This is a genomic window from Candidatus Nitrosopumilus sp. bin_7KS (assembly GCF_054095835.1).
Window position 1 is genome coordinate 1 of record NZ_JBSWSO010000002.1, and the last position, 57671, is coordinate 57671.

60 protein-coding genes and 1 tRNA gene (1 of these 61 running past the window's edge) are annotated in these 57671 nt (G+C 34.5%); 27 read left to right on the plus strand and 34 right to left on the minus strand.

Going from position 1 to position 57671, the window contains the following annotated elements; translation table 11 throughout:
* The 3 genes from ftsY to ACW9W4_RS00355 all read right to left on the minus strand — a co-directional run.
* Positions 1-1045 (minus strand): signal recognition particle-docking protein FtsY (gene ftsY / locus ACW9W4_RS00345; RefSeq protein WP_457760566.1); only part of this gene is annotated, 1045 nt, incomplete at its 3' end.
* A gap of 3 nt (positions 1046-1048) precedes the next feature.
* A complete protein-coding gene (pfdA, locus tag ACW9W4_RS00350) occupies positions 1049-1486 on the minus strand; it encodes a prefoldin subunit alpha (protein WP_457760567.1) in 438 nt (145 codons plus the stop codon).
* Positions 1487-1587: 101 nt separating this feature from the next.
* Positions 1588-2208, minus strand: a complete 621-nt coding sequence (locus tag ACW9W4_RS00355) for a superoxide dismutase (RefSeq protein ID WP_457760568.1) — start codon at positions 2206-2208, stop codon at positions 1588-1590.
* A gap of 78 nt (positions 2209-2286) precedes the next feature.
* On the opposite strand from ACW9W4_RS00355, the gene ACW9W4_RS00360 reads away from it, so the two are divergent.
* A complete protein-coding gene (locus ACW9W4_RS00360; protein ID WP_457760569.1) occupies positions 2287-4317 on the plus strand; it encodes a S8 family serine peptidase in 2031 nt (676 codons plus the stop codon).
* Positions 4318-4319: 2 nt separating this feature from the next.
* Here the strand turns inward: ACW9W4_RS00360 and pckA are convergent, their stop codons facing one another.
* On the minus strand, positions 4320-5924 hold the full coding sequence (gene pckA / locus ACW9W4_RS00365) for a phosphoenolpyruvate carboxykinase (ATP) (RefSeq protein WP_457760965.1): 1605 nt from the start codon (positions 5922-5924) through the stop codon (positions 4320-4322).
* Positions 5925-6072: 148 nt separating this feature from the next.
* On the opposite strand from pckA, the gene ACW9W4_RS00370 reads away from it, so the two are divergent.
* Positions 6073-6477 carry a 50S ribosomal protein L32e gene (locus ACW9W4_RS00370; protein ID WP_457760570.1) on the plus strand — a complete coding sequence of 135 codons (405 nt, stop codon included), beginning with the start codon at positions 6073-6075 and terminating at the stop codon, positions 6475-6477.
* On the plus strand, positions 6461-6910 hold the full coding sequence (locus ACW9W4_RS00375) for a 50S ribosomal protein L19e (RefSeq protein WP_457760571.1): 450 nt from the start codon (positions 6461-6463) through the stop codon (positions 6908-6910). Before ACW9W4_RS00370 ends, ACW9W4_RS00375 begins: the two co-directional genes overlap by 17 nt.
* A gap of 2 nt (positions 6911-6912) precedes the next feature.
* On the opposite strand, the gene ACW9W4_RS00380 is transcribed toward ACW9W4_RS00375, so the two are convergent.
* Positions 6913-7212, minus strand: coding sequence for a methylated-DNA--[protein]-cysteine S-methyltransferase (locus tag ACW9W4_RS00380; protein WP_457760572.1), 300 nt, complete (start codon positions 7210-7212; stop codon positions 6913-6915).
* Positions 7209-7985, minus strand: coding sequence for a D-aminoacyl-tRNA deacylase (locus ACW9W4_RS00385; protein WP_457760573.1), 777 nt, complete (start codon positions 7983-7985; stop codon positions 7209-7211). Before ACW9W4_RS00385 ends, ACW9W4_RS00380 begins: the two co-directional genes overlap by 4 nt.
* 39 nt (positions 7986-8024) lie before the next feature.
* Between ACW9W4_RS00385 and ACW9W4_RS00390 the strand changes: the two genes are divergently transcribed.
* The 3 genes from ACW9W4_RS00390 to ACW9W4_RS00400 are packed head-to-tail and all read left to right on the plus strand — an operon-like array spanning position 8025 to position 9174.
* On the plus strand, positions 8025-8198 hold the full coding sequence (locus tag ACW9W4_RS00390; RefSeq protein ID WP_457760574.1) for a protein translocase SEC61 complex subunit gamma: 174 nt from the start codon (positions 8025-8027) through the stop codon (positions 8196-8198).
* Positions 8199-8200: 2 nt separating this feature from the next.
* Positions 8201-8659 (plus strand): transcription elongation factor Spt5, encoded by a 459-nt coding sequence (locus tag ACW9W4_RS00395; protein ID WP_457760575.1) that lies wholly within the window; start codon positions 8201-8203, stop codon positions 8657-8659.
* 35 nt (positions 8660-8694) lie between these two features.
* The gene (locus tag ACW9W4_RS00400) at positions 8695-9174 is read left to right on the plus strand and encodes a 50S ribosomal protein L11 (RefSeq protein WP_457760576.1); all 480 of its coding nucleotides are present in this window, start codon (positions 8695-8697) and stop codon (positions 9172-9174) included.
* A 249-nt stretch (positions 9175-9423) separates the two neighbouring features.
* Here ACW9W4_RS00400 and ACW9W4_RS00405 read toward each other — a convergent pair whose 3' ends face one another.
* The gene (locus tag ACW9W4_RS00405; RefSeq protein ID WP_457760966.1) at positions 9424-9855 is read right to left on the minus strand and encodes an Lrp/AsnC family transcriptional regulator; all 432 of its coding nucleotides are present in this window, start codon (positions 9853-9855) and stop codon (positions 9424-9426) included.
* Between the two features lie 192 nt (positions 9856-10047).
* Between ACW9W4_RS00405 and ACW9W4_RS00410 the strand changes: the two genes are divergently transcribed.
* Together ACW9W4_RS00410 and ACW9W4_RS00415 are read left to right on the plus strand one after the other, a co-directional pair.
* Positions 10048-10710: a 50S ribosomal protein L1 gene (locus ACW9W4_RS00410; RefSeq protein ID WP_457760577.1), complete on the plus strand. Its 663-nt coding sequence runs from the start codon at positions 10048-10050 to the stop codon at positions 10708-10710.
* The gene (locus tag ACW9W4_RS00415; RefSeq protein ID WP_457760578.1) at positions 10703-11569 is read left to right on the plus strand and encodes a 50S ribosomal protein L10; all 867 of its coding nucleotides are present in this window, start codon (positions 10703-10705) and stop codon (positions 11567-11569) included. Before ACW9W4_RS00410 ends, ACW9W4_RS00415 begins: the two co-directional genes overlap by 8 nt.
* Positions 11570-11688: 119 nt before the next feature.
* Here the strand turns inward: ACW9W4_RS00415 and ACW9W4_RS00420 are convergent, their stop codons facing one another.
* The 3 genes from ACW9W4_RS00420 to ACW9W4_RS00430 all read right to left on the minus strand — a co-directional run bounded on the left by ACW9W4_RS00420 (position 11689) and on the right by ACW9W4_RS00430 (position 13278).
* Positions 11689-12327 carry a trimeric intracellular cation channel family protein gene (locus tag ACW9W4_RS00420; protein ID WP_457760579.1) on the minus strand — a complete coding sequence of 213 codons (639 nt, stop codon included), beginning with the start codon at positions 12325-12327 and terminating at the stop codon, positions 11689-11691.
* A 79-nt stretch (positions 12328-12406) separates the two neighbouring features.
* The gene (gene rpl12p, locus ACW9W4_RS00425; protein ID WP_457760580.1) at positions 12407-12703 is read right to left on the minus strand and encodes a 50S ribosomal protein P1; all 297 of its coding nucleotides are present in this window, start codon (positions 12701-12703) and stop codon (positions 12407-12409) included.
* Positions 12704-12768: 65 nt separating this feature from the next.
* Positions 12769-13278 carry a hypothetical protein gene (locus ACW9W4_RS00430; RefSeq protein ID WP_457760581.1) on the minus strand — a complete coding sequence of 170 codons (510 nt, stop codon included), beginning with the start codon at positions 13276-13278 and terminating at the stop codon, positions 12769-12771.
* 175 nt (positions 13279-13453) lie between these two features.
* Between ACW9W4_RS00430 and ACW9W4_RS00435 the strand changes: the two genes are divergently transcribed.
* The 5 genes from ACW9W4_RS00435 (at position 13454) to ACW9W4_RS00455 (ending at position 21840) form a co-directional block, all read left to right on the plus strand.
* On the plus strand, positions 13454-15184 hold the full coding sequence (locus tag ACW9W4_RS00435; RefSeq protein ID WP_457760582.1) for a sensor histidine kinase: 1731 nt from the start codon (positions 13454-13456) through the stop codon (positions 15182-15184).
* 110 nt (positions 15185-15294) lie between these two features.
* Positions 15295-17964: an alanine--tRNA ligase gene (gene alaS, locus ACW9W4_RS00440; protein WP_457760583.1), complete on the plus strand. Its 2670-nt coding sequence runs from the start codon at positions 15295-15297 to the stop codon at positions 17962-17964.
* A 4-nt stretch (positions 17965-17968) separates the two neighbouring features.
* Entirely contained in the window at positions 17969-20833 is a 2865-nt protein-coding gene (leuS, locus tag ACW9W4_RS00445; protein WP_457760584.1) for a leucine--tRNA ligase, read from the plus strand.
* A 28-nt stretch (positions 20834-20861) separates the two neighbouring features.
* Positions 20862-21173, plus strand: coding sequence for a hypothetical protein (locus ACW9W4_RS00450; RefSeq protein ID WP_457760585.1), 312 nt, complete (start codon positions 20862-20864; stop codon positions 21171-21173).
* A 106-nt stretch (positions 21174-21279) separates the two neighbouring features.
* Positions 21280-21840, plus strand: coding sequence for a tetratricopeptide repeat protein (locus ACW9W4_RS00455; RefSeq protein WP_457760586.1), 561 nt, complete (start codon positions 21280-21282; stop codon positions 21838-21840).
* A 31-nt stretch (positions 21841-21871) separates the two neighbouring features.
* On the opposite strand, the gene ACW9W4_RS00460 is transcribed toward ACW9W4_RS00455, so the two are convergent.
* The 4 genes from ACW9W4_RS00460 to ACW9W4_RS00475 form a co-directional block, all read right to left on the minus strand.
* Positions 21872-22138 (minus strand): hypothetical protein, encoded by a 267-nt coding sequence (locus ACW9W4_RS00460; protein WP_457760587.1) that lies wholly within the window; start codon positions 22136-22138, stop codon positions 21872-21874.
* Between the two features lie 171 nt (positions 22139-22309).
* Positions 22310-22693 (minus strand): hypothetical protein, encoded by a 384-nt coding sequence (locus ACW9W4_RS00465; protein WP_457760588.1) that lies wholly within the window; start codon positions 22691-22693, stop codon positions 22310-22312.
* 35 nt (positions 22694-22728) lie between these two features.
* Positions 22729-22932, minus strand: a complete 204-nt coding sequence (locus tag ACW9W4_RS00470) for a DUF1059 domain-containing protein (protein ID WP_457760589.1) — start codon at positions 22930-22932, stop codon at positions 22729-22731.
* 300 nt (positions 22933-23232) lie between these two features.
* Positions 23233-23613, minus strand: coding sequence for a hypothetical protein (locus ACW9W4_RS00475; RefSeq protein WP_457760590.1), 381 nt, complete (start codon positions 23611-23613; stop codon positions 23233-23235).
* A 64-nt stretch (positions 23614-23677) separates the two neighbouring features.
* On the opposite strand from ACW9W4_RS00475, the gene ACW9W4_RS00480 reads away from it, so the two are divergent.
* The gene (locus tag ACW9W4_RS00480; RefSeq protein ID WP_457760591.1) at positions 23678-23830 is read left to right on the plus strand and encodes a hypothetical protein; all 153 of its coding nucleotides are present in this window, start codon (positions 23678-23680) and stop codon (positions 23828-23830) included.
* A 154-nt stretch (positions 23831-23984) separates the two neighbouring features.
* Here ACW9W4_RS00480 and ACW9W4_RS00485 read toward each other — a convergent pair whose 3' ends face one another.
* Complete coding sequence (locus tag ACW9W4_RS00485) at positions 23985-24131, minus strand: hypothetical protein (protein WP_457760592.1); 147 nt, start codon at positions 24129-24131, stop codon at positions 23985-23987.
* A gap of 676 nt (positions 24132-24807) precedes the next feature.
* Between ACW9W4_RS00485 and ACW9W4_RS00490 the strand changes: the two genes are divergently transcribed.
* Together ACW9W4_RS00490 and ACW9W4_RS00495 are read left to right on the plus strand one after the other, a co-directional pair.
* A complete protein-coding gene (locus tag ACW9W4_RS00490; RefSeq protein ID WP_457760593.1) occupies positions 24808-24975 on the plus strand; it encodes a hypothetical protein in 168 nt (55 codons plus the stop codon).
* A gap of 224 nt (positions 24976-25199) precedes the next feature.
* A complete protein-coding gene (locus tag ACW9W4_RS00495) occupies positions 25200-25349 on the plus strand; it encodes a hypothetical protein (protein ID WP_457760594.1) in 150 nt (49 codons plus the stop codon).
* A gap of 14 nt (positions 25350-25363) precedes the next feature.
* Here ACW9W4_RS00495 and ACW9W4_RS00500 read toward each other — a convergent pair whose 3' ends face one another.
* Complete coding sequence (locus tag ACW9W4_RS00500) at positions 25364-25576, minus strand: hypothetical protein (protein WP_457760595.1); 213 nt, start codon at positions 25574-25576, stop codon at positions 25364-25366.
* Between the two features lie 59 nt (positions 25577-25635).
* The gene (locus ACW9W4_RS00505) at positions 25636-26238 is read right to left on the minus strand and encodes a nitroreductase family protein (protein ID WP_457760596.1); all 603 of its coding nucleotides are present in this window, start codon (positions 26236-26238) and stop codon (positions 25636-25638) included.
* Positions 26239-26535: 297 nt separating this feature from the next.
* Between ACW9W4_RS00505 and ACW9W4_RS00510 the strand changes: the two genes are divergently transcribed.
* Positions 26536-27549, plus strand: a complete 1014-nt coding sequence (locus tag ACW9W4_RS00510; RefSeq protein WP_457760597.1) for an NAD(P)/FAD-dependent oxidoreductase — start codon at positions 26536-26538, stop codon at positions 27547-27549.
* Here ACW9W4_RS00510 and ACW9W4_RS00515 read toward each other — a convergent pair.
* A complete protein-coding gene (locus ACW9W4_RS00515) occupies positions 27546-28250 on the minus strand; it encodes a YkgJ family cysteine cluster protein (RefSeq protein WP_457760598.1) in 705 nt (234 codons plus the stop codon). The genes ACW9W4_RS00510 and ACW9W4_RS00515 overlap by 4 nt on opposite strands.
* Positions 28251-28286: 36 nt before the next feature.
* Here ACW9W4_RS00515 and ACW9W4_RS00520 point away from each other — a divergent pair, with 36 nt between their 5' ends.
* The gene (locus ACW9W4_RS00520; RefSeq protein ID WP_457760599.1) at positions 28287-28604 is read left to right on the plus strand and encodes a hypothetical protein; all 318 of its coding nucleotides are present in this window, start codon (positions 28287-28289) and stop codon (positions 28602-28604) included.
* 45 nt (positions 28605-28649) lie between these two features.
* A tRNA-Gln gene (locus ACW9W4_RS00525) sits at positions 28650-28737 on the plus strand.
* Between the two features lie 24 nt (positions 28738-28761).
* Here the strand turns inward: ACW9W4_RS00525 and ACW9W4_RS00530 are convergent.
* From ACW9W4_RS00530 to ACW9W4_RS00575, 10 genes are all read right to left on the minus strand, one after another.
* Positions 28762-29361, minus strand: a complete 600-nt coding sequence (locus ACW9W4_RS00530; protein WP_179363074.1) for a 30S ribosomal protein S7 — start codon at positions 29359-29361, stop codon at positions 28762-28764.
* A gap of 2 nt (positions 29362-29363) precedes the next feature.
* Positions 29364-29801, minus strand: coding sequence for a 30S ribosomal protein S12 (locus tag ACW9W4_RS00535; protein WP_457760600.1), 438 nt, complete (start codon positions 29799-29801; stop codon positions 29364-29366).
* A gap of 3 nt (positions 29802-29804) precedes the next feature.
* Positions 29805-30269, minus strand: coding sequence for a NusA-like transcription termination signal-binding factor (locus ACW9W4_RS00540; RefSeq protein ID WP_179363073.1), 465 nt, complete (start codon positions 30267-30269; stop codon positions 29805-29807).
* A 58-nt stretch (positions 30270-30327) separates the two neighbouring features.
* Complete coding sequence (locus tag ACW9W4_RS00545) at positions 30328-30657, minus strand: ribosomal L7Ae/L30e/S12e/Gadd45 family protein (RefSeq protein WP_457760601.1); 330 nt, start codon at positions 30655-30657, stop codon at positions 30328-30330.
* Positions 30658-30731: 74 nt separating this feature from the next.
* Positions 30732-32294, minus strand: coding sequence for a tetratricopeptide repeat protein (locus ACW9W4_RS00550; protein ID WP_457760602.1), 1563 nt, complete (start codon positions 32292-32294; stop codon positions 30732-30734).
* Between the two features lie 81 nt (positions 32295-32375).
* Entirely contained in the window at positions 32376-33554 is a 1179-nt protein-coding gene (locus tag ACW9W4_RS00555; RefSeq protein ID WP_457760603.1) for a hypothetical protein, read from the minus strand.
* Between the two features lie 46 nt (positions 33555-33600).
* Positions 33601-33831, minus strand: a complete 231-nt coding sequence (locus ACW9W4_RS00560) for an LSM domain-containing protein (RefSeq protein WP_457760604.1) — start codon at positions 33829-33831, stop codon at positions 33601-33603.
* Positions 33832-33836: 5 nt separating this feature from the next.
* Positions 33837-37640, minus strand: coding sequence for a DNA-directed RNA polymerase subunit A' (locus ACW9W4_RS00565; RefSeq protein ID WP_457760605.1), 3804 nt, complete (start codon positions 37638-37640; stop codon positions 33837-33839).
* A 1-nt stretch (position 37641) separates the two neighbouring features.
* Positions 37642-40989 carry a DNA-directed RNA polymerase subunit B gene (locus tag ACW9W4_RS00570; RefSeq protein WP_457760606.1) on the minus strand — a complete coding sequence of 1116 codons (3348 nt, stop codon included), beginning with the start codon at positions 40987-40989 and terminating at the stop codon, positions 37642-37644.
* A complete protein-coding gene (locus tag ACW9W4_RS00575; RefSeq protein ID WP_179363066.1) occupies positions 40990-41241 on the minus strand; it encodes a DNA-directed RNA polymerase subunit H in 252 nt (83 codons plus the stop codon).
* A gap of 179 nt (positions 41242-41420) precedes the next feature.
* On the opposite strand from ACW9W4_RS00575, the gene ACW9W4_RS00580 reads away from it, so the two are divergent.
* The 4 genes from ACW9W4_RS00580 to ACW9W4_RS00595 all read left to right on the plus strand — a co-directional run bounded on the left by ACW9W4_RS00580 (position 41421) and on the right by ACW9W4_RS00595 (position 45048).
* On the plus strand, positions 41421-42248 hold the full coding sequence (locus ACW9W4_RS00580; protein WP_457760607.1) for a PEFG-CTERM sorting domain-containing protein: 828 nt from the start codon (positions 41421-41423) through the stop codon (positions 42246-42248).
* Between the two features lie 108 nt (positions 42249-42356).
* On the plus strand, positions 42357-43220 hold the full coding sequence (locus ACW9W4_RS00585) for a PEFG-CTERM sorting domain-containing protein (RefSeq protein ID WP_457760608.1): 864 nt from the start codon (positions 42357-42359) through the stop codon (positions 43218-43220).
* Positions 43221-43343: 123 nt separating this feature from the next.
* Positions 43344-44171, plus strand: coding sequence for a PEFG-CTERM sorting domain-containing protein (locus ACW9W4_RS00590; protein ID WP_457760609.1), 828 nt, complete (start codon positions 43344-43346; stop codon positions 44169-44171).
* A gap of 100 nt (positions 44172-44271) precedes the next feature.
* Positions 44272-45048 carry a PEFG-CTERM sorting domain-containing protein gene (locus tag ACW9W4_RS00595; RefSeq protein WP_457760967.1) on the plus strand — a complete coding sequence of 259 codons (777 nt, stop codon included), beginning with the start codon at positions 44272-44274 and terminating at the stop codon, positions 45046-45048.
* Here ACW9W4_RS00595 and ACW9W4_RS00600 read toward each other — a convergent pair.
* The 3 genes from ACW9W4_RS00600 to larC are packed head-to-tail and all read right to left on the minus strand — an operon-like array spanning position 45045 to position 48231.
* A complete protein-coding gene (locus ACW9W4_RS00600; RefSeq protein WP_457760610.1) occupies positions 45045-46214 on the minus strand; it encodes a cysteine desulfurase family protein in 1170 nt (389 codons plus the stop codon). The genes ACW9W4_RS00595 and ACW9W4_RS00600 overlap by 4 nt on opposite strands.
* Positions 46211-47008 (minus strand): ATP-dependent sacrificial sulfur transferase LarE, encoded by a 798-nt coding sequence (larE, locus tag ACW9W4_RS00605; protein WP_457760611.1) that lies wholly within the window; start codon positions 47006-47008, stop codon positions 46211-46213. Before larE ends, ACW9W4_RS00600 begins: the two co-directional genes overlap by 4 nt.
* Positions 47008-48231 carry a nickel pincer cofactor biosynthesis protein LarC gene (larC, locus tag ACW9W4_RS00610; protein WP_457760612.1) on the minus strand — a complete coding sequence of 408 codons (1224 nt, stop codon included), beginning with the start codon at positions 48229-48231 and terminating at the stop codon, positions 47008-47010. The genes larE and larC overlap by 1 nt, the downstream gene beginning before the upstream one ends.
* Positions 48232-48320: 89 nt before the next feature.
* Here larC and ACW9W4_RS00615 point away from each other — a divergent pair, with 89 nt between their 5' ends.
* Genes ACW9W4_RS00615 through ACW9W4_RS00625 form a run of 3 tightly spaced genes read left to right on the plus strand, consistent with a single transcriptional unit; the run spans position 48321 to position 51689 of the window.
* A complete protein-coding gene (locus ACW9W4_RS00615) occupies positions 48321-49235 on the plus strand; it encodes a malate dehydrogenase (protein ID WP_457760613.1) in 915 nt (304 codons plus the stop codon).
* Between the two features lie 33 nt (positions 49236-49268).
* Positions 49269-50051, plus strand: coding sequence for a nickel pincer cofactor biosynthesis protein LarB (gene larB, locus ACW9W4_RS00620; RefSeq protein WP_457760614.1), 783 nt, complete (start codon positions 49269-49271; stop codon positions 50049-50051).
* A 57-nt stretch (positions 50052-50108) separates the two neighbouring features.
* Positions 50109-51689: a B12-binding domain-containing radical SAM protein gene (locus ACW9W4_RS00625; RefSeq protein WP_457760615.1), complete on the plus strand. Its 1581-nt coding sequence runs from the start codon at positions 50109-50111 to the stop codon at positions 51687-51689.
* Here ACW9W4_RS00625 and ACW9W4_RS00630 read toward each other — a convergent pair.
* From ACW9W4_RS00630 to ACW9W4_RS00640, 3 genes are read right to left on the minus strand one after another with little or no spacing between them, the layout of a single operon-like run.
* Positions 51684-52007, minus strand: a complete 324-nt coding sequence (locus ACW9W4_RS00630; RefSeq protein WP_457760616.1) for a hypothetical protein — start codon at positions 52005-52007, stop codon at positions 51684-51686. The two genes, ACW9W4_RS00625 and ACW9W4_RS00630, sit on opposite strands and share 6 nt — an antisense overlap.
* A 47-nt stretch (positions 52008-52054) precedes the next feature.
* Positions 52055-53128, minus strand: coding sequence for an EB domain-containing protein (locus tag ACW9W4_RS00635; RefSeq protein WP_457760617.1), 1074 nt, complete (start codon positions 53126-53128; stop codon positions 52055-52057).
* 54 nt (positions 53129-53182) lie between these two features.
* On the minus strand, positions 53183-56344 hold the full coding sequence (locus ACW9W4_RS00640) for a peptidase (protein ID WP_457760618.1): 3162 nt from the start codon (positions 56342-56344) through the stop codon (positions 53183-53185).
* 120 nt (positions 56345-56464) lie between these two features.
* Here ACW9W4_RS00640 and ACW9W4_RS00645 point away from each other — a divergent pair, with 120 nt between their 5' ends.
* Positions 56465-57671 carry the 5' portion of a cation diffusion facilitator family transporter gene (locus tag ACW9W4_RS00645; protein WP_457760619.1) on the plus strand. 146 nt of this gene lie beyond the right edge of the window, so only the first 1207 of its 1353 coding nucleotides appear in the window; the start codon lies at positions 56465-56467; its stop codon lies beyond the right edge, outside the window.

The window sequence follows — 57671 nt, forward strand, 5'->3', positions numbered from 1 at the left end:
GTTCTGGTGTTGGTTCTGGTGTTGGTTCTGGTGTTGGTTCTGGTGTTGGTTCTGGTGTTGGTTCTGGTGTTGGTTCTGGTGTTGGTTCAGGTTCTGATGTTGGTTCAGGTTCAGATTCTTTCTTTAAATCAACATTTTCTAATGAACCAAAAACAGTTTCTAAAAAAGTTTCCTTATCAAATGGTTTAAGATCAGGATATTCTTGTCCTACTCCCACATACATTACGGGAGTAGAAGTTACTTTTACAATAGATAATGCAGCGCCACCTCGTGCATCTGCATCACTCTTTGTTAAAATCGAACCATCAAAATGAACATGTTCAAAGAATTCACGTGCTTGGTTTACTGTATCATTTCCAGCCAATGAATCACCTACAAAAATTTTCATGTCAGGATTTACTACTTTGGTAATTTTTTCAATCTGTTGCATCAAGTTTTCACTCGTCTGCATTCTTCCTGCAGTATCAATTAGCACAACATCTGTTTTGTGTGATTTTGCATATAGTACGGCATCACGTGCAACAGCTGCAGGATCTGAATTGTAATTTTGTGCAACAAGTTTCAAATTTAGACGATTAGCATGTTCACGTAATTGTTCAATTGCACCTGCTCGAAAAGTATCAGCTGCTGCAATCACTACAGAATATTTTGCTTCTTTTAGCATGTATGCAATTTTTGCTAATGAAGTGGTTTTACCAGTACCATTAATTCCTACAAATAGAACCAGGAAAGGTTCTCCTTTACTCTTTTTTTCATTTATTTTTTCGAAAATATCATACTCTCCAGCAGCATCAAAGAGTGTAGAGATACTTGAAATCAAACTATCTTTGACAAATTTTTCAATTTCATTTTTATCAACCTTGGATCCAATTAGTTTTTCTTTAAGATCAGCTTTGATAGAATCAATAACTTCAGCTGCAACATCAGACTCTAAAAGAGAAATTTCTAATTCAAATAAAATATCTTCAATATCTTTTTCATTAAGTTCTTTTTCTCCTAAGCTTTTTGCAGCATTAGAGAATGCACTTCGGAGTTTATCAAACATAGTTTATCCAGAAGTTGGAGGTTGTATTTGGTTTTGCATAGCCTGCATCATTTGATTCATTTGTGCTTTTCCTTGTTCTAATCTACCAGCAGCATCTTGTTTTTTTGCTGCAGTATCTTGTATTGCAACTTCAACTTCTTTGATTCTTGCTTCTAGGTAGTTAATTGCAGAAGGAAAGTCTTTTTCAACTGCAATTCCTGCACCAATATTCAAAACAATTTTAGAACTAGATGAAATTTTTGTGGGAACATATGTGCCCATTCCTATTGGAACTAGAGTTTCAGATTCAGGATTTTTACCAAGTGATTGAATAGATTGGATAGAAGCTGTTGCTTCTCTTAAAATATTCATAAAAGTTACTTCTCTTTGAGATAAATCAGAAAAATATTGTTCAAGCATTTGCATTTGTTGCATTAATTGCTCTGCCTGTTCTTCACTCATGTACAACCAACATCTTCCAGATGGTTATAAATTCATTCATGGATTTTGAAAAATCTAATTAAAAATAGATTAAGAAATATAAAAAAAATAAAGATTTAACTTTATTTTGCTTTAGAGAATCTTGATTCTACTTCATCCCAATTAACAACATTCCACCATGCCTCAATATATGCAGGTCTTTTGTTTTGGTAGTTGAGATAGTATGCATGTTCCCATACATCACAGCCTAGTAATGGCACTAATCCTACAGTTCGTGGACTAGTTTGGTTTGGCATTGATTTGTACTCAACCTTACTTGAAGTAGGATTGTATACTAACCATCCCCAACCGCTGCCTTGAATTACAGCTGTAGTAGATGAAAATTTCTCTTTGAAGTCAGCAAAGCTTCCAAAGGATTCTTTGATTGCATCTGCAATAGATCCTCCAGGTTCTCCGCCGCCACTTGCTTTCATGTTATTCCAAAATAACCTATGGTTGTCAAAACCACCACCGTTGAAATTAACTGCACCCCTTTGAGCTTCTGGTATTGAATCAATATCAGACAAGATGTCAAGGATATCTTTTTCTTGGATATCAGCAGGACATGCTTCAAGAGCTGCATTTAGTTTGTCAGTGTATGCTTGATGATGTTTTGTGTGATGAATCTCCATTGTTTTTGCATCAATGTGAGGTTCCAATGCATCATATGCATATGGCATTTCAGGAAGAGTGTATTTTCCCATATAGGACTAGAGAGATTTATTCAATTTATTGCTTTAGCAAGCAATTCATTTTTACTTGTTAAATGGATTACAAAACTTGTGAAAATATTAGTAATTTTCTCAGTATCAATAGTACTATTAGGAATTTTTATTTTTTCATATTCTTTAGACTCTGAAAATGAATTTAGAACTTATTTGCAAAGAAGTGTTCCATTTGTTGGAACAGACATCCCTAGAATTGATGGGATAGATGGTTCTGGAATTAAAATTGCAGTAATAGATACAGGAGTTGATTTTAACCATCCAGATCTTTTGGGATGGGGACCTGATGGTAAGGTAATTGGAGGATTTAATTTCATACAAGAAGGCAAACCACCACTTGATACAAACGGTCATGGAACTCAAGTTGCAGGAGTAATTGCAGCAGATGGGCAAATTACCGGCATTGCACCCAAAGCCAAAATTTTAGCTTACAAAGTTTCTGAAGACGGTGAAGGTGTTTCATCAGAGTTGATAATTCGAGCAATTGAGAAAGCAATTGAGGATGAGGCAGACATTATCAACATTAGCCTAGGTGTAAACAAGACCAATACAAAAATTGACCGTGCAGTAAACTCGGCATTAGAAAAAGAAATCTTTGTAGTTACTGCAGCAGGAAATGACGGTCCAGGATTAGAAACAATAGGCAGTCCAGGAAGAAATTTCGGATCAGTAACAGTTGGTGCAACGTATAACAATTTGACTTCTAGCTTGGTTGCAACTTTTGAAATTGATGAAAAACCATATACAGTAATTCCAATGGTTGGTTCTTCAAAATTAGATAATGCAATTACGGGAAAAATAATTTATGCAGGATTTGGAAAAGCTCAAGATTTTAAAAACACAGATGTGGAAAATGCTATAGTAATTGTTGAGAGAGGAAGTGATGTAGAAGGTGAGTTGTTATATTTTTCAATTAAAGAAAAAAATGCTGCAAATGCAGGAGCTAAAGCATTAATTGTGTACAATGATAAACCAGGAATCTTTTTGGGGGAATTAATTCATGAGTTTATTGAAGAAGGATACACACCACAAATTCCTGTAGTATCAATTGATAGAGAAGAAGGATTAGAGATTGTAAAATCATTAAATGATAACAGTGAAGGAATTCTACATCTGTTTTACAATCCAGATTTTGTAGCACATTTTAGTTCCAGAGGACCAGTATCTCCATTTTATCTCAAACCAGAAATTGTAGCACCAGGGGCATACATCAATACCACACAAAATAATGCAGGATACAACTTTACCAGTGGAACAAGCTATGCCGCTCCTCATGTCAGTGGTGCAGCGGCTTTACTATTACAGAAAAACCCAGAATTACACCATCATGAGATTAAATCCATACTATTGACTACGGTCAAAGAGGTATCTGATGCCTACGGACAGGTGTTTTCAATTCATGATGCAGGGGCAGGAAGATTAGATATTGGAAATGCCTACAATGCAAAATTGATCATAGAGCCACCAAACTTTGTGGCAATGGCATCATCTGATGATAAAATTGTGGAAAGGCAATTCCAGCTAAAATCAATTGATGATTCATGGGGTGGATTTGAGGTAAATTTTGATGGGCCTGAATTCATTGCGTTTAGTGGAGAACTTGTAGATGGAAACATTTTGGAAATAAAGATGAAGATGTTGGAAGACAATTTCGGAGAACATGAAGGAATGGTAATGATAAGTCACGAGGGCACTCAATACAGAGTTCCATTTCTGCTACACTATACACAAGGTTCAGTTACTGTAACTCAGCAAGATCAAGAATTGTACTTTAAGATTAATCATCCAGAGGAATGGAGTTTTGCTAAAATTTCTGTAATCAATAGTAAAGATGGAAGAGTTACAACAACTACAACAACACCGGACAAAAAAGCATCAATTGGAATTTATGAAAATTCACTATACTGGATTGATGCTAAAATTAGAGTAAATGGAAACACATCAAATGCGTTTAACACAATAGAGATTAACTCGCTTGATGAAAATATTGATAGATTAGACATACTAGATATTCCAGAAAAACAAATTGGTATAATTGCTATAATTCTAATTGGAATTGGAATCTTTGGGATTTTAAAAAGAAGATAAATTTATTTTTGAACTTTAGGACCAGCATCAATAATTTCAGGTGAAACATTTTCAAATTTAGCAAAGTTTTCAACAAACATTTGTGCTAATTTTTTTGCAGACATATCATAGGAGTCTTTGTCAACCCAAGTATTTTTTGGATCCAAAATATCATCTGGGACACCTTCCACTTCAGTAGGAATATCCAAATTAAATAAATCATCATGTCTATATTTTACCTTGTCAAGTGTACCAGAAATGGCAGCAGTTACCATTGCCCGACTATACTTGATCTTTATTCTTTTTCCAATGCCATATGGACCGCCAGACCATCCAGTGTTGACGAGGTAAACTACAGTATTATGTTGATTAATTTTTTCTCCGAGAAGTTTTGCATAAACTGAGGCAGGTCTAGGCATGAATGGGGCTCCAAAACACTGAGAAAATACAGATTTTGGCTCTTTTATTCCCCTTTCAGTTCCTGCCAATTTACTAGTGTACCCTGACATGAAATGATACATTGCTCCTTCTTTTGTGAGTCTGGATACTGGAGGTAAAACACCCAATGCATCTGCAGTCAAAAATATAATCACTTGAGGATTTCCACCAACACTTGGAATTACAGCACCGGGGATGAAATCAAGTGGATAACCAACACGAGTATTTTCAGTTAATGTGTTATCGTCATAGTCTGGAACATTGTCATTTAATACAACATTTTCTAAAAGAGCTCCTGGTTTGATTGCATTCCAAATTTCAGGTTCTGCTTCTTGACTTAGGTCAATGCACTTTGCATAACATCCACCTTCAAAATTAAAAGTACCATTATCAGACCATCCATGTTCATCATCGCCAATTAATTTTCTATTAGGGTCTGCAGAAAGTGTAGTTTTACCAGTACCAGATAAACCAAAGAACAAAGCAGTATCACCTTTCTCTCCAATATTTGCAGAGCAGTGCATTGGGAAAATCCCACGTCCAGGTAAGAGAAAATTCATTACACCAAACATAGACTTTTTCATTTCGCCGGCATATTCTGTTCCCCCAATCAAAACAATTTTTCTTGTCAAGTCAATTAGAATAAAGACATCAGTTCTGGTTCCATCAATTTCAGGATCTGCAACAAAGTCGTTAATACAAAGAATTGTAAATTCAGGTTCGTGTTTTTCTAATTCATCTTTGGTAGGTCGAATAAACAAATTACTAGAAAACATACTCTGCCAAACATGATCATTAATCACTCTGATTGGTAAACGGTTTTCAGGATCAGCTCCTACAAATCCATCAAAAACAAATAGTTCCTTGTTATCAACAAAGTCTTTCATTTTTTCAAAGAGTTTTTCAAACTTGTCACTTGGGAATTTATGGTTAATTGGACCCCAGTCAATAGTGTCTTTAGTTTTATCGTCAAATACGATAAAACGGTCATCAGGGGATCTGCCGGTATATTTGCCAGTATTGACTGAAAGTGAGCCTGTAGAGTTGACTACGCCCTCCTTTCGCTCAACTGCCAATTTCACCATCTCATCTACGCCAAGATTTCTGTGGACTTTGGATGGTTTAATTCCGAATTGAGTTAATTGTGATGAAAACTTTTCAGTTGTTGCAGTACCTACTACTTGGGTCAGAGGATTATGCCTCCAGAAATATGGTTATCAATCCCAGCCTGAGTCATGAGATATTCGATCCGACCTAGGTTTCCTTATTATCTTTTTCTTAAAGAAAATTTTCTATGATCTAGGAACGTATTTATTCCAAAATTCAAGACTCAATTTCATGACGATCAACAAAGAATTGCTTGCAAAGAGACAAGAGGTCAAAGAAAACAAGCCAGACTTTGTAAGACCAGAAAGTTGGCGTTATGTTAGACTCCAAACTAACTGGAGAAAACCAAAAGGTATTGATCATCACCAAAGAAAACAAAAAAGCAGAGGCCGTCCAGGTCTTGTCAAAATTGGATATGGTGGACCTAAAGAAGCACGAGGACTACATCCTTCAGGATTTACAGATAATCTAGTTTACAACTTGAATGATTTAGAAAAATTAGACCCAAAGAAAGATGGAGTTCGATTTGCCCACGGTGTCGGTACCAGAAAAAGAAAGGAAATCATAGTTAAAGCAATAGAACAAAAATTCAAAGTTTTCAATGCGAGAGTGAGTGCAAGTGGTAGTAAATCTTAAAGCTAAAAAAAGACTCGCAGCCAGAGTTACTGGTGTTGGAGTTCATAGAATTAGATTCGATACAGACCATCTAGATGATATTGCAGATGCAATTACAAGAGAAAATATCCGTAGTCTTATCACTGCAAACACAATTAGAATTAAATCATTTACCGGCACATCAAAAGGAAGAGCACACGAGAAGAAAGCTCAGAAAAACAAAAGAGGCACCACTCAAGGTTCCAAACAAGGACGAAAAGGTGCAAGAGTCGGTAAAAAAGAAGTCTATGTTGCAAAGGTTAGAGCACTAAGACGATTATTGAAAATTGCAAAAGACAGAAAAGATTTGACTAATCCAGAATTCTGGGCTCTTTACAAGAAAGTAGGTGGAAACACAGTTAGAAATAAAGCTCACCTTAGACTACTCATGGAAGAGATTAAAGAAAAACGATAAGATTAGAATCGATAAATTTTATTTTCCAATTCTACAATTTTACCATTTTCAATTTTAATTCCTTCATCACTTAGCATCTTTGTCTTAACAGGTTCTCCATATGCATATCCACCAATTTTTCCAGTAGACATTACAACTCTGTGGCAAGGAATAATCACAGGGTATGGATTTTTGTTCATTATCTTTCCCACTGCACGTTGGCCATTTTTTAATCCAACAGCTTTTGCCAATTCGCCATATGTGGTAATCTGACCCTTTGGAACTTGTAGTAACTTTTTGTAAACTTTTTGCTGCAGATTCAAAGTTTGATGACCTCAAGATCTGTGGATTTTAAAAGTTCAAGAACTTTTTGTTTGTTTGTTCCCAACCCACGCCAATCAAGTAAAGCAAATTTTGCCATACTATTTTGAGTAATAATATGAGAAAATAATTCCTCATCCAGATCATCTAATGCATGTTTAGGGATTACTGTACCTAGTGCATATTTTCCATCTAACAATTCACTAGTAAATTTTGAAGGATAGTGGGTGCCACCAAAACAAATTGCTACTGGATGTTCTTTAATTGGCTCACTCATTACTTTGTGAACTAATTCTGCAACGGAATGACACAGAGACTCATCAGTCCATTGTTTTTCAGTAGTGCCAATTTCTACAAATATTGATGGTTTGGTTAGTGCAGTGGGCCCATGGTGGGTAGCCTCAATAGTAATTTGGAAATCTGAGAATTTTGATTGGTTTTTCATTAAAGTTTGAAGATATGTTTTTTGAAAATCAGGTTTTGGGATTGCAACCTCTCTATCGTTTCCACCAAACTTTGCAGCTGAAAAGTTACCAGTACTGTGACACGTTAAAGCTAAAACTCCAGACTCTGCTGCATGTTTTGAGAGGAAAATAAATCCATCATAATCATATTTTTCCTCCAACCAATCAGCAGAAATTGCAGGGGTTGGAATGATTAAAAGATCATAATATTTTCCGCGAAAGACATCACCATCTTTGGTCATTTCTTTTGAAAGAAACTTTGCCATATTGTGACCTGCAGGGTCATCTTGATACGCAACTAGTAACTCCATGAGATAAGAGATATAAGGACACCTTATTAATTTCCAGCAATGAACCCTAGGCAGACTTTGAAAAACATGGCCAATACTATGAAAATGGCAAAAAAGCCAGACAGAGATGAGTATTCACAACACCTTAGACTCGTTTTGTTAGGAATAGCAGGTGTAGGAGCTATTGGTTTTACAATTCAGTTTGTCTTTTCTGTAATTACGTTTGGTAGATAACAATGTCTGAAGAAATAAAATCACACTTGTTTGCAATTAGAACTACTGGAGGACAGGAGAAAGTTGTCATGAGATTATTAGAAGCAAAAGCTAATGCAAATCAAATTAACATTCAATCAGTATTTTGGGTAAGTGACTTGAAAGGATATGTCGTAATTGAAGCAGTCAATCCAAGTGATGCATATCTTGCAGTAGAAGGAGTCAGACACATCCGAGGTCAATTAAGAGGAGAATTAGAATTCAAAGATATCGAAGGATACCTAATCAAGAAATCAACAGTTTCACAATTAACAGTAGATAACATCGTAGAAATTACAGGTGGACCATTCAAGGGAATGAAGGCAACAATTACTAGAATTGATGTCGACAAGGAAGAGGCAACTGTAGTTTTGTTAGATGCATCATATCAATTACCAGTCACAGTAGACGCTAACTACCTAAAGCTGTCAACTGAGGGTTAGGAAGGATTAAATTTTCAATTAGAGTTTGATTTAACATGGGAGAACAAAAAGTATCATCACTTGTAACAGGCGGAGGAGCATCAGCAGGTCCACCATTAGGTCCAGCACTAGGTCCGCTTGGAGTCAACATCATGGAAGTTATCAGTGCAATTAATGAGAAAACCAAAGACTTTGAGGGAATGAAAGTTCCAGTTACAGTAATCGTTGATACAGATACAAAAAAATATGAAATTGAAATTGGTATCCCTTCAGCTGCTGCTCTAATCATGAAAGAGGCCGGAATCACAAAAGGCTCAGGAGCATCAGGTACTGAATGGGCAGGAGATGTAACAATGGAATCAATTGTTAAAGTAGCAAATACAAAACTTGACAAATCTTATGCTTCTTCACTAAAATCAGTTGCAAAAACCATCATTGGTACATGTGTGGCATTAGGAGTTAAAGTAGAAGGTAAAACTCCTAAAGAAATTACTGCCGAGATCAATGAAGGCAAATGGGACGCAAAATTCCAATAATTAAAAATTAGAACCCAACCTCTTTTCTGAAGTTTGTTCATGAAATTTAATTGATAGAATGTTTGGTTTTCTGAACACATTGTATTCTAAATAATCAGATTTTCTTTAGATGTGTGATGGAAGATGAAGATGTTGAGAGAGCCGAATGGGACTGGCTCAAAAAGAAGTAAGATCATCGGCAATTAAGAAATCAAATGAAAGCAGTTATTGAAAATTAAGAAATCAACTTTAGATATATCAAGTTCTAAATTATTGAATAAGATATACCGGATCTTTATCAGTTTTTTGTAATTCTACAAAGGTTTCAGTATTTTGAATACCTTCTATTTTTCCAATTTTTTCAATCACAATACTGTGTAATGCTTCAAGATTCTTAGCATAAACCTTAATCATAATATCAAATCGTCCAGTAATTTCAGAAATTGATACAACTTCAGCAGTTTGCATGAATTGTTTGTGGATTGAATCCTTGAATTTTGGATCTCGATTTATTCCGACTGAGGCCTTTACTCCAATTCCCAATAATGAGTCATCAATCTCAATTGTAAATTTTTTAATGAGTTTTTTCTTCATTAGTCTCTTAATTCTACTGTATAGAACAGAGGCATTGATTCCTAGTTTTTTGGATAAGGTAGGGACAGAGATTGAACCATCTGCGGTCAATTCAAAAAGTAATTTCATATCTAATTCGTCAAATCTATGCAACGTAATCGAAAAATAAGATTATGATTTAATATATGTAGGTTTTAAGCACGATTTGTACCTTAATTATAAAAAATTTAGTGAAAATATGTAATTTTGTAAAATAAATGAGCGACAAAAGACATCAATCTCTAAACGATTTTAAGTAGGTTTTCTAGAAATTGTTTCGTAATGATTACAGATACTCAGATTACTGAATTGGTAAAACGAGCTAGAGAGGCTACAAAAGAGCGTAAATTCAAACAATCTGTAGAATTAATCGTTACTTTCAAAGATATTGATGTAAAGAAAGGATTTGCAATTAACGAAGTTGTTCAACTTCCAAAGACTAGTTCTCCTGCAACTGTTTGCATTATTGCAACAGGTGAAATGAATCAAAAAGCAAAGGCTGCAAAAGCAGATTCAGTTATTGGAACAGAAGAATTAAGCAAATTTGGAGCAAACAAAAGAGAATCTAGAAAATTCATTAACAAATATGATTTCTTCTTGGCAGATACCAAAGTCATGCCAGAAGTTGGTAAAACTTTGGGTCAATTATTAGGTCCAAGAGGAAAGATGCCAACACCAGTTCCATTTGATGCATCTATTGAAGCATTCTTACAAAGATTTAGATCTTGTATCAAAGTAAGAACAAGAGCATCACTGTCAATCTCATCTAAAATCGGAGATTTGTCTATGGATGATGCAGATTTAACAATTAACGCACATACAGTTCTAGCTGCAATTGAAAAGAAATTACCAAACGGAGAGAAAAACATTAAGAAAATTTTAATTAAAACTACAATGGGCAAACCAGTTAAACAAGTACAAGAGGTCAAGAAGAAATATGCATGAAAATAGAACCTCTTATCCTAAAAGAAAATCCCAAATGTTTGAACAATTACAAGAGCTTCCAAAAAAATACAAAGTTCTAGCTGTAATTAAAATGAGAAAAGTTCGTTCTACACAAATTCTCCCATTAAGAAAAACTCTCTCAGGAGAAGTATTATTTTTCAGCATCAAAGATAAAGTTGCAAAGAAAGCATTTGAGAAATTAGATGTACCAGGAGTCAAAGACATTGCAGACAAACTAACTGGACAATGCATGTTCTTGTTTACTGACATGTCACCATTCAAGCTAAACGTTCTTCTTGCTAAAAACAAAATAATGATGGCAGCAAGAGGAGGAGACCTTGCAAGTTTCGACATTGTTGTTCCTGCCAAAAACACAGGAATTGCACCAGGACCAATGCTTACAGAATTCAAGGAAGCTGGAATCCCAACTAAAATTGATCAAGGTACAATCTGGATTGCAAAGGATAGTACCCCAGTGAAAAAGGGCGAGGCAATCAATGAGAAATTAGCATCCATTTTAGGTAAATTAGATATCAAACCAGTAGAAGCAGGAATTGCACTATATTCAGCATTAGAGGAAGGAACTGCATATCTTGAAGAAGAGTTGGTAATTGATGTTGAGAAAATCAGAAATGCATTTGCTCAATTCCACCAAGAAGCAGTTACACTATCAATTGAAGCAGGATACATCACAGCAGACAATATTTTACAAATTCTCAGCAAGGCTGCACAATCTGCACGTTCTGTATCTGTTGAATCAGGCTTTATGACTGATGAAACAAAGGAGCAAATTCTACAAAAAGCAGACGCTCAAGCAAAAGCAGTTGCAGGCCAAGCAAAAAATTACACCCCAGCATAAATCTCATAAATATCATTTACCAATATTGGTAGAAATCTGATCTTAATCATATTAGTGATAATGGGTTTAGGAATTTTTGAAGTTTTAATGTATTCAGGTTTGTTTAATTTTCTAGCAATCTAGTCCAAAGATTCTCGAACCTTTGGCAGATTCCAATTAAACTTCATAGCTAATAATCGGATTCCAGTTCCTGCAAAGATTCCAATTATAGATGCAATCTGTATATCAACACTAGATGATAACATTCCATAAAATACTACAATTCCAATAATACTTGCTATTGCATACACTTCTTTTACAAATACAATTGGGATTTCTCGAACAAAGACATCTCGTAATATTCCACCACCGATTGCTGTAATCATTCCACCAAAGAGCATTGGGAGAAACTCTAATCCAACTACCTGGTATGCAATGGATGCACCTAAAATTGAAAATACACCCAATCCTACTGCATCAAAGACTAACCATATGCTCATATTCTTTTTGAATTTTGTATACAAGAAGAACATTACAACTCCAACTGTAACTGTTAATCCAATATAGATAGGATCTGAAAATGCTGTAGGGAATCGTCCAAAGATTACATCACGAGTTACTCCACCACCCACTCCAACTACTGATGCCAAAACAATAATTCCAAAAATATCTGCCTTGTGTGCAATTGCTTTTGAAGCTCCAGTTACTGCAAACGCAATTGTCCCCAAATAATCTAAAATGCTAATGAATCCATCAATTGGAAAAGAAAAATCAACCATCTATTGCAAATTGTGAGCTATTGCTAATTAAGATTTGAAAAATAAAGATCAAAAGTAAATTTGATAGAAATAAAGTTGCTTAGCCAAATAAGGAAGACAATCCTTCCATGGCTGCTTCTTCGTTTTTAGGTTCTTCTTTCTTCTTTTCTTCTGCTGCCGGTGCTGCTGCGTCTGCTGCCGGTGCTGCGGCTGCAACTGCTACTGGGGCGGCTTTAACTGCCTCATCGATGTTAACATCGGCTAAGGCTGCAACTAGTGATTTAACTTGGGCTTCATTAACGTCAGCACCAGATGCTTTAACAACTGATGTGAGGTTTGCCTCGTTAACTTCTTTGTCTAGTTTGTGAAGAAGTAAAGCAGCGTAAACATATTCCATTGTATCGAGATTTTCTTAGGGCATAATATAAAACTATGGAGAAGTTACGCCTAGAAATTAGAAATCTAGTTGAGAATTTTCAGACTTCTACAAACAGCATATAGTGTTCTCTTTAGAGTTGGATCAGTCAAAGTTTCCATTCTATGCTTTAAGACTCGTTTTGCTTCATCTCTTTCAGAACCTTCTGGTAATGATAGAACAGTATTGATAAATTCAGGAATTGATTCTCGAATCCAACCATCAAGCATTGCATAGATTTTTGGAGGAAGAATATCGCATTTATCAACATCAAGATCTAACACTTCAGCATAATTCTCATGTTCAACTCTATACACCAAAGCCAAAACAACATTATCTGGAGTTGGATGTTCAAGAATTTCCCTTGAGCGTTCTCCAGTCTTTCCTTGAGTAATCTTATTTTTTAATCCAATCGCATTTACTAGTACACCATTAACTCCGACTTTACGTCCATCAACACCAGTAACTATTCCAAAAATAAAGTCATTAAATTCACCATTTTTTTTAATTGAGAAAATTGCAGTTCCTTCTTTCAGAGTAGGTTTCTTTCCAAACATGAATAGATTACATGGTATAGTGTATTTATTCCTGCCCAATCAGACTCAATTCCAGTACTCTACAGAAGGCAAGTAGAAAGAAAGACTAAAAAATTACAACCCATATGAATATAATTTATTTCTACAGTAACATCTTATAATATGAATAACTTGTCCAAATTGGATTCATAACAAAATGCAAAAGCAAAGATTGGAACGTTTTGACAAGATATGGCTTTCGTCTTTTATCATCACATTAGTTGTAATCACATCACTTTACATGGTAAATTATTTTTCAGTGATAGAGTTTTCAGTTTTTGATATAATCGCTCTGCTTCTATATACAATAATTCCAGGCGGTCTTGTAATCATAGTACTTTGGGCTGTAATCAAATCAGAGCAAATAAAAGAGATTCCAAAGAAATCACTTGTTTTTTTAGCACTGTCATTTGTAAGCTGGTTTGCAGCAGAACAAACTTGGAATTTTTATGAACAAGTTTTAGAAACAGATCCATTTCCATCTATTGCAGATGTGTTTTACATCAGTGCACCATTTTTCATGTTCATCGCACTGTTGATTTTTCTAAAACCATTAAAAAAACAAATATCAAAAAGAAATGTATTTTTTGCTAGTCTAATTTCAGCCATCACCTTAATCCCAACTGCCATCATTACATACAATTCAAACAGCAGTAACGAGTTAATCGATACTATAATTGGATTCATCTATCCAGTATCAGATGCACTAGTGCTCATACCAGTAATTATTACAATTTTATTTTTAATTCAAAAAAGAAGAAATCTATTTTGGATAATGATACTAGCAGGAGTTTCGATATTTGTTATTGCAGATACATTATTTTTATTCCTAACGTTGGCGGATGAATACACCACCCATCATTTGGTGGATGTATTATGGATCACAAGCTATATGATCTGGTTTTTTTCATTGCTGCGAAGTATTCACAATTCCAAAAATATTTCAGATAAAGAAGTATCCAATGTCAGTCACCGTGAACAGCAAAATGTAGTAAAAAATGGAATCACAATATTTTTGGTAGTCATTAACATTACAGTTGTAGCAGTATTACTCAGTATACGACATTTACAGACATCAGAAATGGAAATTAATTTTTTAAATTATTTTTCAATAATGTTAGTTATGTTGTTAATGATTTTTTCTACTGGGATTTTCCTGCTAAATAAAATATTGTACAGGAATCTAGTGAATAGAACAAAAGAATTAGAGCACCTGTCACAAGAAATGATCAAATCTGAAAGACTTTCTGCAATTGGTGAATTATCTGCACGTCTGGCACATGATCTAAGAAATCCATTGTCAGTAATGAAAATGTCAATAGAGTTGTTGAATCAAAAGGTGGGAGATTCCAAGAATTCGGACCCTTTACTAAATAGCAGATTGGACATTATGGATAAAAGTATAAACCGAATGGCACACCAAATTGAAAATGTTTTAGATTATGTAAGAAAATCACCATTGAAAACAAGTAACGTATCAATTCGCAAAATTATTCTTGACTCTATAGAAAAGATAGATGTTCCAAAGGAGATTAAAATCAAGATAGTTGAAAAGGATGTGCAAATTCAGTGTGATCCAATCAAACTTGATGCTGTATTTGTAAATATTATCATTAATTCAATTCAGGCAATTCCGGATGAGGGAATAATTGATATTAAAATTAATGAAGAAACAGACAAGATAATTTTAGAGTTTATTGATTCTGGGGAAGGCATCCTAGAAGATTCTCCGGATAAGGTGTTTGAGCCATTATATACAACCAAACAAAAAGGAACAGGTCTTGGTTTGTCAAGCTGTAAAAACATCATAGAACAGCATGGTGGAACTATTTCAGTATCTATTGACCCCACCACATTTACAATTATTCTGCCAAAACAGTTCAAATAATTATTTTCAATTAAAGAGGTCGATTTTAGAGAATTTGATCTGATTGGGAAATTCTATTTAGTGTGCCATTAATCGACAATTCTTAATATTGGAAAATAACAGCCTCAGCGTTGGATAAAAAAGAGATTCTAAAAGAATTTTCAGCAGATCCTGAGAAATACTATAATGTCAAATTATTCCAAGAACAAGGATTTACCAGAAAATCGTGCACAAAATGTGGCAGATTCTTTTGGACTCTAAATGCTGATAGAAATTTGTGTCCAGATGATGGATTGGATACATATTCGTTCATTGGCGAGCCTCCAACTAGTAAGAGATTTGATTATACACAAGCTTGGAAACAAGTTGAGGAATTTTTTGTAAAAAATAATCACACATCAGTATCCAGATACCCTGTTGTTTGTAGATGGCGAGATGATTTGTTTTTTACAATTGCATCAGTTGTTGATTTTCAAAGAGTGATGGGAAGTAAAGTTGTTTTTGAATTTCCTGCAAATCCACTAGTGGTTCCACAAACATGTTTGCGTTTCAAAGATTTAGAAAATGTAGGAGTTACCGGCAGACATTTCTCTAGTTTCTGTATGATAGGACAACACAGTGTTCCTGATTTAGGAGGATACTGGAAAGATGAATGCGTTGATTTAGATTTTAGATTATTGACTAATCAGTTTGGAATTAAAAAAGAAGAAGTCGTTTTTGTAGAGGATGTATGGGCAGGTGGAGGTTCCTTTGGTCCGTCACTGGAATACTTTGTTCGAGGATTGGAGCTTGGTAATGCAGTATTTACTGAATTCCAAGGAGAACTAGGAAATCACACTACACTTGACCAGAGAGTTATAGACATGGGTGCAGGTTTGGAGAGATTTGCATGGATTACAATGGGAACTCCAACAGCATACGACTGTTGTTTTGGTCCAATTAATGGGAAATTATTTGAAAAGATTGGAATTGATTCAGACTCTGAAGTTTTGAAAAAATACTTTACAGAAATTGCAAAAGAGATTGATCATTATGATGACTTGAATCAAGTTAGACGCATTGCAGTAAAAAATGCAGGAATTACAGATACTCAGCTAAACAACACAATAACACCGCTTGAAGGAGTGTATCAAATTGCAGATCATTTGAGGACACTAATCTTTGCAATTTCAGATGGTGCATTACCAAGTAATGTCGGTGGTGGATATAATCTCAGAATGATGTTAAGACGAATCAATGGAACAATTACCAGATTGAATTTAAAACTAGACATTGATGATTTGATTGATACTCACATTGACTATCTCAAAGATACCTATCCTGAGCTTGATGAGAAAAGAGAAGATGTCAAGACAATACTCAAGCTAGAATCTGCAAGATATGAGGACTCCAAAGTTCACATGAAGAAAAAGGCAGAAAAGATTCGTGAGAAAGGTGTGCCAACAGTCGATGAATTGATCACTCTATACGAATCAGATGGAATTACGCCTGAATATCTCAAAGAAGTCGATGCTATATCAGAGATTCCATCGCAATTTTATTCAAAACTATCTGATTTGCACCAATCTGAAAAGAAAAAAGCAATCACAGAACTTCCACTAGAAGAGTTACCTGAAACTGAGACTCTATTTTACAAAGATGACCCAATGGAGTTTGATGCCAAAGTAATCAAAGTATTTGATGATCAAGTGGTATTAGATAGAACTTCATTTTATGCAAGAGGTGGAGGACAAGAACCAGATTTAGGCAGTATAGCAGGATTCAAAGTTGTAAACGTGGATAAACATGCAAACATTATCGTTCACAAGCTAGAAGGTGGCGTACCAAAGGAGGGGGAAACTGTACAGTGTAAAGTAGATGAGATACGTCGTGCAAACATAACCAAAAACCATACCAGTACCCACATCATTAACGCATCATCGAGAGGAGTTTTGGGTTCATGGATTTGGCAGCACTCTGCATTCAAAGACGATGATCACGCAAGATTAGACATTACACACCATTCCTCATTAACTGATGAGCAAGTAAAACAGATTGAAGATGCAGCAAACCAAATGGTGAAAGAGAACTATCCAGTGAACATTGATTATTACGATAGAGGAACTGCAGAGCAAAAATATGGATTTAGAATTTATCAGGGAGGTGTAGTTCCAGTAAAGTCAGTTAGAATTGTATCAATTGAAGATAAAGATATCGAAGCTTGTGGTGGAACACATGTCAAAAAAACTGGGGACATAGAACTAATTAAAATTACAAAGACTAAACGAATTCAAGACGGCGTAGTTCGAATAGAGTTTGTTTCAGGTCCAACTGCATTCCAATATGTAAAAGACCAAGAAGAAGAATCAAAAAAACAAGATGCTGAAAACATTGCAAAAGAAAAACTAGAGAAACAAAGAGAAGAAAATAAAGAAAAAGCAAGAGAGCAGATTCCAATACTACTAGAGAAGATTATTTCTGGAGAATCAGTAGAGTCTGATGGAATTAGTACAAAGGGGAAGTTGTGTTTTACATCCAGTGAAAATTATGATGATTATTTTTATCAAAACTTTGGCAAGAAGCTAGTTGCAAAAGATGATGCTGCTGCATTTTGTGGGATTTTCGAAGCTGGTCCAACAGTGCGAGTAATGGTGTTTGCAGGAGAGCAATCAGGCGTGAATTCAGGTGAGATTGCCAAGGAGATAGCCTCAATTTTAGGAGGTTCTGGTGGTGGTGATGCTAAATTTGCTCAAGGCGGAGGAAAGGACACATCTAAAAAAGAGCAGGCAATAGCCAAAGCAAAATCAATGATTTTAGGATAATACTATGATAAACTGGAATGAAATAGAAACTAAATGGCGAAACAAGTGGGCAGAATCAAAAGACTTTGAGACAAACCCAAATGATAAACCAAAAAAATTCATTACAGTTGCATATCCGTATCCAAACTCCCCGCAACACATTGGACATGGCAGAACATACACACTAGCTGATGTTCATGCAAGATTTTATCGAATGCAAGGATATAACGTATTATTCCCAATGGGATTCCATTATACTGGCACTCCCGTACTTGGTATGGCCAAAAGAATTGAAAAAGGTGAGAAAGAAATTCTTGATGGATTACGAAATGTATATCATGTTCCTGAAGAGGCAATCAAAACATTTGTTGAACCAATAAAGATTGCAGATTATTTCCATGAAGAGATAAAATCTGGAATGATCGAGATGGGTTATTCAATTGATTGGAGACGAGAGTTTACCACTATCGTTCCAGGTTATCAGAAATTTATCGAATGGCAAATTACAATACTCAAAGAAAGAGGTAGAATCATTCAAGGTAGTCATCCAGTTGGATGGTGTCCTAAAGACCAAAACCCAGTATCCCAACATGATACAATGGGGGACGTTGAACCAAAAATTGATGAGAAGAATTTCTTGATAAAATTCAAGATAGATGAATTTATTTTCCCAGTAACAACACTACGACCTGAAACAATTTTTGGAATTACAAATTTGTGGGTCAATCCAAATACTGTTTACAAAAAGGTAGCAGTTGATGATGAAACCTGGATTATTTCTGAAGAGTGTGCACACAAAATAGAATTCTTTGAAAAGCAAGTAAAAATTATTGGAGATATTCCAGGTAGTGAAATTATTGGAAAATATGCAACTAACCATGATGGACGAGAGATTCCAATATTGCCTGCAGACTTTGTAGAGCCTGGTATGGGAACTGGACTAGTAATGTCAGTTCCCGCACATGCCCCTAAAGATTATCAAGCATTGATGGATTTGAAAGGTAAAAATCACGAATTAGCGACTAAAATCGAGCCTATCCCCATCATAGTCACAGAAGGATATGGAGAATTTCCTGCAAAACAGATTTGTGAGAAATTAGGAGTTTCTGACCAAACAGATTCCAAGCTAGAAGAGGCTACAAAAGAATTGTACCTCAAAGAGTTTACTGATGGAAAATTAAATGAAAAATGTTTACAATTCAATAATGAAAAGGTTCAGTTTGGACGAGATAAAATCAGAGCATGGCTGCAAGAGAATAATACACTAGAGAAATTTCCAGTGCTTGAAAATTCTCCAGTACATTGTAGATGTGGAGCTGAATGTGTTGTAAAAATATTGAACAACCAATGGTTTCTCAATTACGGAGATGAAGAATGGAAAGAACTTGCACGCAATTGTTTTGATGAGATGAACATTCTACCTAGTAACATTAGAACAGAGTTCAAAGAAGTGATAGAGTGGTTGCACGAGCGAGCTTGCGCAAGACAGCAAGGGTTAGGAACTAAACTTCCATGGGATAAAGACTGGATTGTAGAGTCATTGTCTGATAGTGTAATTTACATGGCATACTATACCATTTCACGATTTGTAAATGATGGAACAGTATCTCCCGAGAATTTAACACGAGAGTTCTTTGATTATGTTTTGTTAGATAAGGGAGATGTCGCACTAGCTGCTAGCACATCAAAACTTTCTGAGGATATTATTGGTACGATGAAAAAAGAATTCCAATATTTTTATCCAGTTGATTCACGACATTCAGGACGAGATTTGGTACAAAACCATCTGTCATTTTTTGTCCTCAATCACGTTGCAATCTTTGAGAAGAAATTATGGCCACAAGAAATTGTAGTTAATGGAAGTGTAATGATGGATGGAGCTAAAATGTCAAAGAGTATGGGAAATATCATTCCATTACGTACTGCAATCAGAGACCATGGTGCAGATCCAATTAGATTGGCTATCATTTCATCAGCTGAATTGTTACAGGATGCTGATTTTAACATGGAATCAGTATACGGGATTCAGAATAAGCTAGAATCACTCTTAGAGGAATGCTCTAGGCTCAAAAACGAGCCTATTTCAGAATTACAAGCTGAAGATAGATGGATTTTATCTAAATTACAGAGTATGATTGGCACAGTTACAGAATCTCTTGAAAAAATGAGATTAAGGGAAGGATTGCATGAGATTTTATTTTCATTTGAATCAGATTTGAGCTGGTACAACAAACGAGTTGAAGCTAAAGGTAGAGAAGATGTTTCAGGAATTCTGTATAAAATAAATTCTGCACGAGTTGCAATGTTGTCTCCATTTGCACCACATATAGCTGAGGAAATGTGGGAAAAGATTGGAAATAATACCCAGGTATCAAAATCAGATTGGCCTGTACATTCTAAAGATGAAATTAATGCAACATCAATTCAATCAGAGAATTTATTAAAATCAACCATAGATGATATTGCAAATATTCTCAAAGTTACAAAAATTACTCCAAAGAAAATTGTACTCTATGTAAATTCTGATTCTATGAAATCTAAAGTGTATAGAAAGATACTAGGAATTATGGTAGGAGGACAAAACAACATGGGAGTTGTCATGAAAGAGTTAATTGCAGATCCTGAAACTACAGAGGCCAAAAAAATGCCAGACTATATCCAAAAAGTAATCAAAGATTTGCATTCAGAATCAGAAGAGATTAAACAAATGAAGCTTGAATCGGATTCATTTGATGAGAAAGAGTTCTTGTCATCTGAACTATCAAGTATTGGTAAAAAGGAATTTGGAGTTGACATTACAGTATATTCAGAATCAGATAGCAACATTTATGATCCAAAGGGTAAAGCAAGACATGCAAGGCCATTCAAGCCTGCAATTTTAATTGAATAGTAATCAAATACCCTTAAGAGAGTAAAAAATGAGTGAGAGTTTTTGTTCAGACTGTAAAGGAACATTTGAGCGCATTGATTTGTGGCCACATCCAGAAAATTCTGAGAAATTTATCTGCAGAAACTGTCAAAAAGTTCGCAGATTAAAAAAACAAAAATCATTTGAGAGTCATTTTAGAAGATTTCGAGAAAGACAAGACTATATCCCACAAGAAGATACATTTCAAACTAGTCAAAACAGAATTTCAGATGAAGAGTTTGATCAAATTATACAAGAGTTTGAGCAGGCACATTGGACAGATATATCGACTGAAGAATCAAACACACCAGCGATACATTGAATCTCTATTCAAAAGAGAGTTTTGGCAAAGAAATCACAACAAGGATAAAAAAAGTTATCAAAAGGACCTAGTCTTTGATGTAGATCTTGCGATACACTATAGTCTATTGGGGGTAACTGAAAATTCCACTGATGTAGAAATCAAAAATGCTTACAGACGTTTGGTCCTAAAATGGCATCCAGACAGAAACCAATACAAAGATTCTGAAGAACATTTCAAAGAAATTTCAGAAGCATATTCTGTTATTTCAAATCCGGAAAAGAAACTAGTCTATGACAGATATGGACATGCGGGAGTAAACCAAAGATATTCCACTCAAGATATTTTTCGCAGTAGCAATGATACAGGATTTGATGCTAATGATGTATGGGGATGGCGTAACAGAGGTGGTACTTTGTATTCTCAGGGCAAATACGATGAGGCAATCGAATGCTATGACAAAGCAATAGAAGTTGATCCTAATAGTACAGTAGTGTGGTACAACAAAGGATTAGCACTAAATTCTTTGGGCAAATACGAACAAGCTATAGCATGTTATAATAGAGTGATAGAAATTGATCCACAAGATTCTGATGCGTGGAACAACAAAGGATTGGCGTTGGATTCACTAAACAAAACAGAGGAGGCCAAAAAATGCTATGAGAAATCTAAAGAATTAGAATCATAGATAGACAAAAAATCTCAAACTTTACCTAAATTTAAAAAATGTAAACAAAACCGGCAAATTCGCCACTGCCTTTATCCCCTTTCATCCCCTTTGCAAGAAAATATTCTTCAATCTCTAGTCCATCTTTTTCACTAACAGACCAGTCTTTCCAGTACTGGACAGATTTACCATCATTGGCATGCTTGTCTTTTTTGGTTTTGGGTTTGTCAGTAATGCCTATGGTAGTTCCAGTGTAATCAGAATTTTTTGATTTACTCACTCTGTATTCAATTTCAGAAATAATATCAGACTTGTCCATACTAACAAAGGATTACATCTTTCACTTAAGAGGATTTAGAATCTAATCATCATCTGGATTGGTCTTTTCATCTTCAATGATTTTCTTTTTCTTCTTTTTCAAAAATGCAAATTTAAAAGCAAACACCATTGTCTAATGATTTGGATTTTAATTGACTTAAGCATATTCTAATTATTTCCCAAATCCAAATCTTTTGAATAGGCTTTTCTTCTCAGAAATACCAGAGTCCTCAGGATTTTCAAGCATTTCAACAAATTCCTCATAGTTTTTTGGAGATGTCCCTCTATCCATTACACTCACAGATTTTAGAGTTAGAGAGGCTACTCTTTGATTAACTGTATCTTCAATAAAATCAGATTCGGCATATTTCAAACTAGATAGATACATCACATCAACTTTGACATCTTTGTAATCTCTATGGATAATTTGACAAAGTTCGTTGAGATACATGGGTTTTTCTTTGTTCAAGTGTAGTGTTTGAATTATTTCAAATAGATTGATTCCGAGAATTTTAGGATGATTAACAGTCAACAAATGATGTTGTAATTTTGTCAATATAGGAATATTGATTCTCAAAAAATCTTAGAATCTTATCCCCACCACCAAAATCTTCCAGTTGTTTTGATCAGTGATTTGATACTTTCAATATTTTTAGGATTTAATTCAATTTCTTTATGTTCTGCTAAAACATGTTCTTTAACCATGGACATTAATTCCTCTTCATTATTTGTTGTTGATGATGCTGACCAACTACAATCTTTGCCTAAATCTTTGCAACTAATTGATTTAGTCATAGAGTGATTTTGATTTTATATGATATTAGTTAACCGAATTTTAAGATAAAAAAATCCCACTTTTTATTCATCTTCTGACTCTATGATTTTCTTATCTCTGAGTTTAATTTGGTCTACCAGCTGTTTTGCTATGGATTGAAACTGTTTGTCATCCTCTGAAATGACGCTTTTCTTTTTACTCACGGTAATTCGAGTTCTCTTTCCATGTCATCCTCAACCATAATCTTCTAAATTTTATTTGAACTTAAGGCTATTGTCTATTCCTCAAAAGAGTTTAGAATACTTTGATACTATTCTAATTCATGTCATAAATTCTATCTTCTTATCCATCAGAGTAGCAACATCGATGTTTTCACAAGTAGCGATGGCTTTAGCTCTTCCTCCATCTTGCTTTACAATTAGAACTGATTGAATTTGTGTAAAAAGATAAAGCCATGCCTTTGATGGAAGGCGATTATAACTGATAGTTCTTTCAGGTAAGACAATCTTTAGGTGGAATCTTGTTTTACTTTGATCGTCATGAAAAACGGTATCAATATGTGCCAATACCTTTGGCATAGCCTCTTGATGTTTCAGAATTAATTCAATTCTTTGAGGATCAGTTTCTTCAATAGTTGGAATATCTATAGTTGTACGAGTAATGCCAAAAGCATTGAAATTATTATCTGGATATTCAGTCATTTGTTCAATATGAAATTATTTGTACTAGTATTTCACAATTAATCTATGAACGGGAAAAATACACATGATTGAATTGAAAGGAGATTTACTAGGTGAATGTGGCGATTGTGGGGAACACATCACGTATTCTAAAAAGAGTTTTGAATCTCATGCAGTATATTTGAAAAAACATCGGTGTCCACAGTGTGGGAATTTTGCATTGAAAGCAAGAGTTTAGTATTTACTTTGAATTTCATCAAATGGTTGAAAATGTGTAAATTGTAATTCCTGCAAGCATCATTACACTAGCAATTATTGCCTTTTTGTCATTTCGAGGTAGAGTCAATGCGATTTAGAATATGCCATGGACTTAAGCGTATTGTATATGCAAACTAGCAATCACATTCATCAATAGATTCAGAATTTTCACTTTCTGCAATGATTCCCAAATGCCTCAAGATCACTTTATCAGTCATTTTACTAACAGCTGTTTTGAAATTATGAATATGAACTAGAGTATGTAAAATGATTACACGCAAGATACACAAATTTTTGAGGTTTTATTTAATTTTTAGATGTGGACTTGACAGGTAAGTAGTACCCATCTAGCCCACAAAAAACTATACTTGTAATGTGATAAAAATCAATGTAGGAATTTAAAATCTAGTCATCAAACTCATAAAACACCCAGGACAAACCGCGCATCTCTTCCCATGAATTCTCGTCCATGAACATTACATATGAAATAGCAATAAAACAAACACGAATCATTACTACGAAAGATCTTTAAAGCAAAAACCAAACTTTCATCATGCTCGATTTTAGAAAATATCTAAACTGTCCAGATTGTAAAAACTCCCCACCCTACTGCATCACCCATAAAAAAGAAGTAAAGGCAATACTTGCAGAAGAATAACTAGCAATTGCAGTCCCGGAAAAAATACGGGCAGTAATCATGAACTGATCCATTGATCAACCCCATCGACTCTTTCACTCGATGGTACTTTGATGGATTACTGCCTTGATCATACTAGTCATAATTAAATAAAAAGGACTCTACAGCAAATATGAAAATCTGTTTGATTTTTCTATTATTTTTTGACATTATAATTTATTTTCAACTCTTTGTTTTTCTGATCATTTCTATAGGAAAACCAAACAAATGTTTAGAATTAACAGGACTGCATTCTTGTATTAGTTTCACGTAGTTGTATTATGGTATACTCTAACGCATTATACTTTGCATCACAATTTGACAAGTTGACTGAAGAAGTACTATCGACTTTTAATGAAAAACAAAAATCGCAAAAAAATATCAATCTAGAAAAAATCCCATTTGTAAAAACATTACTTGCACTACGTGGAAAGGAGACTGAAACTTGACTAGAACATTTAGAAGAAGAGATACAAAATATCCAACAAGGGATGGGAATAGTAATCCTGTTTGTAGAGATCCCCACTGCAAAGATTGCAACTAGATGAGTTTTTCAAAAAACTCTAAATTGTTAATTTTTGTAGGCATATTGGTAGCAATAGGAGTGCTAGTTTTATTTTTGAAATAGTCACAGTTTATGAAAGTTTTAATCAACGATATTCTCAGATTAAACATGACTGATCTTAAAACATATGAAAAAATAAATGAAGACATTAGATTTACAGAAGAAGAAACAATAGAACTGCTAAAACTAACAGAGAAGGAAATTCTAGTTCTCATATTATCTGAATTAAAAAAGATAACTGCAAATACTGAAAAATAACTTAGAGGAAATTTCTATTTCTCTTTCTTTAAAAGTTCTATAACTTCGGTGTTACTCTTAATCCAGGTTTTCAAATACGCATAAAACAAGTTCTCCAAGTCATCAACTAGTCCTTCAAGTTTGGGGTCAGCGCGAATATCAGCTAGTTGCTCATCTAAATTCTCTAAAATTACCTTTAATCCCTGGTTAGATACCTCTAGCTTTTTGATGGCCTCATCTACACCCATGAAAAGTACTAGGTAATCATAGATAATAAATTATGATCATTTCAAAATATTACATCATTTCAAAAGTGGTTCTCAAAGAACACTTCATTCACAGGTAACTGACCACCACGTGGTGCTGCATCCTCAGCACGTTTACCAACTACTACCATCATGACTATCATGTGGTTTTCAGGTAATTGAATAATCTCGGCCAACTCATCATACTCAAAGCCCACCATAGGACAAGAATCAAGTCCCATCTGTCTTGCTGCAAGCATAATGGTCTGTGCTGCAAATCCACAAGAGCGCATTGCCTCATCACGACGATTCTCAGGATGATCTTTATACTTTCGAGCTAGTGCATTTTTTACCATCTCTTGTTTTTCTGGAGTATTATTTTTCCAGTAACGTAGTGGTTCTTCTTTCCATGCATCAAGATTTCCACAAAGAACAATCACTAGGGAGCCATCTTTTGGCTGAGCTTGGTCTCGTGCAGCTTTTGATATTTTCTCCTTTACTGATTGATCAGTAACGTAGACGAATCTCCAGTTTTGTTGATTGTAACTAGTTGGAGATAGTATTGTCAACTCTTGTAATAGTTTGACATCATCAAGAGACATTTTGTGTGAACTATCAAATTTCTTTATAGCTCGGCGAGTCTTTATCGCATCAAAAGTGTCCATAGAATAAATAGAAATTTTTCCCAAATTTAATTGAAATGAAAAGGTAATTGAGCTTAAGATCAGTATCCAAAAGATACTGATGACAGCTCACCACTTAAGATCAGAAACTAGTGTCTCTGATGACAGCGACTTGTCTTAAGGTCTGAAACGATTGTACTCAGACGAGCGACTCACCTTTTCTGAATGTATTATGAGAATTTCTTATTTAACCCGCACTATCTTTTGATACTATTGGGGTTTGAATCAAAACAAATTCCGATAGTCTATTTATTACACCTCTAGTTCATTGAAATCATCTTGAAGATAGCAGTAATGGGAATGGGTGTAGCAGGCTCTTATCTTATGGCCAGACTAAAGGACTCTAACCACGAAGTTGTCGGATATGAAAGAATGGTTGAAGAAAAACATGATTCCATTTGCGCATGGGGTACGATAAAACCAACTTTATCAGAATTTTGCAAAAAAACAGGTAGGAATTTTGATGATTTTCTAATCCATGATGGCAAAAAAATGCATGTCAAAATGAATGACGATGTCAAGTTCGATATCGGCCTCAAAGGTCTATGCACGTATAACAAACTAGCACTAATCAAAGATTTCATTAAAGATTCTAAAATTATCTACGGTCCACCACCAAGTGTTGAAGAGTTGGAAAAAGAGTACGACATGATAGTTGACTGTACAGGATTCCACAGGGTTTACTTGCCAAAATTAAAACAAGATTTCTTCTTACCAACATATGAATACAAAGTAGAATATCCGGACAAGGTCCCATATGATGACTTTTACATTGAACCATTTCCTGGAATGTCAGGTTACTTTTGGTATTTCCCACTAGGGGAGAGATGGGCACACATTGGAGCAGGTGATTACAATAAACAACACATGAAGGCAACTGATGATTTTCTAAAAAAGCACGGTGGTAAGGTTCTCCAAACAAAGGGCCGTCCAATCAGACTTGCAACACCAGATAGATGCAAGCCATACTATTCAGGTAAAGTAGTTGGAGTTGGGGAATCAATTGGAACAGTGTACGCATTGTTAGGTGAGGGAATTATTCCATCAATGCAATGTGTTGATATATTTTTAGAGAACATGAATGATTTTAAAGCATATGAGAAAGCAGTAGAGAAACATTTCAAGGTGTACGCTAAAGTGTTTAATTTTGTGCATGCAAAGATTCAGAAGAACTTTAGTTTCCTCAAAGCGCTGCCAGATTTTATTTCAATATTCCTTTACATGAAAAAGAACGAAGACAGATTTGGAATGAATATCAAGATTGCAGATTTGATGAAAGTTGCAAAAGCTTAACTAAAACTTACAGAACCAAACCCTTCCCGATTTGTTCTATTTGATGCCATGTTATAGTCATAGATTGTAGTAGAGTATGCTTTGAGTTCGTCTTTCATTTGGTCTAGATTTTCAGCCAAGTAAAATCCAGGACAATCACCGGTAAATTGGTACGTTGCATGAACTCGTGCCTTACCTTTCTCGTTTTCAAGCCAGCTTGCAAATGGATACAGATAGCAGACTCCTGGTCTGTCGGGATGCATGCTGCACCCTCCTTTATCATCCAAGAATCTACATGAGATATGAGTTCCATCCTCTTCTGCAGTCTCATCAGTTTTTCTTTTCAGATTAATTGTAGTCATTGTGGTCATTTGGCCAGCTGGACCTGGTTCCTGATACGTAACAGTAAGAGTCTCTTTTTTGATAAATTCTGAAGTGCTTTTGTATTTCAAACCCTTTCCAATGGTGATTAAATCATCAGAGGTTAGCGGTAGTCTTCCCTGTCTATCACAGCAGTTGTGACAATCAGGCCAGAAACATTTCCACAAGATGTATTTTTTTTCTGAATTCAAATATGGGACATGAAACACTACATCTTTTACTTTAATGGCATAGTCTGATACATCTGTAATTTTACCTAACACAAATTTTCTAATAACTGGATCAACATCCCAATCTTTTTCTAGTAAGTCAAGTGACTCTTCAATTTCCTTTTGAGACAATCAAGTTATAACATCTTTTGCAGATGTTATTAATGTTTGAGTGAAAAAGGAAAATATGCCTCAGCCACAGAAAATAGAAGATTGGCATGGAGTGAAATAATTTGGCCCTTAATTTTACAAATCAATGATGTAGCATTTTCATTAAAACAATTTCAAGAAAAACGAGAGAAAGTATGTATTGAAAAAAATATTTCAATTAACATTCCATCAAGGGGTCTAGTATCACTAATGCAAAAAGGAATTATCAGAAAAGAAGGGAAACTCTACTCCATTCATTACAGATTAATTCCATACATGCGACTAAGAGCAGATTGCAATTACGCAACTGCAATTCATGAAGTCAGACTAAAATAATTACAACAAATGAATATATTCTAAAACATCAAAATTTCTTCTAGTAGCCCGATAGTCTAGTGGTCAAGGATTCTGCCCTCTGGATCTCAAGAGTGGATAGGCGGGGACGGCAGTTCGAATCTGCCTCGGGCTACCTAAAAATTCTAAAATAAAGATACTATCTTGATGCTTGGGCGATACGTTCCAACTCATGTCTCTTCTTTACAGAAGGAGCATTGGAATCATTTGCTGCTGCAAGCATTAGTTGTTCTGCCATATGTTCCTCAATTGGTTTTGGATTTGAGAAAGTTGCCTCTTTTACAGCATCTGCGATAAACTTCAAAGCCAAATCAACTCGTCTGATTGGAGCAACATCAACTGATACGTGGTATGTAGTACCACCGTAAACAATTCTTGTAGTATCTTCAGTTGGAGCAGAATATTCTATTGCTCTAACTAGAACTTCTACAGGATTTTGTCCGGTTTTTAATGCAATAATATCAAAAGCTACTTTTACAGTATTGAGAAGTTTTGTTTTTTTACCAGTCATTCTACCAGTGTTCTTTGCATATTTCTTTCCAAAGTGCATAGATTTGTTGATTAATCTTTCAACAATGTTAACATCTGCTTTATTGAATCGCTTTAGTGCAGAACGGCCATAAGTGTAAGGAAGAATTTGTTTTCTCAAAGAGATAGCAGTCTTTAATCCAGGATCTTTAATCTCAATATCAGATAAATCCCATTTTCTAAATAATAGTAAATTTTTAGTTTGTGCCATTTCTATCTCCTTGGTTTCTCCTTCTTTCCAATTACTAATTCATGTAATGATGTACCGTTAACTTTAGAAACTTTGAATCTAACTCCAGGAATATCTCCCATTGCACCACCTTGTGTTGCACCCATTCCTTCAATTGTAACCTCATCGTGTTCATCAATGAAGTTCATTGCACCGTCTCTTGGCAAAAATGCAGTTACAGATTTACCATTTCTAATTAATTGAACTCTAACACATTTTCTAATAGCAGAGTTTGGCTGTTTTGCAGCAATACCTACTTTCTCTAAAACAATACCACGTCCTTGTGGTGCGCCTCCAAGAGGATCAGCCTTTTTATCAATACCTAATTTTCTTCTTTTGTAAGTGGAAATTGCCCATCGTTGTTTCTTCTTTTTAGATGTAAGAACTCTGCCAGCAAATAATCCAAGTGGTGATTTTCTCATCTTCTACATCTCCAAAGTTGCCCGTTCAGGACTATTAATCAATACACTGCTAATATCAAAATATCGTTTTGCAAGTAGTCTTGCCTTTTCAGCATTTCTACCGTCTCTTCCAACTACAATTCCTTTCTTTCTTGGATCTACCATAACTATTGCCTGTTTTGTTCCATCGGCTCGTTTATTTATTTTTACTTCAGAAACTAGTTTAGAATTAAGCAAACTAGACAAGAATTTAGCCGGATCTTCATCAAATTCGACCAATTCAACATTTCTCTTAACAATATTTTGTAATGATTTGATATGAATACCGCCTTTACCAATTGCCAGTCCCATTTTTCCAGTGTTAACTACAAAAATTACTCTGTCTTGTTTTTCATCTTCTATACAATCACGTGCTGTTGCACCAGTTACATTTTGGAAAAGCGACATCAATCGCATTTGATCAGTTGTGAGTTTAATTGATTGTGCCATAAGAATTCCTTTTTATCTCCGAACCCAAAAAGTCTCATTTAAACTTAGGTTAAAGAAATTACAATGATTCATTTTTTTCCTCAACTTGTGTGTCTTTTAAAATTGATTTGATGCTTGCATCGTCTATTGAAGTAAATGAAATTGTCGAGATTCTAAATTGTAAGCCACATAGTCTACCTAATGCGACTGATGTTCCTTGAAAGTTGACCAAAGGTATTTTTTCTTTTTTTGCATCTAATTCAATTTGCTCAACCATTTCTTTTTTTATTGATTGAGACAACACAATAAGTTTCGAATTTTTTATAGAGCTTAAAACTTGCTTTGTGCCCATTGTTAATTTATCTTCTTTACGAGCATCCCGTAATGATTTCTCAAGTATCTTACTCATGTTTTACCTTATGACGATCGTCTTGACAGGGCTTTATAGGTTTATTGAAAAATTAAGCGTAGGGTATAAGAGAATTAGTTTAGAAAACCAAAGAGAGACCCCAAAGTAGAAAATGCAATACCCATTTCATCAAAGAAATTAGGTGATGTTTGCTTTTCAGACTCGCTCATCAAGATAGTGTTGGATGATGAATTTTCATCAGAATTATTTTCATCATGGAAACTATCAACAGTTTCAGATGAAACTATATTTGCAGCTAAAGCAATTTGGAGATTTTTCTGAGCTGTATAATAATTTGGATTCTGTTTTAAAACTTCAATATACAAAAGAATTGCATCATCTAAATTTCCCATATTAGCAAGAGCATTTGCCTTATTGTTTTTTGCAGGGAGAAAACTAGGGTCGAGTTTAATGGCATGATCGTAAAATATCAAAGCCTCAGAATAATAGCCTAATTTACCCAAGGTTGAGCCCTTATTGACAATGATTTCAACGTCATTTGGGTTGTTGATTAAAGATTCATTGAAAAAATCCAATGAACTATCAAAATTACATAATCGATACAATGCAGGTCCCATTCCATCATAGTATGAAATTGTGTCATCGTAAGTGCTAGAATCACATTCTAATTTAATTTCATTAAGTAATTTTCCTAATTCAATATCTTCTACTGTAAGATTATTTTCTTTGTGAATTTTTGTTTCTTTATTTGGTTTATCATTTGTTTTTTTAATCGGTTTACTTTCTAAAACAGTATTTGTAATTTCTTTATTATTTTTTTCAGGTTTCGGAGTTGGTGCAGGGTTAACTATAGGGATAGATGGTTGTTCATAAGAATTGTTTTCTTCTGTTGAATCAGTTTCGGGTGTTGTGTCATCTGTAGTGTCAATTGTTGTATCAGTTTCAATTGTAGTGTCAGTAGTAGAATCAGTTTCAGGTGTTGTGTCATCTATTTGATTATCAGAAAAAGTTTCTTCAGTTTCTGGCAGTACACCATAGTAATCAAAATAAGATGTTACTTCAGAATTGGCATAATGTGCTTTGACAGAGTATGTTCCATCAACTCTGAAATTTACCCCATCCTTTGCAAGAAAGCTTGTACTAAATTCCATATTCGAATCAATGGAACCAAAATAAAATCCAGCAGGCATTCCAAATGGATCATAGATTCCAATTAGTGCAGTTGGAGAATCAATGGATGATACAAGACCAACAATTTCAATAATTTCGTTGTCAGTGTATTGATTTTTTTCTGTGTATAGTAGAATAATTTCAGGTTCTTCTTCTAGGATAATTTCAGGAATAGACAATTCCCCATCCATTAGAAAATAATGATTCTCAGAAAGTTGGCCATAATCTAATTTTACCAAATATTCACCAGATTTGTCATAAAAAGGAGAATCAAGGCTAATTGTTTTAGAAAAGGTATTCGCAGGAGATATTTCTAAATTATTTGCAGATAAGACCTTCCCATCAGGATCATAAATGCTCATGGCAATTACTGGCATTCCAACTTCTAAAATTTCACCAGATATAGTTAGAGAATCACCTAGTTCGTAAAGTGGTTTATCAAAGTCTACAATAATTGAATCTGCAAATACATCAAGGATAACCACAGGAGAAAATATGGCTAACACTAAGGTTATTCCTAAAACATATCCTAACACAACAAAAAAAACGTATTTTTCTATTTAACACTCACGTAGAAATTCTACTTTTCATTTTACAGTTATCAAAGTAGACATTGTTGGAGAAAGAGCAGTGGATTCACTAATTGAATTCCAAACAAATGTTTCAATTTCATATGTACCAGATTCATTTGGAATCCAAGATTGAGAAACATCTAGTATTTGCTGAGATGAAATTTCACCTTGAATCCATGACAAAGACTCTACAAAGTTTTTGTCATTTTTTATCTGAAAAAAATACACAAATTTTTGTTTCAAATCATGATCATTTGAAATGGTTCCAACTATTTGTAATTGGGAATTTTCAGTAAAGGATTGGATTGGGTTTCCTAGTCCATCAGAAAAAGTGATGGCAGAATTTTGGATTCTTTCAATTGATGGAATAGAGGAATCAACTTTTGCAATAGTTTTGATCTCCAAATTGTCATTTATTGAATAGGGTTTTGGTAAGGTATGGTCATCGTATTTTGCAAATATTTCATCTCCTGCTACAGCATAAAGCCTGTTTCCACTCGAAGGTGAGTTTTGAGATAGCGGAATTGTTGCCACAAACATTCCAGAACTCTCAGATGTTTCAACAGCATTTACTGTAATACCTGCAACATCAGAGTCTGAAAATATCTGAATTGGTAAATTATCCAAGGCCTCAGGATTCAGATTCATATCTAAATCAACTACCCTAACCACTACAGTATCTTTTAGAAAGAAAACATCCTGCACGAAATTAATTGTGCCAATATTCCACCTTACAGGAACGGATTCAACTAGTACTACCCCATCTGCAAATTCAAAAGAAATAGTAATTGCCGAATCCCTATCAACTTCTAAAAATCCACTAGTAGGACCATTCCCAGATGTTCTCGGAGTTGTGTCAAAATTTCCATCACCATCAGCGTCATGAGCAAAGCCAGTAAGAATTACTTCTGCAGTAAAAATTCCAGAGTTCACATCTGTTTCAGTGAATCGATATGGTTCAAGTGAATTCTCAGAAGTTGTAATTTTAATTGAATGATCATCAGTGCCACCAATTGAGTCAATCAAATATCTATCAGAATTCCAGCTAGGAGAGATAATTGTTATTTTTATTTTATCAGTCCATGAATAAACAGGCTTGTCAGTAAAAATTGGAGAATATGGATTATTGTAATCAGGGGTAGATTCTCCAAATGCAGGAAACAAAAACAGTGTCAGTAAAAGAAATTCAAACATGATAAAAATTTGTAATTATTGAATTTATTGTTTGATGAATAATTTTCTAATTGTCTTCTTCAGGCAATGAAACTGCCAAGATATTATCTCCTCGGAGTAAGATTTTTCCAAGTTTTACATGTTTTTCTTCTGTAACATCTTCAGCATCTTCTAATGTGAGATTCATGTGAATATCAAAGTCTTGTAAAAGCCCCTGAATAGTTTGAGTGTTTCTCAATCGAAGTAAAACGACTTTACCTTTACTGTTACTCATTAATGTAGAAATTTCATCAGCCATAATTATTACTCAGTTTTCTTGTTTTTCTTACTTACTTGCATGTACAAGTCAACAGTACCACTTCCAATTGGAATGTTACTTCCAACAATAACGTTTTCAGTAATACCTTTGAGTTGTTCAACTTCACCTTGTAATGCAGCATGTGCAATTGTTGGGACTGTAATTTCGAATGCAGCTCTTGCAAGAACACTATCTTTAGTACCTGCAATTCCATGTCTACCAATTTGTTGCATGTAACCTCTAGAACACATCAAGTCAGATACCAACATGATGTATCTATTATCAACTTCCAATCCTTGGTCACCCAAAGTATGGTTGAGTTCATTGATTAATGAATTTCTAGCAGCCTCAATTCCCAAGGTTCCTGCAATTTCAAAGACATTATTTGTCCTAACATTTCTTTTGTCAATTCCTTTTACTGCAAGTACTTTGGCAATGTTTGAACCAGTTGTTTGAATAATCCATTCATCATTCTTTTGAACAAGTGTAACTCGTTCAACATCTGGAACTCCTTTAACAATAGTTTTGAGAACTTTATTTCTAATTGCAATTGCAGATGCAGTATCTGCCTCATCAACCAAATTCAAAGTGATTAATTCACCTGTAACTTCCATTTTGAATTTCTTGTTAGATGAAAGTGCTGCTTCTACTTCAGCCATTGAACATCCTCTTTCTTTTAGTCTGTTAGGACTCATGATTAATTTGATATTTGTAGAGTAATCAGTTTCAGTATTAGCAATCAATGCACTGACGTTAGTTTGCAATACATTTCGTGCGACTTCTATTGCTTTTTCTCGAGAGTTCTTTGATTCCTTATCAAGATAGATATCCATAGTTGGAGTAACTGGTTTCTTTCTAGCATCAACTAATTCAATTAATCTTGGAAGACCCAAAGTTACGTTTCTTTCTTTAATTCCTGCAAAGTGGAATGTTCTCAAAGTCATCTGAGTACCAGGTTCACCAATGGATTGTGCTGTGACAATTCCTACTGCTTGACCAGGTTCAACTTGTGCTTTGTTGTATAGTGAAAGTCCTTTCTTACATACTGCTTCAACACCATCTTTACTCAAGTTAGATTTCTGTAAAGCATCAGTTACAAGTTGAGTTAATCTTGGATTGAATGTCTTTGTGTATTTTTTGGCCAATGTATCAATTTCGTCTTTGGTTGCTTTCTTTCCAGAATCAATAATGGTTTGAGATTCTGCCAATCTACTTGCATTAAATGCCTCACCATGATCACTTTTCTGCACATCAATTCCATCTTCACCATAAAGGAATTGGACAATGTGGCCGTGTGGGTCTCTTACGGTTCCATCATATTCTAATCTAATGTGTTCTAAAGCGTTAATCAATCTACGCTGCATGTAACCACTTTGTTGGGTTCTAACTGCAGTATCTACTAATCCTTCACGTCCACCCATTGCGTGGAAGAAGAATTCTAAAGCGGTAAGACCTGTTCTGTAATTTGATTTTACAAATCCATGTGCATCAGGATTACTATCATTTTCTAAATAATGTGTTAATGCACGATTACTATAACCAAAACTCATTCTGTTTCCTCTTCTTGATTGTTGGCCTAATGCACCTGCCATCTGACCTACGTTAAGTGCTGAACCTCTGGCACCAGTTGTGGCCATGATTTTTCCAGCGTTACTATCATCTAAAGAGTCATTTGCAGTAGCTCCTGCTTTCTCTCTTGCTTTACCTAACTCATTGACGATATATGCCTCTAAGGCTTCTTCTGCCTTCATACCTCTTGTTAGTTTTAGAGTTCCTTTTTCATATTGATCAGTTAGGTCAGCTACAGTATCATAGGTTTCTTTGATTTCATCTAGAATTTGTTGCACATTCTTTTCTGGCACTTCAAGATCACCATAACCATAACTGAATCCATAGTGTGTGATGAATTGTTTTACCATAATTAGAATAGAGTTTAAGAAAGTCTTACCTGCTGCATTTCCATAGTCTTTTGTAATTCTGTGTAAGACACTTTCAGGCTCTTCTGCACCAATTGATGTTTTGTCAATTACACCGCTGATTAATTCACCGTTTTTAATTACGACATCTTTTTCTGGACCTTTTGTTCCCTTTGACCATTTTGATGTAAGAACATAGTTGAAGTCTTTTGGAAGGAATAATGAGAATAGTTGTTTACCAGTATATGCAGGACCATCTTTTGTTTTGGTACCAGGTTTTGGAAGTGCACCAACATAACCACCAAGCATTGCATAGTTTGAAAATTCTTGAATTGATAATGTAGTATCGTCTTTAGTTAGAAGATATGCACCAGTTACAAAGTCTCTTAGTGCACCAATAATCGGACCACCATATCTTGGTGAAATTAATTGATCTTGAACTCTCATCAAAAGAATTGCTTCTGCTCTTGCTTCCTCACTTTGAGGTACGTGAAGGTTCATCTCATCACCATCAAAGTCTGCGTTGTATGGTGGACAAACAGATGGGTGTAATCTGAATGTTTTACCTGGAAGTACTCTCACATAGTGAGCCATAATTGACATCTGGTGGAGTGATGGCTGTCTGTTAAACATGACAATATCACCATCTGCAAGGTGTCTTTCAATCAAATATCCAATCTCAAGGGTTTCAGCAATAGTAGAGCGGTCTTCTACGAAATCTAATCTAATCTTTACACCGTCTGGTCTTACAATATAGTTTACACCAGGGAATTGTTCAGGTCCGTTAATTACTAATTTTCTCATTCTATCAATATTCCATTCAGTGACAATTTCAGGAATAGTTAGTTTCATTGCAACTTGTTCAGGAACTCCAACTTCAGACAAATCCAAGTTAGGATCTGGTGAAATTACAGTTCTACTAGAAAAGTCAACTCTCTTTCCAGATAATGATCCTCTAAATCTTCCCTCTTTTCCTTTTAGTCTTTGAGTTAAAGTTTTGAGTGGACGTCCAGAACGATGATGAGCTTGTGGAATTCCAGAGACCTCATTATCAAAGTATGTTGTAGAGTGATATTGTAACAGGTCAACTAAATCTTGAACAATTAACGGAGGAGTACCTGCTTCTTTACTCTCCTTTAGTCTTTGATTAACTCTGATGATATCAACCATTTTGTGTGTCAAGTCATCTTCAGAACGAATTCCAGTTTCAAGAATAATTGAAGGTCTAACAGTTACTGGAGGAACAGGTAACGCTTGAAGAATAAACCATTCTGGTCTTGCAGTGATTGGATCATAATTCAGTAATGTTAAATCTTCATCAAGAATTTGTGTAAATCTTTCTCTAATTGTAATTGGTAATAATCTGTGTTCGCCAATTTCAGTTTTTTCTACAAAGATTGTTGGTTTTGTAAATACTAGCTCGTATTGGGTTTTTCCACAATGAGGACACTCTTTTGCTTTCTTGGCTTTTTCAATAATTTGCTCCGGAATACGTTTTTGTGAAACTACAGTGTATGCTGCATGTTTATCTTTAATTTTCTGGAATGCATTTAGATCATCTTGAGGTACTTTGAGTCTTGCACAAGAACGACATGTTGATTGTAATAATTTGTAGATATTATCAATAAAGGCAATGTGTAAAATTGGTTCTGCAAGTTCAATGTGTCCAAAGTGTCCAGGACATCTTGCAGCAGTATTTCCACATGTAAGACATTTTTGTCCAGGCTCAAGTGTTCCTAATCGTCCATCCATTAGACCTCCTTGTACTGGCATTCCATCTTCATCATATGTTTCAGGAGCAGTGATTTCAGCTACTGAATATTTTCTAATTTCAGTTGGAGACCAAACTGAAAATCGAATTCCATCAATTGCTTTAATTGCTTGAACAGACATTCTAGATTTTCTCCTTGATTAACAATCTTGGTGCAACGTTAAGACTTTGCATTTCTTGTAGTAATAGTTTGAATGCATATGCTACAGATACCGAAGATACTTTTGCTTTATCTCCACATACTCTGCAAACATATTTTCTTTGTTTAACATCATGATAAGCAACTAGACCACATCTTTCACATACAAAGATATCAGATTTATCAGACTCGTCAAGCAATCTATCTTTAAGAATCATTGAAGCACCATAAGCAATTAAACAATCTCTCTCCATTTCACCAAATCTCAATCCACCACCTCGTGCTCTTCCTTCAGTTGGTTGTTTAGTTAACATCTGAACTTGTCCACGAGCTCTTGCATGGATTTTATCTGCAACCATGTGGTGTAATTTTTGATAATATACAACTCCAATAAAGACCTCTACTGGGAATGCTTTTCCAGTTCTTCCATCATACATTGTTTCTTTACCAGAATATTCAAAACCATGTGCATCCATTACTTCTTTAACTTCAGGCATTTTCTCGCCAACAAATGCAGAACCATCAAATCTTTTTCCACGTAATGCGGCTGCTTTACCACAAATAGATTCCATCATCATTCCAACGGTCATTCTTGAAGGGAATGCATGTGGGTTAATCAAAACATCTGGAGACATTCCACTTGCAGTATATGGCAAATCTTCTGCTTTAGCTAAAATTCCAAGTACACCTTTTTGTCCATGTCTTGATGCAAATTTATCACCAATTTCAGGAATTCTCATGTCTCTTGCTCTAATTTTATACATTTTTCCTCCTTCATTTGATTGAGTCATAACTACAGTGTCAATTACTCCAGTTTCAGATGGTCTTACACCAATTGAAGTATCTCGTCTGTATGGACCAGAAGATTCGAATTCTCTATACTCTTCCATGAATCTTGGTGGGCTAGTTTTTCCAATCAAAATATCTCCACCTTTAACTGGAGATTCTGATGCAACTACACCATCATCTTCAAGTAATCTGTATGCACGTTCTCCCTTGTATCCTCTAATGTTATCTTCAGCATTTGGAATTTCAAAGCTATCACGCATTCCACCAGGATATTGTTTTGCTTCAGCATCATAAATTCTAAAGAAGAAAGTTCTACCAAGACCTCTGTCAACTGATGATTGACTCAATACGATAGCGTCTTCAATATTGTAACCGTCAAATGGCAATACTGCAACAACACAATTTTGTCCTGCTGGTCTATCTTCTAATCCTAAAAGTTTCATTGCTTTTGTATTGACAATTGGGACTTGAGGATATAGCATAAAGTGTTGTCTAACGTATGTACTGGTATTCATCATAGGTGTTGAAAATCCTAAACTCTGTTTTGCCATTGCAGATTCGTATGTATTTCTTGGAGATTGGTTATGTTCAGGATATGGAATAATAGAAGCTCCTGCACCTAGAATTGATGGTGGGAAAACTTCCAAGTGAGTATGTTTCTTAGCATCCTTTTCATCTAAAGTAACATAGCAATTTTCTTCTTCATTTGCATCAATCATTTCCAAGACACCCATTCGTAAAAGATCAGTCCAAGAAAGTAATTTCTTTGAAATTTTATCCAATAATTCTGTAGTTAGTAGTGGTTTGTTATCTTTGATAATAATTAATGGACGAAGAACTCGACCGGCATTGCAATTTACATACAGTCTTTTTGTTGATCCTTCAATTTCAGATTTGTGGAATGATACTCCAACGTGTGGATGAATCTTTGAGTTTCTTCTTAGTTCTCTAAGTGATTCGGCTAGTTCTCCACCATCTTTGTAATATCCAATTAATTTACCATCTACGAATATTCTAGCTCCATCTTTCTTCAAATCTTCTTTTGCATCAAAGAAATGAACTGTACCTAAATCATAGAGTTTTTCTATAATTTCCTCATTTGGTACGTTTACTGAAATGATTCCAGATAATGCCAAGTTTTTAACCAAACCACAGTTTGATCCTTCAGGAGTTTCACTAGGACAGATTCTTCCAAAGTGAGTTGCATGCAAATCTCTTGCTTCGAAGTTTGGTTGAGTTCTACTTAGGGGTGATTGAATTCTTCTAAGATGACTGATTGTTGAAAGATAATTTGTTCTATCAAGTAATTGAGTAACACCAACACGACCTCGTCCCCAGTTTCCAGTTGCAATTGCATTGTTTAATTTGTCAGTAATAATTCCCGGACGTATTGCTGCAGCAACTGCATTAATTCCACGTTTTTGACCAGAGCGTTCAAGTTGATATTTCATGTCTCTAACCAAATTTCTAAATGCAGTTCTGAATAGATCTGCTAACATTTGTCCTGCAAACTTGATTACTTTATTTCCATAATGATCTTTATCATCAGGAGTAATCCAACCAAGTTTTAATTCTAATAATTTACAAGCTGCTTCACCTAAGAACTGAGCTTTTTCTTTTCTGTTTTCTGGATGTTTACCCAAGTGTGGTAAGAGTCCCCAATCAAGTAATGTTTCAGCACGTTTAATCTGGAATTCCTCTAACATTCCAGGTGCAATTCTTTTACTAATATAGACAATGGCATCTTTTGATGTTGGAACATCTCCTGCCTTTTCAAAAGAGCCTTCTAATTCATCTTGAATATCATCAACTAGTGAAACTACAGATGCAATTTCTCTATCAGATTCTAATCCAAGTGCTCGCATTAATGTGACAACTGGAATATCAACAGGAGAACCAGGAATTCGGGCTACAATCAAACCATCATTTTTCATGACAAGTTCTAGTTTTGCACGATAACCAACAATTGAGGAATATACTTTAGCTTTGAAAACAATATTGCCACCAACAGTTTCTCTATCAACAATTATTTTGTTATAGGAAAGATCCTCTAATCCAACAATTACACGTTCTGAACCATTGATGATAAAGTAACCACCCGGATCTTGTGGATCTTCGCCATGTTCAATTAATTTTTGAGAAGAGAAATTATGTAAAATGCATGCATTTGATTTTGCCATTACTGGTACGTCTCCAATATGAACAAATCTAGATTCTAATATTTTTCCATCTTCTACAACACTTGCCTCCATCATGACGGGTGCAGAATAAGAAACATTTCTCAATCTTGCTTCAGCTGGAGTAATGTGAGTGATTGAACCATCAAGTTCCATCATTCTTGGTTGTTGAAGTTTTACTTTTCCTAATTGAATTTTGTAAGGGTACTCTGCATTTTCAATATCAATTTGTCCAACTTCATTTATGATACTTTGAAGTCCTCGTTCTAAAAATTCATCAAATGAGTTTAGATGTTGACGTGCAATACCTTCACGTTTTAAGATGTCTTGAATTACTGGCCATCTTTTAGTTGAAGGATCTGCCATTTAGATTTCCACCACATATCGATAATAGAGACTTTCACCTGCAGTTGGACTTTTTCTTGTAATTTTTATCATGTCCCCTGGTTTTACACCAAGTCCCAAAATTGCAGGATCGTTTACAAAGATTAATGGTAATTCAGTTGGTTTACAATTGTATTTTTTTAAAACTTCTTCAGCTTCTTGTTTTGTAATGATCTCATGTTTTGGAACATAAACATGATCAGGTACTAGTACTTGATTTTTCTTAGCTGCCATTTAGAATACCTCCAAATCGAACATTAAATGTAACAGTAATCAAAACACACAAACTGTCAAAAATTCACGCTCGGGTTAATATATATGTAATTTGAAACTAGACCGTAAACTGTCTTTTTTCTATTTTGTCAATAAATTTTATCACAACCTTAAATAGTCCAAATCTGGGCGTAAAATTGATGAAAGCTCATCTATCGGTGTTTGCCATATCTGCAATCTTGATTGCAAGTATTGGTGTAGCACCAGCATTTGGACAAATACAAAGCTCGATTACTGTTACTACAGATATGTCATCATATTCAGAAGGTGATACAATTCTAGTAACAGGAACAGTAAAAGATCTGTATGGCGTTCCAGTGAGTGTAATAGTTAAAGCTCCTAATGGGAACTTGGTATCAATAGCACAAGTAACAGTTAGTCCTGATAAAACATTCAGTACTGAAGTTACTGCAGGTGGCTCATTGATGAAAGCAACTGGTACATACACAGTTACAGTTCAATATGGAACAGAGAATCGAACAGCAACAGCATCATTTGAATTTAGTGGATCTACAATTCCACCAAAAACCCCTTCCAACGTTACTGACAAAACAGTATCAATTGAAGGTTCAAGTGATTTAATAGGATATGAAATTACAGGTGGAAAACTACTAAGTATTTTACCTGATGTGGATGCAAATTCACTCATAGTTTCTATTTCAGCTACAAGCGATGGTTCATTGACTCTTACAATTCCTAGATCGATATTAGATGCAACAATGGGTGGTGAAGATGATGACTTTTTCGTCTTAATTGATGGAGAAGAAGTAGACTTTGATGAAACAACATCATCAACAAATAGAATACTTACAATAGCATTCCCAGTTGGAGCAGAAGAGATCGAAATAATCGGTACATTTGTAGTCCCAGAATTTGGTACAATAGCAGCTATGATTCTAGCAGTAGCAATTATCTCAATAATTGCAGTTTCTGCAAAATCAAGACTTAGTATTATACCAAGATACTAAATCTCATCTTTTTTCTATTTTTAGGAATTTATCTGATCGGTGCCGATTAGATGATAAAATTCTATTTTTAAATATACATAAATAGCAATAATGCTGGATGAAAATAAGATGAATGTAAAACGTTCTACAACATCAATGGCAATAGCCCTTCTGGCACTGTCATTAGTTTCAATGACCTCTATTCAGCAAGATGCTTTTGCTCAAACTCTTGGAATGTCCATTACAGCTACAGCCGATAAAGGCTCAGATACAATTACTCTAACAGGTAAAACAGTTTCAAAGCTTAATGACGTTACATTTACTGTAACATCTCCAAGCGGAAGCAATGTGGTCGCAATTGACCAAGTATCTCCAGACGCTGAAGGAATTTTTGCAAAAACATTCAAAGTCGGACCAACATGGACTGAGAATGGATTTTACAAGATTAAAGCAATGCAAGGTGCAGGAGCAAATTCATTGTATACTTTGAATGTGTTTGTTGAAGTAAAAGACGGTATGACTCAAAGAACTTCTGAAACTCAATCCAATTTAGAGACAGGAATTTTCTCACCAAATACAACAAATGTTTCAAAAGATGCAGGAATTATGCTTGATGCAATAATTGTCGAAAATGGTTCTACAATGTTTGAAGTTACTGGAAAAACAGACAGAGTTAGTCAAGATATCACTCTGAAAGTAATTGCACCAAATGGAAATGTGGTAAAAGTAGCTCAAATAACACCAATGCTCAATGGGGAATTTGCTACTAAGGTTACAGTAGGAGGACCACTATGGAAACAAGATGGACTTTACACTGTAATGGTAAAACAATTCGATGATCCAAAATATTCTGCTTCAGCACAAGTGGATATCATGGATGGAGTTGTAGTCCCAGAATTTGGTACAATAGCAGCAATGATTCTAGCAGTAGCAATTATCTCAATAATTGCAGTTTCTGCAAAATCAAGACTCAGCATTGTTCCAAGATACTAAGTTCACAACTTTTTTTCTATTTTTAAGTATACATAAATAGAGACGGGTGTAAATCGCAATAAGATGAACAACCGAACGTCGTTCGCGCTACTAGCCTTTATGACTGCAGTCGGTACTTTAACTATGTCATCAGTATATGCTGCTGAAGAAATTTCAGAAGCATGTGTAGGATGTTCTATGGAAGATGCTAAAGAAACAGCAAAAAGAATGCTGCAAAAATCCCTTCCAGTATCTGTTTGGACAGACAAAGCAGATTATGGACATAATGACATGATTATAGTAACAGGCCAAGTAGCAAATGTAGCCTCTGGATATCCAGTTACAGTAACTGTTGTTAGTCCCTTGAACTCTATTGTTACAATTGATCAAGTCAGTGTAACAGAAGATGGAACGTTTGAGACGACACTAAATACAGCAGGTGCTATGTGGAAATACGATGGTACCTACACCATTAAAGTAAACTATGGTAGTACTGAAAAAAGTAACAGTGCTAAAGTTGAACTAACTGGTGGAGATGAATATACACCAAATTACAACACACCAACCGAAACAAAACAATGTGGCGGTAACGAATTATCTGCAAATGGTCAATGTATACCATTTACAATTTCAGGTGGAATGGTAACTGGTGCAAGTCTCAATACTAATGACAACTCAATTGTCATTATGATCAACGCTGAAAATGACGGAACACTAACAATAACCCCAACAAAAACAACCATTGACGGTATCTTCATGGTACTAGTTGATGGACAAGAATGGGATGATGTTGAAATTGTTGCAAACAAAGTAACAGTCAAGTTCCTAGCAGGCGCTGAGAAAATTGAAATTATCGGTACCTATGTGATTCCAGAATTTGGTACAATAGCAGCTATGATTCTAGCAGTAGCAATTATCTCAATAATTGCAGTTTCTGCAAAATCAAGACTCAGCATTGTTCCAAGATACTAAAAGTTACACAACTTTTTTCATTTTTTCATTTTTTAATAGTAAAGGAAATATACAAACGAGTACTCAAAAGTTTGTGAGTTTGAAAATATTTTATGGTCTCATATTATTATTGATAATTTCTACGGGAACAGCATTTGCTCAAGAATCTCTAATTTCAGTTCAAACAGATGATAATCACTATGATGAAGGGGATACCATAGTAATTTCAGGAACTGTTACTACTATAGTAGGTAGTACACCAGCAACATTGCAACTCTTTTCAGATGGAAATCTAGTAGATATTGCACAAATTACAATAGCACAAGATGGAAGTTATTCTCATACAGTTATTGCAGAAGGTCCATTGTGGAAAAAAAGTGGAGAATATACAGTTAGAGCCTCATACGGAGAAGGAAACATTGCAGAATCTGAATTTACCTATTCACCCAAATCAGAAAGAATTTCAACTTCAACAAATTATGAAGTAGATGCTGGAAGTCATGGAACATTTGATGTAGAATATACCATTAATGGAGGTACTATCAAAAATATTATAGTAGATTCAAACATCTTTGCAATAATAGTTCAAATTGATGCTTTTGATGAAGGATCAATTACGTTAGATTTGCCTAGAGAATTCATAGGGGCTGAAAAACAAGATGGTAAAGACGACACATTTATTATTTTAATAGATGGAATAGAAGTCGAGTATCAAGAATCAGTAGTACTTGCAGATTCTAGAGTAATTACTATTAATTTTGAACAAGGTGACTCAGATATTGAAATAATTGGAACTTATGTGATTCCAGAATTTGGAAGTATTGTTATGATAATATTGATCGTTGGAATAATAACCACCATCCTAATTTCAAGAAATAGATTAGTAATTAGAATTTAATTTTTAGACGAAAAAGAATATTTTTCTTTAAAGGGTGAAACCGATCTTAGTTCTTCAACAATTTTTTTAAGCGAATTTACAGTTTCTTCAATTTCTTTTTCATTATTAAAAATCCCAAGAGTCAATCTCAAAGAACCAGTAATCTGTTCATGAGAAAACCCCATTGCCTGTAAAACATGTGAGGCCCTTTGAGTATTTACAGAACATGCAGAACCCGTAGATGCAGCAATTCCATATTCATCTAGTTTGATAATTAGATCCTCACCATTGACACCAAGAAATGTAAAATGAGCATTGTTGGGCAATCTAGATTTAGAATCTCCATTCAAAGTAACTTCAGGAATTTCATCTAAGACTCTATCAATTAAAAGATCACGAAGTTTTGTGACATAGGCTAGATTTTCAGATAAATTATTTTTAGCAATTTCACATGCTTTACCAAATCCCACAATATTTGCCACATTTTCAGTACCTGAACGTAATCCACGTTCTTGACCACCTCCTAAAATCACAGGATCAATATGGATGCCGTTTTTGATGTATAATGCACCTATACCCTTGGGACCATGAAGTTTATGGGAAGAAATAGAGAGTAAATCTATACCTAATTCTTTAACATCAATAGGGATCTTACCAATGGCCTGAACTGCATCAGTATGGAAAGGAATTTTTTTTTCATGACAAATTTGAGATATTTCTGAAATTTTTTGAACAGTGCCAACTTCATTGTTTCCAAACATTATTGAAACAAGACAAGTATTATCAGAGATATTGTTTTTGAGTTCAGTTGGATCGATCATTCCAAATTTATCAACAGCTAAATACTTAATTTCTAATCCATTTTGAGATAATTTTTTACAAGGTTCTAAAATTGCATCATGTTCGATTGAAGAAGTAACCATGTTACTGGACATATTTTTCATAGATATTCCACTCAATACAGTATTGTTTGATTCTGTACCACCAGAAGTAAGTAAAATTTCTGAAGGTTCTGCATTAATCAATAATGCAATTTGCTTTCTAGCTTTTTCAATTGCTTTACGAGATATCCTACCATATCTATGGATGGATGAGGCATTGCCATATTGTTCTTTAAGAAAAGGTAGCATTGAAGTTAAAACATCTTCATGGATTTGAGTAGATGCCGCATTATCGAGATATATCAATCTGCAATCACATTGATTTTTCCAGGTTTATAGCCTTCCGGATCAACTTCAACAGAAGTAAAACCAATCATCTGTAATTTTTCAGTGATTTGTTTCAAAATTACTTTATCAAATTTAGATAACATATGTTTCTCAACTTCAATTTTTGCCAAACCATCAATATCTCGAACTCTAACTTGTTTTACTTGTGTAAGTTGTTTTACTATATTTTCACCGTATTCAATTCTAGTTAATTTCTCAGCAGTCACTCTCTGACCCCATGGAATTCGTGAAGCTAAACATGAATTTGATGGCTTGTCAAATACGGACAATCCAACTAATTTAGCAGATTCGCGGATTTGAGATTTTGAAAAATTAGTTTCTACTAGTGGGCTTCTAATTCCATTTTTTTTTAATGCCTCAATTCCAGGTCTATAATCTCCTAAATCATCAAGATTGGTCCCATCTACAATTATCTCCACATCATGATCTTTTGCCAATTTGATCAAATGGTCACCTAATTCCATTCTGCAGTGAAAACACCTATCAGAGTCATTTTTTGCGAAATCTTCATTCTCAAGTTCATTATAATCCAAAAGTAGTTGCTTTATGCCAATTTCAGTACACACCTGTTTAGCAGTACCAAGTTCTTCAGCAGACAAAGTCTTGTAATCAGCAGTTACTGCAATAGCAGAAGATCCAAGTTTTTGAAATGCAGCATATGCAACAAGTGCGCTATCAACTCCACCTGAAAGTGCAATCATCACTTTATTTTTACCCTCAAACCAATTTACAAGATCATCAAGTTTTGTCATTAATTAATCTCCAATTTTTCAATTTCTTTTCTCAATAAAACATCTGTTTCTTTAATTGATTTATCAACAATATTAGAAATTTTTTTCAGGTCATCGAATTCTATTTTGAAATCAGTTTTGCCTTTAAATGATGATTTTTTATAATGAACTTTAAATGATTGGCCATTCAGATTAATTGAAACATCATGTTTTGTTCTAGGAACAATGAATCTGGTAGAATCTGAAATTCTAATTCCCAAAGTTCCAGTTTCTAAAACTAGTAAATCAATTATTTCATCAACAGTGTCATTAGTACAAATTACAGATACAAGATTTGTTGGTCTACCTTTCTTTGTAATTCCATGATAAATTGAGACGTCTTTTGCTCCTTTTTCCATAATTTTTTCAATTAAATTTCCTAAAATTTCACCAGATATATCATCAACATTAGTTTCAAGTATTTTTACAGAATCCATTTCAAAATTAGTCCCTGTTCCCCTTACAATTTTTAAAACATTTGAGAAAGTCTCAAAATCTTTTTGTCCTGCTCCATAACCAATAGATTCCAACTTTAGTTGAGGATAGAATTTTACAGATTCATTTGCTAAATTTACCAAAATACAGGCTCCAGTAGGGGTTGTAAGCTCTTCATTTGAATTATTCCCTTTAATTTCAAGATTTGAATTTTTAAAGATCTCAAGAATAGCACTTGCCGGATTTGACATTGTACCATGTGAAAATGTCACAGAACCACCTCCAACAGCAATAGGTAAACAAACAATTTTTTCATCAAACAATCCCAAGTCATCTAATGCAATGGTAATTCCTACAATATCCACCAAAGTGTCTATACTGGATGCCTCGTGAAAATGAACTGATTCTTTAGGAACATCATGTATTTTAGATTCTGAAGAAATTAGTGTGTCAATGCATGATTCTGCAAAAGATGTTGCTTTTTGAGACAAGTTAATTTCTTGAGCAGATTTAGAAATTGCATTTTTTATTTCAGAGCCTTTTCTTTCATGAACATCCTCATTAATTTCTAAAACTAAACGAATAGAACCAACCCCATGTTTTTGGGTTTTTTCAAAATCAATTTTTTTTATAAAAGAATTAGAAAAGAATTTTTCAGATTTTCTAATTCCTGAAATGATCTTATTTTTATCAGCACCAAGATCTACTAAAGAGCAAAGAAGCATATCTCCAGATATACCAGCAATTTGAGGATCAATAACAAGAACCATGATTAAAAATTATTAAAAATGCTTATAAATTCGACTAATATTTCACGAATTTCACTAGATTTAATTATTCAAAATCAAGACCAATTTTCATGATTACTATAATCGGTTCAGGTAAAGTAGGCGGAGATGCAGCATTATTTTCAGCTTTAAAACGATTAGATGATCAAATTTTATTACTTGATGTTGCAGAAGGACTTCCTCAAGGGGAAGCAATGGATATCAATCATATGCTATCTGAACAAGGAATCGATGTAGAAGTAAAAGGATCAAACAATTTTGAAGATATGAAGGGATCAAATGTAGTTGTAGTAGTTGCAGGTTCTGGAAGAAAACCGGGAATGACAAGAATGGATTTGTTGAAAATTAATGCATCAATTGTAAAAAGCGTTGTAGAAAATGTAAAAAAATATGCAGATGATTCCATGATAATTCCAGTAACTAATCCATTAGACCCTATGGCATACATCACTTACAAAGTTTCAGGATTTGATAGAAGTAGAGTATTTGGTATGGGTGGAATGTTAGATTTATCAAGATTTAGACAATTTATTCACGAGGCAACTGGACATTCACGAGATTCCATTAGAGCATTAGTAATTGGCGAACACGGAGAAAACATGTTACCATTACCAAGATTTTCATCAGTATCAGGAATTCCTTTGTCATCTTTTCTTCCAAAAGAAAAATTAGATGAATTAGTTCTAAATACAAAACAAGTTGCAGCAAAAGTTATTGAATTAAAAGGCGCTACAGTTCACGCTCCAGGTAATGCAATTTCTGCAATTGTTGAGGCAGTAGTAAGAGACAGAAAACAAGTCATTCCAGTTGCAACTTATCTTGATGGAGAATACGGTCATTCAGATGTTACAATTGGGGTTCCCGCAATCATAGGAAAGAAAGGTGTAGAGAAAATTATCGAATTGGACCTAAATGATGAAGAAAAACAAGTCTTTGACAAGGCAGTTGAAAGCGTAAAGAGCGCCATTTCAGGTATTGAAATCTAAGCATTTTTTTAGAATAACAAATAAAATTCATCAATGGAAATTCATGAAATTTTACAATCATTAGAGAAAGGGAAAATATCAGTAAATAATGCAAAAAAGCTTTTGTCACTTTATTCAATTGAAGAGGTCGAAGGTTTTGCCAAAATTGACATTAACAGAAGGAACAGAAGAGGAATTCCAGAAGTAATTTTTGCAGAAACTAAAGAATTAGATGAAATTAAAAAAATTGTTAAAAAAACAATAGAGAAAACAAACTCAGTAATAATCTCAAGAATTAAAAAAGAAGATTATGCAAAAACGCTATCTTTTTCTAAGAAATTAAAAGTGGAAATTAAAACTGGAAAAAATTCATCGTCATTGTTATTGTTTAAAAAACCAATTAAATTTCATGGAGGAAAAGTTGGAATAATGACTGCAGGTACATCAGATATTGGGGTTGCAGAAGAATCTAGATTAATGTGTGAAGCAATGAATTGTAAGTGTATTACAAGTTACGATGTGGGAGTGGCTGGGATTCAAAGAGTTTTTCCAATTTTGAAAAAAATGATAAATGAAGATGTAGATTGCATCATAGTTGCAGCAGGAATGGAGGGGGCCTTGGCCACACTTGTTTCTACGTTAGTAGATATTCCAATTATAGGAATTCCAACATCTGCAGGATATGGGTATGGAGGAAAAGGGATAGCAGCACTTGCATCAATGCTCCAAAGTTGTTCTCTTGGATTATCAGTTGTAAATATCGATAATGGGATAGCAGCAGGGGGGATAGCTGCCAATATTGCAAATAGAGCTATCAGAAAAAATCATTCTAGTTAGAATTTTAGACTACCATCTCGTAAATGATATATAAGATACCTAAAAGAAGTTGGGTAATTGGCTGGCAAACGTGTTGTACTTACTGCTGATCGTAGTTTAATGACAAATTATAGAGGAAATTTTCTTTATGGATTTATTGCATGTGGACCATATGAGGTTCTACCAGAATGGGTTTTTGATAAAGTATTTTGTCCTTCAGTTGAAACAGACCCAATAACAGGAGAGGTAAAAGTTGCCCAAGTTGGATTAAGAAGAATTGAGAGTTCATTGATTCAAGGCGGATACAAAAGAGAAGATGTATTCATGGCACACCCAGAAATGCTAAGTAAATCAATTGGTCCAGATACCAAAGTTGTTGGAATTAACGTAATGGATCCATTAGGAATGGCACCAGTTACTACCACCATGTCTCCAGAAAAATTATCCTATGTTGCAATGAAATTTAAAAAAATGTGTGCAAGTATTATTCAATTAAAAAAGAAATATGATTTCAAAGTTGTAGTAGGAGGCAACGGGGCATGGGAATTAGCAAAGTCAGATAGAATGAAAATACATGGAATTGATACCGTTGTTGTTGGAGAAGCAGATGAGTTAGCAGTAGACTTGTTCCAAGACTTGGAAAAAAATGATGCCCCAGAACTAATGCATTGTTTTGTAAGAAATCTTGAAAACATCCCAGTTATTGAAGGTCCAACAATCAATTCATTGATTGAAGCAATGAGAGGTTGCGGAAGAGGGTGTGACTTTTGTGATGTTAATAAAAGATCAAAGAAAGATCTCCCATTAGAGAGATTACAACATGAAGCTAAAACTAACTTAGATTACGGATTTGATTCTATTTGGTTGCATTCTGATGAAATGTTACTATATGGATGTGATAATAGAGACTTTGTTCCAAACAGAGATGCAATTGTTGATTTATGGAAAGGACTCAAAGGATTAGGTGCAAACTTTATCGGAACCACACATATGACATTTTCAGCAGTTGCAGCAGATCCTATATTGATGCAGCAAATTTCCCATGTTAATGAACAAGATAAAACAGGCAGATGGCTTGCAACTAATCTTGGAATTGAAACAGTATCACCAGCAATGGTAAAAAAACACCTCGGTGTTAAAACAAAACCATTTGCTCCTGAGGAATGGGGAAGTGTTGTAAGAGAAGGAGCTAAAATTTTAAATGAAAACCATTGGTTCCCAGCTGCCACAATCATAATTGGCTGGCCTGATGAAACTCCAGACGATGTTCAATATACCATAGATATGATGAGTGACTTTAGAGAAATGAATTTTAGAGGATTAGTAGCACCATTACTTTACCAAGACTTTAGTGAAAAGAATTCAATGCACTTTGGAAATCTGAATGAAGCTCAATTTACATTATTTTGGAAATGTTGGGAGAATAACTTACGAGTCATCAATGATATTATTCCAATTATCCTTAGAAACAAAACGTACGGTCCACCAATGAAGGTATTCATGTACGGAATTCTCAAAGCAGGAACATGGGCAATTATGAGATATTTGCGAGGATTATGTAAAGATCTTTTCAACGGACGAACTCCAGATCAAATTATCGACAAATATGCAAGAAGTAGATCCGTATCTGCTCCTAAAATTCAGACAAAAAAACTATAGATTTTCAATAGCAATATCAGCTATAGTATTTCTTATTGGTGTTAATGAAATAAAGTAAACTTTGTCCGCTCGTTCTACGGCTTCAACTTTTTTAAATGACTTTGACGCTACATCAAATTCATAAATTCCAGGTTCAAGTGAACCCTTTGCATAAAGCATAAGATATGTTTCTCCAGTGGCAGGACTTAATGGGATAAAAGACATCACATGTCCTTTGTAAGAATTAATTGGTAAGGTGTTTTTCATTGGCGGTGCAGCTGATGCCATATACATTAGAAAATCTTCAATGGATTCAAATTCCTCATACTCTATATGCATGAAATATCAAATGAGGTTTAAGTATAATAACCTAGAGTGGAATTGGATTATTTTCTAGATTTAATAATTTGATTAACTTTGAATCCGATTAATGCTGGTGCTGCAATATACATTCCCAAGTTCAAAGCAATTACAGAAATACCTAGTCCTAAAACTTCAACTTCTGAACCTTCATTTGCTAATGACATTATAGATAGCGTTGAAAGCATTGGTGTGATTGCAGTCTTAACTATTTCTTTAAACACTGGACTTTCCCTTTCCCAATCTGCAACTGTTGGTGCAAATGAATAGTATAATGTGTTAAAGCTACCCATGAATGCAGTACCAGAACTTGTACTGAATAGTGTGTTATCTCTAATTTCTCTTAGTAATTGTACTTGTGGTGCCAATTCAGTTCCATATGCTGCTGTTGCAATTAAACAACCACTATCTGGTGGCGGAGGTGCACTAATTACTTGACAAATTCCATTTACTAATTGAGTTCCAGCTCCGCATGTTGGTTCATCTGGTTCAGGAGTCATACATTTTCCATTAACTAATTCTTGACCAGATGGGCAGGTTACTGGTGGTTCTGGTTCAGGAGTCATACATTTTCCATTAACTAATGTTTGTCCAGATGGACATGTTACTGGTGGTTCTGAAGATATGCATTTTCCATTAACTAATGTTTGTCCAGATGGACATGTTATAGGATCTGGTTGACCACTGATTACTTGTGATCCACCAACATAATCAATAATCACTTTAGATTCATCTGCACCATAATGAAATTCAACAACATAATCACCGTTATTTTTCCAATAAGTGCCACCAGCAACAAAAGATTTTGTAAATGAACCATCAGAACTAATCTGATTTGAAGTTAGTTGTCCAATTTGCACAATAGCATTATCAGGAGATAGGACAAGGAAAGTAAGTCCTTTACCAGATGAAGAATCATAATCCTTTATACTTCCAGTTATTGTTACAGTTGCACCATTTGAAACAATGTCAATATTAGTAGATATAGGCAATGCAGGGTTTGGATCAGTTGCTGCAAATGCAACATCGCTGACACCATAAGATAGAATTGAAATTGATAATAAAGCAAATGCTAAGAATCCAGATAGCTTCATTTTCATTTTGATTCATGAATTGAGGTATTTATGTTTTCAATGAAAGAAATATTGACCATATTATATTCGAATAATGCCTTTTTTGACCAAGAATTGAATTGATTTTACAAAGTCATCATCAGATATTTCCCCATCTGCCCACCATTTTGCATTATTTTTAATCCAATCAGGAATCAACTGATCAGAAATAGAAATTTCAGAATTAGTATTGACAGTGATCAGACCTTTTTCAATAAGATATTCAAGTCCGTCAATAAATTCTGAATCTGAAACGGTATCAGATGACCACCATTTTGCATTGTTTTTGATCCAATCAGGAATTGGTGGATTTGAAACCACAAAAGAAAGAGATTTCACAAGTGAAGTATTATGGAACAAATTAATTTTGTAAACACCAGATAAGGAATTTTCATTAATTGAAATTATAGATTTGAAACTTCCTGCATTAGATAAAGTTGCACCAAAATTTTGAATTTGTCCATCAGGAGTTGTGATTATAACATCTAAAGGAATTCCTCTTCTAGAAGTGTCAACTTTACCTGAAAGAAGGATTTCTTCGATTTGTCCTGAAGTTGGTTTTACTATTTCATATGTGCTAAGTTGTGCTGAAGTAGGATATGATGTAGGAGCTGCTCGTAACAAACTAAAAACATTAGCATTTCCAAAAGTATCTCGAGAATCATAATACTTTGCATCAAGACTGCCACCTGCTGAAGAAATTAATGCAGTTCCAGATTTATTACAAATTTTTGAAGGCATTTTGAACACTCCTTTAAAAATTCCTGTACTAGGCCCAGTTTCTACGAGAGTAAAACCAGTAGCACTCAAACCACCATGACTCACACCATCTACAGTACAACGTTTGTAACGAATATCTTTGATTAAAACTTCTAGTAAAGTAATACCATTTTTCCCAACTGTATCAACATTTGGGGAATTAGAATCATCAATTACAAAATAGATGTCAACTAAATCATTTTTCAAATTAAGATCAGGATCATTTAATGTCAACGTTACTGGTTGGCCAAATCTATATGATTTAGAATCTGAAGAAATTATTCCAGCAGTAGTTTGTATATTAGATTGTGAAGAAGTTGTTGTGAAAACTCCAGTAGCATCAAGATCAGAATATGAAATAAAAATACCTCTATCATTAATCAGTCTATCAGTAACAATAAATTTTATTTGATCATCTATTGGTTGAACGGTTTCAATAAAAACAGGATCAAAAATATTTAATTGGTTTGCTACAGAATACTCCATAGTTCCATCAAAAGTAGAAGAATTGTCCGATGTTTCTTCTAATTCAAAACGATATATTGAATTATTCACATCTTTTAAATTTTCAACCCCAAACGAAAAGAAATCAAATACAATTGGTTGTTTGTTCTCTTCACTAGAAATAGTCAAAGTATCACCAGATCCAGTTGAATTAAAATTAATTACAAGAAATACCATTCCACTTTCATCAGAAATATCTACAATATCAGAATCATCAATTTGAATAAAACCTTGAGATGATGAAATATCACTAGCATTAATTATAGTAATTGGAGCGGTCCCTAAAGTTCCAAAAGAAAGAGTAAAAGAGGTATCACTAAAATCAGTGATTCCATAATCATATTCAAAAGATCTTAAATCATAATTTATCCAATTAGTTCCATTTGTATTTGATTTTGAATCATCAAGTAAGATAGACGACAAAGAAGATGCTGAAACTCCCAAATTCATTGAAATCATTTCATATGAGTCATTTGCCACATTTGATGAATCTATAACGAGCCTGTCAGAATTAGAATCAGGTACAGATGAATTTGAATCATCACCACCTACTAGAACAGGAGATACTGAATGGAATTGAACATCTCGAGCATTTTGAAAAGTTACAGGGTTCCCAATAGTCATTGATGGAATAATGGCAGTTGCCCGAAAAACATCAAGATGATCACGAGCATCAGAATTGATATTCTGATCAGGATCTACTAGAATTACTGGGATTTTACTACCTGGCTTTAATGATTGAGAATTAGTTTCAATAGTCAATGTGGGATTTTCCAAAGAAACAGAAGCTGACGAAGAACCTGTAAGAACTGAAATTGAATTTTTGTTATATGTGATAGAACCTGTATGCCCTCTTGGGGCATTATCTAAAATTCCTAGAATAGATTGATCATCATTATCTGCAGTGTCAAATATTCCAGAATTAGGACCATCTTCAACTAAAGTAATGATTTCTCCATATGTTGTTGTTCCATCGGATACACTTGTAGTTGGTTGTTCATCATTTGATTGTAATTCAATTACAGAGTTTAGTTTTACAGATAGTTTTCCATTATTTTCAAATCCAATCTTCGAGAGATTAGGGATTAAATCAACTAGTCCAATCCACCCATTTGCAGAATTTTGTCCGTTTTCATCAAATGCCTGATAGAATGTTGATGGTGTACTTCCAACATCAAAAGTCCAAGAATCCTCATCAGTTGGATCTTGATTTAATTGGAAATCATTAATGGTTAAGAAAACTTCTGCATTCTTTGGATAAAGAACTCTATCAATATTCATAGAAATGTTTTGACTTTCATCATATTCTAATGAAACCACTTGCGGTGAACCAGCAGGATTGTATTGGATGATAACGTCATTAAATGAATAAAGTTGAATTAAAGGCCAAGCGTTGGTATTTAATCCAATTTGGCCTGAGGGAACATTTGGATTTGTGTTTATAGATTTTGCATTACGAACTACGTTATTCAATACAGATCCAGTTGGAGATGCAGTACAATCAGAAAAGGAAGTGTTCCCATTGGTGGATCCAGTTGCAGAGCGAGGAATTGCAAAGCCATCTGTTTCAGATAAAGAAATCCCTACTATAGACGATAAAGTATTTCTACTACAAAATACTCCAAAATCCAATCCCTTTCCTGCAAGTCCTACAGTTGAATCTGCTTGCTTGGCCTTTTCTACATTGGCAAAATATGCATACCAACTACCATCAGTTGCCTGAGTCATTCGTAATGATTTTCCATTAATTGTTACATCAGGTTCGCCCTTACCCTGGTCTGTATTAGACAGATTTGGATCAATTACTATTACTTCAACTACCATCGAACCAGAAAAAGAATTGTTAAATTGTGAATTCTCAGCAGAGACAAACAGGTTTGGATTACTTGATGCCTCAACATCAATTTGAGGAATAATTAGTAAAATTGAGAAAGATGCCACTAAGGCTAAATATTTCAGGTCCAACACGATCCTACAAGCCAATTTTATCACAAATAACGTTGTCGTAGGATTGCTTCTTAGAAAACGGTAATACGTGATTCAAATTATCAAAAATAGGAAATGTTTGATCAAAGAACCAAAGTTTTACAGATTTCACTTTTAGCCATATTTTCAGCATTTGTAGTTGAATTAATTTTTGGACTTATTTCAAACAGTCTTGCACTCATTACAGATAGTATTCATGCTTTGTTAGATAGTGTAGTAACACTAGTTTTACTTTTAGCAGCAAGATGGGCAATTAAACCACCAGATGCGGAACATACCTATGGCCATGGAAAAATAGAATCACTTGGAGGATTAATTGGAGGAATAGCAATTTTTCTAATTGCTTGTTTTTTCATTTACGAATCAATCAATAGATTACAAAGTCCACCTCCAAGTGTTTTACCTGGATTATTTGCAATAATTGGTGGCCTTTACACAATAGGAATTGACTTTTTCAGAATTATCATCTTAAGAAGATCTATTAAAAAAATTGGTGGTGCTACTTTAAAAGCAGACTTTTATCATGCGTTCATGGATCTAGGTTCTACAATAGTTGCAATTGTAGGAATTATTTTAGTATCATATGGTGTGTATTTTGGAGATTTTGTAGCAGCATTAATCCTGGGAATTTTACTAGCAGTTCTAAGTGTAAAATTAATTTACAAAACAGCATTAGATTTGACAGATGTCATATCTCCAGAACTTGTTAAAAAGGTCAGAGAAATTTCAATGTCAACAGATGGTGTAGTTGATACAGGATCAATCCTTATGAGAAGATCAGGAGATACAATTTTCGCCGATGTAACAATCGCCCTAAGAGGAGATACCAGTTTTGATAAAGCTCATGAAATAAGTGACAGTGTTGAAAGAAACATAAAAAATAAAATCCCTAATGCATCACCCACAATTCATTTTGAACCAAATTGGAAAGATGTTCCACTAGATGCAAAAATCTCAGATATTGCAAAAAATGTGGATGGTGTTAAAGGAGTTCATAATGTTACCACACATAAGACAAATGGTAAAACATATTCCAATCTACATGTGATGGTAGAAAGAGGGATTGATTTATCCTCAGCTCATAAAATTTCAGAAATAATTGAACAAAAAGTTCAAGAACAAATTTCAGAAATTGAACATATTACCATCCATCTGGAGCCATTTGTTACTGTTCCAGAAAATATCAATATCGAAGATGTTGAAACTGAAGAAAAAATTAAAACCATATTGGAAAAATATCCAGATATTAAAAAAATTGGTAGAATTGTATCTTTAAAATTTG

Excerpts from the sequence above, each read along its gene's own strand:
- pfdA (WP_457760567.1), bottom strand. The coding sequence starts at position 1,486 with ATGAGTGAAGAACAGGCAGAGCAATTAATGCAACAAATGCAAATGCTT.
- ACW9W4_RS00355 (WP_457760568.1), bottom strand. The coding sequence starts at position 2,208 with ATGGGAAAATACACTCTTCCTGAAATGCCATATGCATATGATGCATTG.
- ACW9W4_RS00370 (WP_457760570.1), top strand. The coding sequence starts at position 6,073 with ATGACGATCAACAAAGAATTGCTTGCAAAGAGACAAGAGGTCAAAGAA.
- ACW9W4_RS00385 (WP_457760573.1), bottom strand. The coding sequence starts at position 7,985 with ATGGAGTTACTAGTTGCGTATCAAGATGACCCTGCAGGTCACAATATG.
- ACW9W4_RS00390 (WP_457760574.1), top strand. The coding sequence starts at position 8,025 with ATGAACCCTAGGCAGACTTTGAAAAACATGGCCAATACTATGAAAATG.
- ACW9W4_RS00395 (WP_457760575.1), top strand. The coding sequence starts at position 8,201 with ATGTCTGAAGAAATAAAATCACACTTGTTTGCAATTAGAACTACTGGA.
- ACW9W4_RS00400 (WP_457760576.1), top strand. The coding sequence starts at position 8,695 with ATGGGAGAACAAAAAGTATCATCACTTGTAACAGGCGGAGGAGCATCA.
- ACW9W4_RS00405 (WP_457760966.1), bottom strand. The coding sequence starts at position 9,855 with ATGAAATTACTTTTTGAATTGACCGCAGATGGTTCAATCTCTGTCCCT.
- ACW9W4_RS00410 (WP_457760577.1), top strand. The coding sequence starts at position 10,048 with ATGATTACAGATACTCAGATTACTGAATTGGTAAAACGAGCTAGAGAG.
- ACW9W4_RS00415 (WP_457760578.1), top strand. The coding sequence starts at position 10,703 with ATGCATGAAAATAGAACCTCTTATCCTAAAAGAAAATCCCAAATGTTT.
- ACW9W4_RS00420 (WP_457760579.1), bottom strand. The coding sequence starts at position 12,327 with ATGGTTGATTTTTCTTTTCCAATTGATGGATTCATTAGCATTTTAGAT.
- rpl12p (WP_457760580.1), bottom strand. The coding sequence starts at position 12,703 with ATGGAATATGTTTACGCTGCTTTACTTCTTCACAAACTAGACAAAGAA.
- ACW9W4_RS00430 (WP_457760581.1), bottom strand. The coding sequence starts at position 13,278 with ATGTTTGGAAAGAAACCTACTCTGAAAGAAGGAACTGCAATTTTCTCA.
- ACW9W4_RS00435 (WP_457760582.1), top strand. The coding sequence starts at position 13,454 with ATGCAAAAGCAAAGATTGGAACGTTTTGACAAGATATGGCTTTCGTCT.
- leuS (WP_457760584.1), top strand. The coding sequence starts at position 17,969 with ATGATAAACTGGAATGAAATAGAAACTAAATGGCGAAACAAGTGGGCA.
- ACW9W4_RS00450 (WP_457760585.1), top strand. The coding sequence starts at position 20,862 with ATGAGTGAGAGTTTTTGTTCAGACTGTAAAGGAACATTTGAGCGCATT.
- ACW9W4_RS00460 (WP_457760587.1), bottom strand. The coding sequence starts at position 22,138 with ATGGACAAGTCTGATATTATTTCTGAAATTGAATACAGAGTGAGTAAA.
- ACW9W4_RS00470 (WP_457760589.1), bottom strand. The coding sequence starts at position 22,932 with ATGACTAAATCAATTAGTTGCAAAGATTTAGGCAAAGATTGTAGTTGG.
- ACW9W4_RS00475 (WP_457760590.1), bottom strand. The coding sequence starts at position 23,613 with ATGACTGAATATCCAGATAATAATTTCAATGCTTTTGGCATTACTCGT.
- ACW9W4_RS00480 (WP_457760591.1), top strand. The coding sequence starts at position 23,678 with ATGATTGAATTGAAAGGAGATTTACTAGGTGAATGTGGCGATTGTGGG.
- ACW9W4_RS00490 (WP_457760593.1), top strand. The coding sequence starts at position 24,808 with ATGGTATACTCTAACGCATTATACTTTGCATCACAATTTGACAAGTTG.
- ACW9W4_RS00495 (WP_457760594.1), top strand. The coding sequence starts at position 25,200 with ATGACTGATCTTAAAACATATGAAAAAATAAATGAAGACATTAGATTT.
- ACW9W4_RS00500 (WP_457760595.1), bottom strand. The coding sequence starts at position 25,576 with ATGGGTGTAGATGAGGCCATCAAAAAGCTAGAGGTATCTAACCAGGGA.
- ACW9W4_RS00505 (WP_457760596.1), bottom strand. The coding sequence starts at position 26,238 with ATGGACACTTTTGATGCGATAAAGACTCGCCGAGCTATAAAGAAATTT.
- ACW9W4_RS00530 (WP_179363074.1), bottom strand. The coding sequence starts at position 29,361 with ATGGCACAAACTAAAAATTTACTATTATTTAGAAAATGGGATTTATCT.
- ACW9W4_RS00535 (WP_457760600.1), bottom strand. The coding sequence starts at position 29,801 with ATGAGAAAATCACCACTTGGATTATTTGCTGGCAGAGTTCTTACATCT.
- ACW9W4_RS00540 (WP_179363073.1), bottom strand. The coding sequence starts at position 30,269 with ATGGCACAATCAATTAAACTCACAACTGATCAAATGCGATTGATGTCG.
- ACW9W4_RS00545 (WP_457760601.1), bottom strand. The coding sequence starts at position 30,657 with ATGAGTAAGATACTTGAGAAATCATTACGGGATGCTCGTAAAGAAGAT.
- ACW9W4_RS00555 (WP_457760603.1), bottom strand. The coding sequence starts at position 33,554 with ATGTTTGAATTTCTTTTACTGACACTGTTTTTGTTTCCTGCATTTGGA.
- ACW9W4_RS00560 (WP_457760604.1), bottom strand. The coding sequence starts at position 33,831 with ATGGCTGATGAAATTTCTACATTAATGAGTAACAGTAAAGGTAAAGTC.
- ACW9W4_RS00565 (WP_457760605.1), bottom strand. The coding sequence starts at position 37,640 with ATGTCTGTTCAAGCAATTAAAGCAATTGATGGAATTCGATTTTCAGTT.
- ACW9W4_RS00570 (WP_457760606.1), bottom strand. The coding sequence starts at position 40,989 with ATGGCAGATCCTTCAACTAAAAGATGGCCAGTAATTCAAGACATCTTA.
- ACW9W4_RS00575 (WP_179363066.1), bottom strand. The coding sequence starts at position 41,241 with ATGGCAGCTAAGAAAAATCAAGTACTAGTACCTGATCATGTTTATGTT.
- ACW9W4_RS00580 (WP_457760607.1), top strand. The coding sequence starts at position 41,421 with ATGAAAGCTCATCTATCGGTGTTTGCCATATCTGCAATCTTGATTGCA.
- ACW9W4_RS00585 (WP_457760608.1), top strand. The coding sequence starts at position 42,357 with ATGAATGTAAAACGTTCTACAACATCAATGGCAATAGCCCTTCTGGCA.
- ACW9W4_RS00590 (WP_457760609.1), top strand. The coding sequence starts at position 43,344 with ATGTCATCAGTATATGCTGCTGAAGAAATTTCAGAAGCATGTGTAGGA.
- larE (WP_457760611.1), bottom strand. The coding sequence starts at position 47,008 with ATGACAAAACTTGATGATCTTGTAAATTGGTTTGAGGGTAAAAATAAA.
- larC (WP_457760612.1), bottom strand. The coding sequence starts at position 48,231 with ATGGTTCTTGTTATTGATCCTCAAATTGCTGGTATATCTGGAGATATG.
- ACW9W4_RS00615 (WP_457760613.1), top strand. The coding sequence starts at position 48,321 with ATGATTACTATAATCGGTTCAGGTAAAGTAGGCGGAGATGCAGCATTA.
- larB (WP_457760614.1), top strand. The coding sequence starts at position 49,269 with ATGGAAATTCATGAAATTTTACAATCATTAGAGAAAGGGAAAATATCA.
- ACW9W4_RS00630 (WP_457760616.1), bottom strand. The coding sequence starts at position 52,007 with ATGCATATAGAGTATGAGGAATTTGAATCCATTGAAGATTTTCTAATG.
- ACW9W4_RS00635 (WP_457760617.1), bottom strand. The coding sequence starts at position 53,128 with ATGAAAATGAAGCTATCTGGATTCTTAGCATTTGCTTTATTATCAATT.